The sequence below is a fragment of the Paenibacillus maysiensis genome, assembly GCF_000520815.1.
Lineage (GTDB): Bacteria > Bacillota > Bacilli > Paenibacillales > Paenibacillaceae > Paenibacillus > Paenibacillus maysiensis.
Window position 1 is genome coordinate 1 of record NZ_ASRY01000196.1, and the last position, 57671, is coordinate 57671.

The window sequence follows — 57671 nt, forward strand, 5'->3', positions numbered from 1 at the left end:
TACCGGAGCTATGATCGGAGCCTTGTCCGATAACAGCAAGCTGGTTCGCTGGCGGGCTGCCCGTTTTTTGTACGAGGTCGGCACCGAGGACGCGCGTGACGCGCTGGAGAAGGCTGTAGATGACCCCGAATTCGAGGTCAGTCTACAGGCCAAAATGGCGCTGGAGCGCATAGAGTCAGGCGAGCAAGCCGCAGGGACGGTTTGGCAGCAGATGGCCAAGCGCAACTCTTAATTTGTGATTTTACGACTGGACCTTCAAAAAATTGTCGATTGTCAGAAGATGTACAGGTACGCTATACTGTAGTTCGCTATACAATAAAATATCATGTCATACACCTCATCAACCCTGTTTTATGATGAGGTAGAGGTCGCGGATGTAATCAGTACACCGGAGGAGACGCCAAGAGCCGTCTGTGATTCCAGTGGAAAGGTACACCCGCCGAAGTATGCGGAGCTGACTCTTTGTAAATACTCCGAATGCTGGGGCTGCTAACCGAAAGGAGCAGAACTGTCACGCGATGTCCTAACACAGACACGTGTGTTGAGCTATCTTGTTATAGAAGAAGGTATGGTGCGGAATGCATAGACAAGGCCGCAGGCGTATTCCCTGCGGTCTTTTGACGTTTGTAATCCCCCTCCTTCTGGCTCTTGCCCTGACATGAAATACCATTTCATGAAGGAGTGTTGAACGTGCAACACAAAGCAACACCTGCCGCAACCTTGCGGAAAAGTCTCAAAGCCCGACATATGACGATGATCGCCCTCGGGGGTTCCATCGGAACGGGCCTGTTCCTCGCCAGTGGAGGCGCGGTTGCAGAAGCCGGTCCCGGAGGCGCCCTGTTGGCTTATGCAGCGGTCGGCCTCATGGTTTACTTCCTGATGACCAGCCTCGGCGAACTTGCTACGTTTATGCCTGAATCCGGCTCTTTTAATACCTACGCAGGTCGCTTCGTCGATCCGGCTTTTGGTTTCGCCATGGGCTGGAACTTCTGGTACAACTGGGCCGTGACGATTGCCGCCGAATTGGCAGCAGCGACCGTGCTCATCAAATACTGGTTCCCGGAAAGCCACTCTGCCTGGTGGAGTCTGTTATTTCTGGCCGTGATCTTCGCGCTGAACGCGCTGACGGTCAAAGGCTACGGTGAATCCGAATACTGGTTCGCCATGATTAAAATTGTGACCGTGGTAATCTTTCTCGCTGTTGGTGTGCTGATGATCTTCGGCATTATGGGAGGTCCAGCGATTGGCTTCGCTAACTTCACTGTGGGGGATGCCCCGTTCCACGGCGGATTTTTCGCCGTAATGGGCGTGTTCATGGCCGCAGGCTTTTCCTTTCAGGGAACGGAGCTGATCGGGGTAGCCGCCGGAGAGAGTGAAAATCCGCGTGAAAATGTGCCGCGTGCCATCCGTCAAATCTTTTGGCGCATCCTGTTCTTTTATATTCTGGCGATTCTCGTCATTGGATTGATTATTCCGTACACCAATCCGAATTTGCTGCGGGGAGATATCAGTGACATCGGGGTCAGCCCGTTCACACTGGTATTTGAAAAAGCGGGGCTTGCCATTGCTGCCTCTGTTATGAACGCCGTCATTTTGACTTCCGTATTGTCGGCAGGTAATTCCGGGATGTACGCGGCAACACGTGTACTGTACGCTTTGGCACGGGAAGGTAAAGCCCCCCGTTTCCTCGGACATATCAATCGACGAGGCATTCCTATGAATGCACTGCTGATCACAACCGCTGTCGGTATGCTGGCATTCCTCGCCTCCCTGTATGGGGACGGTGTGGTCTACAACTGGCTCCTGAATGCTTCCGGGATGTGCGGATTTATTACATGGGTTGGTATTGCTGTCAGCCATTATCGTTTCCGCCGTGCCTTTACAGCACAGGGTCGCAGTCTAAGTGAGCTTCCGTACAAAGCCCGCTGGTTCCCGTTTGGTCCCTTGTTTGCCTTCGCACTGTGTATCATCGTGATCATCGGGCAAGGTGCCGATGCCTTTACCGGGCAAGCCATTGACTGGAAAACGATGATCGCTACGTATATGAGTGTGCCGCTGTTCCTTCTTCTGTGGCTCGGCTACAAATGGATCAAGCGTACCAAAATCGTTCCACTCAACGAGTGTGATTTGGACCCGGATGCGTCTTCCGGTAAGTAAACAATAGTAAAAAAGCCCGTCTCCGGGCATATACAGGTGGAAATGCGGATGAACGGTCCTATGGATCAGATCAGGTTCATCAGTATCTTCTCCCTGATATGTGGAGACGGGCTTTTTTTCTGTTATTCGGAAGAAGCAGCAATCGGAGCTGTCAAAGACATAGACAAGGCATGACGGCTAAAGATGCCATAAATCACAGCAATCAGCGTCAGCAGTGCAGAAAACAAGTACAAATTAACGATGCCCAGATGATCTGCAATCCAGCCCATCAGCAATAGCGAGATGCAAAACGTCATGCTCGTCAGTGTAGCCTGTGCGGACAGCACCTTGGGTAAATCGTGCACAGATACGCTCATTTGCATCATCGTGCGGCGGGATACGACGGACATTTCCGCAGGCAATCCCATTAACAGCACGATCAGCAGCGTTAGCGGCGGTAATGTGTTCAGCGCATACCAAGCCGTCAGCAGTCCATAGCAGGCCATCCCCGCCAGCATCGCGGGCAGCAGTCTGCGCTGCAAATACTTGACACAAGCGAGAACAATGATCCCACCGCCAATCGCGCCTGCAAAATACGCCGCATTAATGTATCCCCACCATGCCTCGCTCTTGTGCAGCACCTGCTGAGCGAAGGCAAGCGTGAATGCGCCTACCCAAACCGAACCACCCAGCAGGTCGATCATATCCATGAAAATAAGAGCTTTAAGCCTTCGACTGGCTCCGATGAGGCTCCAGCCTTCACGGAGTATTTCCTTTTTACGTTTGGGAGGTAGCACCGGGCTCTCTGATTCCGGGCCATACTGTGTATCTTCCAACTGTGCAGGAGAGGTTGAAGCCAAGGAATCTCCACTTCGCACCCTTGTTCCGGGTTGCAGCAAATAATGGGCTTTGCCCTCTAGTGGATCTCGAATCAAGCTGGTGAAGATCATCGCTACCATATACAGTCCGACAGCCACCAGCAATGTTTTTTCCGAGCCCAGCATGGCTACGAGCACACCACTAAGCCCCCATCCAGCCAATTGCACGGTCTGATCGCTGACTGATACGAGACTGTTCGCCCGCATCAGCCCTTCCCCGGACGCAAGGCGCGGAATCAGCGCATTACGTGCAGGTGTGGTCCAGCCGTCCAGAAAGGACATCGCTGCTACCAGTGTAAATACAAGCACCCATACCGGGCTCGTGCCCGCTGACCACAAATGCCCCAGCAGGAGCGCAAAGAAAGCCAGTTGACCAAACTGAGAAGCAAATAAAATAAAAGGAAGCTGGAATCGGGCCAAAATCAGCGGTGCTAAAAAGCCACTGATCATCTGCGCCCCCATTCGCAGCAACGGAACGAGCACCGAAGAGAAGATCGAGTCCGTTTCATGAAACACCAGAGATACCAGTGCCATGATATAAAGAATATCGGCCGCATTTGACATGGTCTGCGTGCCAAGCAAATAGGTAAAGGAACGCTTGTGCATATAAATAGAATACTCCTTTGTTAATGTAGCTTTTTCTATTGCAACAAAATATTCAGGTCCATTTCAAGGTTACACGGAGATTTCCGGTGCTGCCTAAATCCGTGATCTGGTAGGAAATAGATTTTAACCCAAGTTGATACAACGACTGTAAATCTTCTTTGAGACTTCGCTCTGTTCCCTGATAGCCGAAGGTAAGCGTGGCACCGCCCTTATTAATCTCTTTGCGAACCTGCTCCTTGATTTCGACGGATGATTTAACCAGACCCTTGCCATCTTGCAGCGTATATTCCAGAGTATTGTACAGCTTTTGATACACAGCAGCCTTGGGTCCGCCCACAGCGACCAATCCCGACAATGTCTGCCGATACGAGGTGTTCGCCTGAGGATACTGTTTAACCCAGGAGTGATCCCGGCGCATTTCGGCATCAGTCAGCAGATAATACGAAGTGCTTACCTTGTTGCCACGATCCGGGGTCGGATCATCCCACGTCGTATCCATGTGATACCAATGTCCATCCAGCAAAACAAGATTCCATGCATGCAGTTGGCCTCCTGCTCTTCCCTCCACAATCCGGTTGGTAATCCCGGCGCGTTCCAGCATTTTGTAGGCCAGCAATGAATAGCCCTGACACACCGTACTTCCGGTTTTCAGGCCATCGTATGCCGTGTATTTTTGCTGTGTTTCATCATACTTCAAACGAACCACAATCCAGTCATGAATGGCCTTCACCTTCTCATGATCTGTCATTCCCTTCGTAATGATGTCCCCCAGCACAGCTTTAACCGTGCTATCCACATATGCGGTCTGCTCCTTCGTCTCCCGGTAACTCAGACGGATTGTAACCTCAGCGGACGTGGTTGTGCCTGTATAGCTGAAAGCGTAGCTTTTGATCGTATAATTCACATACGGGTCGCTCTCCATCGCCTGTTTGATGGCCGTCTGTAACTGCTGCTTAAGACCGTTCACCCGCCCTTGATATGTAAAAGTCAGCGTTTCACTCCGCGTAGCCATTGCCTGTAAAAGCTTATTTTGAAGCTGCTGTGACGATACGGACGGAGCTGGCTTGACCGACGCAGCATATACATTGTTCCCCCACTCCACAGCATGCGGCAGCAACACAGCCAGCGCTGCACCCACCACCAGGCATTTTACAAGCCTAACCCCGATTTTTCTGTTCATACAGAGCGTTCCTGCCCTTCTTAGCATAGTTGTAAACAGCTCTATCTTACCATAAAAACAATTGCCCCAAGCGCTCTAGTTTTGTCGGTTGCAGACGAGTAAGGGTGCAGTTAAAGACAGGTTGTGACACCATACTCGGCTATATAACAGATCGGACATTGGGCAAATATGTCGTTCCCAGAGAGAATTTTATCACAGCAATCTAGTAATCCTCATGTTATGGTACTGGCATCGGAAGTAAATGATATTGATTCTCATTCTACATTAGAAAGGCTGAGCACCATGCCAGAATGTATCTCACTCCTTTGTACTCCACCGGGTCAACCCGTGCGATTGCAATCCCTTGCCTCTCTTCACCCCTCATTGCGCCGACGCTTAACGGACATGGGGATTGACGAAGGTTCCATTATACGATTAAAAAAAATCAGTCTGTTGGGCGGCCCTATTGTCATTGAATGCAACGGTCAATTGGTCGGCCTCCGTCAAAATCAGGTAAAACAACTGGAGGTCGTTACTTCATGGACATGATCGCTCTATTCGGTAATCCCAACACGGGGAAAACCTCATTATTCAACAAGCTGACTCGTACGTATGCAGAGGTAGGGAACTGGTCCGGGGTGACGGTGGAAAAGAAAACAGGCCTGCTGCGCGACAAGTCTGCCGTTTTGGTGGATTTGCCGGGTGCCTACTCTTTACTCCCTCTTTCGCTGGATGAAGGTGTCGCAACCCGTTATTTGCTGGAAGAACCGCCTGCGGCCCTGATCAACATCGTGGATGCCTCCCAGCTTCAGCGTAATCTGTATCTGACCGTACAATTACTGGAATATGGCCGTCCGCTTGTACTTGGCTTAAACATGACTGACGTAGCCGATGCCACTGGTCTTCGGGTAAACAAGGAATTGTTGGCTGATCAATTGAACGTTCCCATCATTCCCATGGTGGCACGCACGGGCAGCGGCAGTAAGCAAATGCTCGCATCACTTCGAGAGGTACGACGTGCGCCAAATTCCTTCCAGTTGGATTACGGCCCTGCCGTCGAAGCCGCTATTTCAGATATTTGCAGCTTACTGACGAATACATCTGTGCCAAGCCCTCGGTGGGCAGCTCTACAGTGTCTGGAAAACAATCCTGTCGTTATGGAATGGATGACGAATGAGGTACAGCGTGAACAAGTAACTGAACGCATCCAGCGTTGCGAGAAAGAACTTCTCCGTGAAGGCTATTCGGCTACTCCCGCTCAGCATATCCGTTCTGTACGTACAGCGTGGATCGCTGATCTGTGTACAAAGGTGCTCGACACGTCCAAACTTAAGCCGCACAGTCTGACAGACAAGCTGGACGCACTGCTAACCCATCGGTATTTGGGGATTCCCATCTTTTTGTTGCTGATGTACGCTACCTTCAAGTTCACCTTCGATTGGGCGGGTACTATTCTTTCAGATATGCTGGACGGATTTTTTTCAGGGACACTAAGCAGTTGGATTTCTGAATTGCTCGTTCACTTGAACGCGTCCGCTTTTACGCAGAGTCTCATCGTGGACGGTATTGTGGCAGGAGTTGGGGGCGTGCTCGTTTTTCTGCCTCAGATCGCTATTTTGTTCCTGATTATTTCGGTGATTGAAGACTCCGGGTATATGGCACGGGTCACGATACTAATGGATCGCCTGATGCAAGCCGTTGGCTTGAACGGGAAAAGCTTCATCCCCTTCATCATCGGATTTGGCTGCAATGTCCCTGCGATTATGGCGGCACGCACCATTGAACAGCCCAGAGAACGCCTTATTACAACGTTGCTGGTGCCCTTTATGTCATGTTCAGCCCGCCTGCCGGTATATGCGTTGTTTGCGGGTGTATTTTTTCCAACACATGCGGCAAGCATCATCATGCTGATGTATGTGTTAGGAATCACCGTATCGCTTATACTTGCCAAAATCTTTTCCAAAGTATCCATTTTATCGGGTGAGCCCTCGCTCTTCATCGTGGAACTCCCTCCCTATCGGGTGCCGCAGGCTCTTACACTATTTCGAAGCACATGGGAGAAGGTCAAAGGCTTCGTCCGTAAAGCCGGAACGATCATTCTTGCAGGCTCCGTTGGCATCTGGCTCTTGTCCAATTTCGGCCCACAAGGGTTCGGTGCAGACATGAATGATAGCCTGCTTGCCACTGTTGGAGGATGGTTTGCCCCCATACTGGCCCCTCTCGGCTTTGGTACCTGGCAAGCAGGCGCTTCCCTGCTCACGGGCTTTATGGCCAAGGAGGTCGTGGTATCGACGATGAATATCATTTACCACGTTCCGGACATGCAAGGGCTGGAAATGCAAGTCAGACATGCCTTTACGCCGTTGGCCTCTTTTAGCTTCATGGTGTTCATTCTGTTGTATGTACCATGCCTGGCTACGGTAGCGGTCATTCGCAAAGAAACCCTTTCGTGGCGTTGGACCGCATTTTCTGTGATTTATCCTTTGACCGTGGCGTATATTATTGCCGTTGTGATCTATCAGTGTGGCAGGTTATTAGGCTGGGGTTAAGTTAGAGCCCTATGAAAATAGAAGGAAGTGGATTCCATGATCAATATCATCATTTTACTGGTGATTCTCGGTTATAGCACGTGGGTGTTTGTTCGTTTTTTACGGAAAAGCCGTCAAGGTGCTTGTGCCGGATGCTCATTAAGCAAGTCATGTCCGGGCTGTGCCACGAGTGCTGTGAAGGAAGACCAAGCGAATATCAACAGAAATATCTAATCCAAACTTAGCATCCCATGAAAAAAGCGTCTGCGGGTTTATCCTGACCCGAAGACGCTTTTCCTTTACTCTCAAACTCACAATATTAGCGGTATTCCGCCAAACGTTCATTTAGCTCCCGCGTGTGCAGGTAAACTTCACGATACAGCTCATATAAGCCTTCATAACGTGCCACACGCTCCGGGTTCGGTGAATATCTTGCTGCCTCACGTAGAAAAGCTTCCGCGCATGCTTGCAACGATTCAAACCATCCGCTTCCGTAAGCGGCCAGCATCGCCGCCCCCAAGGCAGGCCCCTGCTCACTTTCCAGCTTGATGATATCCGCGTTAAAAATATCTGCTTGCATTTGCAGCCACGCTTCATTGCGCGCACCGCCGCCGATGGATATGACCTCGTTCACCGCTTTGCCCGTTCCTCGGAGAATATCAATGGATTCCTTGAGCGAAAATGTGATTCCCTCCAGCACGGCCCGTGTAAAATGCGCAAGCTTATGTCCCGCGTCCATCCCGATAAAGCTGCCTCGAATGGTTGCATCCGGGTGAGGGGTACGTTCACCCACGATATATGGCGTGAACAGCAGCCCTCGGCTGCCGGGCTCAATGGAGTTCACATCCTCCAACAACACATCAAAAGAATGCTCCGATGCAAAGGTATCCTTAAACCACGTCAGGCTGTACCCGGCCGCGAGCGTAACGCCCATAATATAATAAGCATCCTGCTCACTATGGTTAAAAAAATGCGCCCGCCCCTGCACATCAATGTCCTTACGTTCCTCATAGGAAAGTACAACACCCGATGTGCCGATGCTGCACAAGGTGCGGCCTTCGCTCAAAATACCAGCGCCAATCGCACCACATGCGTTGTCCGCGCCACCCGCATACACCTTCGTTGCAGGAGCAAGTCCGGTCTGCTCCGCAATCTCCGGCAGCAGCGTACCTGTCTGATCGAACGATTCCACCAGCGGCGGGAACAGAGACGACGGCAGTTCGAAAGCAGCGGCGATTTCTTGGCTCCACTGCTTTTTTGCCACATCCAGCAACAGCGTGCCCGCCGCATCCGAATACTCCGTCGCCAGCTCTCCCGTCAGGCGATACCGCACATAATCCTTCGGCAGCATAAAATGGGCTGCACCAGCCAGCACGTCCGGCTCATGCTCCTGCACCCACAGCAGCTTGGGCAGCGTGAAGCCTTCCAGCGCGCGATTACGTGCAATGCTCAGCAGCTCCGACCCGAGCTGTTCTTCAATGCGGCGACATTGTGCCGTTGTACGCGTGTCATTCCACAAAATAGCCGGGCGCAGCACTTGCCCTTCCTTATCTGTCAGCACAAGCCCATGCATCTGTCCCGAAAAGCTAATACCGTCTACGGCATCTGTGCCGCCGATTTCGGCCTTCTCCACGAGCTGCTTCAGTGCTGTTAACGTGTCACTGACCCAGTCCTCAGGGTGCTGTTCGCTATACCCTGCCTTCGGCTGATAGAGCGGATAAGACTGAGAGGTTTCATAAGCCACCTGCCCCTTGCGGTTAACCAGCACCGTTTTGACCGCGCTGGTACCCAAGTCCACACCGATGACGTAGCGCTCTTGCTCCTGTTTTTGCTTTTCCTGCATCGAAGTTCCTCCTTCTCTGCTACCGTGTAGACGCTGTCTCATATATAGGTTATGGCATTAATCCGCCAAAATGTATTGATTTAATGTGGCTTTCAGATACTCCTGACGACCCGACACGTTTTTGCGTGGTGCTTCGTTCGCCAGTGCATATTCAGCCAGCGAAGCAAGCGTTGCTTTACCGGATACAATTTCTGCCCCAATACCTTCTTTAAAGCTGCTGTAGCGCTTATCGATAAAGTCCTCGAACACGCGGTCCTCAATCAGTTTGGCAGCTACCTTCAGGCCTTTCGCATACGTATCCATACCTGCGATATGCGCGAGGAACAAGTCTTCTGGCTCAAACGATGCTCTGCGCACCTTGGCATCAAAGTTGATACCACCACGGCCCAAGCCTTCATTTTGCAGCACTTCATACATGGTCAGGGTCGCATCGTACAGATCAACCGGGAATTCGTCCGTATCCCAGCCCAGCAGCAAATCTCCCTGGTTTGCATCCAATGATCCCAACATACCGTTAATCCGTGCTACACGCACTTCATGATCAAACGTATGACCCGCCAAAGTCGCATGGTTAGCCTCCAGATTGAGCTTGAAATGCTGATCCAGATCATATTTTTGCAGGAAGGCAATTGTCGTCGCCGCATCAAAATCATACTGATGCTTGGTTGGCTCCTTCGGCTTCGGCTCGATCAGGAATTGAGCATCAAAGCCAATTTCATGCGCATAGTCCACGGCCAGATGGAACATACGTCCCAAATTGTCCTGCTCCAGCTTCAAATCTGTATTCAGCAGTGTTTCGTAGCCTTCACGGCCTCCCCAGAAAACATAGTTGTCCGCGCTTAGACGTTTGCCCACTTCCAAGCCTTTTTTAATCTGGGCGGCAGCGTGTGCGTACACATCTGCATTACAAGTCGTCGCAGCTCCATGCAAATAACGTGGATGACTGAACATATTCGCCGTGTTCCACAGCAGCTTTTTACCCGTTGCCTTCATATGCTCTTCGATCAAATCCACGATGGTATCCAGGTTGCTGTAAAATTCCTTGAGCGACGCGCCTTCCGGAGCAATATCAACATCATGGAAAGCAAAATAAGGCAGGTTCAGCTTATCCAGCAGTTCAAAAGCAGCTTCCACACGGGCCTTCGCCAAATCCAGCCCGGTAAACTTGGACCACGGACGCTCCGCCGTCTCTACCCCAAATGGATCGGAGCCACCTGCAACGAGTGTATGCCAATAGGCCATGCTAAAACGTAAATGCTCTTCCATTGTTTTCCCAGCCACAATTTCCTGAGGATTATAAAATTTGAACGCAAAAGGATTATTGGATTGCTTGCCCTCAAAGTTAATTTTAGAAACCTGCTCAAAATATGCCATTATAAGTTCCTCCTTTATAGTAAACGTTTACAAAAAAGATTCTAGCACAGCCAAAAGACTTTGTCTATTGCTTAAACTAAGTTTGTTTTTATGATATAATATCGGGAATTACACCAACAGGAAGTGAAAAGAACATGAATGTCACTGGCGATCAGGCGCTTGTCAAAAAGCTAAATAAATCCATTGTGCTGGAGCGTATCCGCCTCCATGCTCCCCTATCCAGGGCACAATTATCCAGTCAAACCGGGTTAAACAAGGCTACCGTTTCCAACCTGGTGGCGGAGCTCATCACCGACGGGCTTATATATGAGACGGGATTAGGAGAATCCAGCGGCGGGCGCAAGCCCTTAATGCTGCTGTTTAACAGCCGGGCAGGCTTTGTATTCGGCATCGAGGTCAGCGTATATTATATCAAGGGTGCTCTGACCGATTTGGCAGGAACCATTGAAACAGAGCTTACCCTTCCCCTTGCGCAACATGATCCTGCTTTTGTTATGGAACAGATTCAAAGGCTGGTTCAGGAGCTTATGCAGACGGTCCCTCCCTCCCCTCATGGCATCGTCGGTATTGGGCTAGGGGTTCCGGGTATGGTGGATGAAACGGGAACCGTTTTGTTCGCGCCCAATCTGGGCTGGGAAGAGGTTCCGCTGCGGCAACAGCTTGAGGCAGAGCTTGGCCTTCCCGTGGTGGTGGATAACGAAGCCAATGTCGGTGCGCAAGGAGAGCTGTACTATGGTATGGACAGCGATCACCGGCAGCTGGTGCGGGATCTGGTCTACATTAGTGCGGGGTCCGGGATCGGAGCGGGAATTATGATTGACGGCAAGCCGTATCAAGGGGCTTGGGGGTACGCCGGAGAGACTGGTCATATGTCCATTGACTGGAACGGACGGCTTTGCTCCTGCGGTAGCCGGGGCTGCTGGGAGCTATATGCTTCGGAGAAGGCGTATGCAGCATCCACACTGAATCTGCCCGCACATAATACAGCGGAATTACTGCCGTTTGCCCGGCAAGGTGACGCGAGTACGTTAAGCGTCCTTGGTGATATCGGGCGATATTTGGGTGTGGGCATCACCAACATTGTGAACAGCCTCAACCCCGGCATGCTTATCATCGGCGGTCCACTGGCTGAAGCGAGACCTTGGCTGGAGCAAAGTATGCGTGAAGTGATTGATGAACGTGCCCTGCCCTATCACCGTCGGCAATTACAAATCCGTTTCTCCACGCTTGGCAGCCGTTCGACGATGTTAGGTGCCGCCTATGCAGCAACAGCTCCTTTTCTCGGGCGTGTACGTGTATCTTTATAAAAAAAGGCGTACAGAAACACTAAAGTTCCTGTACGCCCCATTTTTCTTACAACCCGTTATTGGAGATAACATCTTTATACCAGTAGAAGCTTTTTTTTCGTTTTCTTTCAAGTGTACCGTTACCGTCGTTGTCTTTGTCCACATATATAAATCCGTATCTTTTTTCCATTTCAGATGAGGAATAACTGACCAAGTCGATCGCTCCCCAACTGGTGTAACCCATGAGTTCAACCCCGTCCAGAATCGCTTCATGCATTTGTTCAAAATGAGCACGGAAGTAATCAATACGGTAATCATCCTGAATACTACCGTCTTCCTCCACCTTGTCGTACGCTCCCAAACCATTTTCTACAATGAACAATGGTACTTCATAGCGGCTGTACAGCTCATTCAGAGAAAGTCGCAAGCCGACCGGGTCAACCTGCCAGCCCCAATCACTCGTTTCCAGATAAGGATTTTTAACGCCGCCAATCGTATTGCCACTGACTTTTTCCATGCCTACACTATCCGCACTGGCAACCAGCGACATATAGTAGCTAAAGGAAATGAAATCCACCGGATGGGTTTTTAGAATTTCATCATCACCCTCAAGCTTTTCAATAACAATCTCCTTTTCACGGAAGAAGCGTTTCATATAAGGGGGATACGCTCCGCGAACCTGTACATCCGTGAAAAAATAGTTAAACTGATTATCTTTAAACGCTGCCAGAATATCCTGCGGATTACAGGTATGTGGATACGTTGTCAGCCGGGTTAACATACAGCCGATTTTAGAATCCGGAATGATTTCGTGGCAGTATTTTACGGCCAGAGCACTAGCTATAAATTGATGATGCAAACCCTGATAAACCGCTTGCTCTACATTGTCAAAACGCTCCGGTAGAATACCACCGCTCGTAAATGGATGGCGGACGATACTATCTATTTCATTAAAAGTGATCCAGTGCTTTACTTTATTTTTGTATCTTTTAAATACTGTTTTACAAAAATGGATAAAGAAATCTACAACCTTCCGTTGGGTCCAGCCCCCGTAATGGTTTACAAGATACATCGGCATTTCGTAGTGGGACAGGGTGACAAGCGGCTCTATCCCATTTTTATGCATTTCATCAAACAGCCGATCATAAAATTGTAATCCAGCCTCGTTGGGCTTGTCCTCATCTCCGTTGGGAAAAATACGCGTCCATGCAATAGAAACTCGCAACGTTTTAAATCCCATTTCACCAAACAATGCTAAATCCTCGGGATAGCGGTGATAGAAATCAATTCCCTGGCGTTTGGGATAATCTTGATCTGACGTGTCCTGCATCGCCTTTTGGATATGTTCCTCGGTCATTGAATTGTGTTTTTTATAATCACCTTTGCTCACATTCTTTTTGTAAATAGCCATATCTGCTGTAGATATCCCTTTACCATCAACGTTCCAGGCTCCTTCTACCTGGTTCGCGGCTACAGCTCCTCCCCATAGAAAGCCTTCTGGAAATGTTCTTTTCATTTCTGTCATCTCTAGCTCCTCCTCTTTAATTTCTACTTATGACTCGTTTTAAGTGAATGATCAGATACATAAGTTCTTCATCCGGGATCAAAAGTTCGAATTTGGCTTCAATATATTGTTGAATCGATAACGCACACTGCTCTTCTTCCGGATACTTGTTCACAATTTGGCTCATTAATTCCTGGTCTTGAGAATCCAACATTTTATGTTCAAGTAATCTCTGAACGAAAAATTGAAGGTGTGTTAAAAACCGTGAATAGTTAATGCTGTGGGTATCCAGTTCGATTCGGTAATGAATTTTAATGATGTTCAAAATGTCTTTGACCGTATTGGTCATCAATAAAACCTGGTTCATATTGTTATCGGTCTGTTGGGCATTGACTAGATGAAAGGCGATATTAGCCGCTTCCTCTTCAGGCAGCTTGAGACCGATTCGCTTTTCAATCAAGGTGAGCGCATACAGCCCAATGCCAAACTCTTCTGGATAGAACTTTTTGACCTCCCAAAGCATCCGATTCTGAATTGTCATGTGATCTTTAAACCGTTTGGTTGCCATATACAGATGGTCTGTCAGGGAAATATATAGATGTTCATTCAAGTGACTGGATAGGACGCTTTTGGCATAAGATATGATTTCATCTGCCATAATCAAATACTCCTTGGGAGTTTCCTTCATTAAGGCTGTCAGATCGGAAGACATGCTTTCATTTTCAAGAACATATATCTTTTCAATCTCGTTCTCATCGACGAAGTCACCAGGTTTGCTTTTAAAGCCGATGCCTTTACCCATCACTATGATTTCCTTGTGATCCTCACGTTTGGCAAGAACAATACTCGTATTGAGAACTTTTATTACTTTCATATCTAACGACCTCTCACTTTCCAGGCTTGATTCCCCCAACAAACACACTGTTAAAGTACAGTAATCAGAGGCTTCTCCGGCCCTGTCTTTTCTGAACTTTCATGACCCATGATTTCCAGATAGTCCGCCGTGTTGGTCACAATAATCGGAGTTATCGTATCATACCCCGCCCTTTGTATGGCTTCAAGTTCAAATTCAATAAGCAGCTGTCCATGCTTAATTTCGTCCCCTTCTTGCACATGCACAGTAAAATGCTGGCCCTTCAGCTTAACGGTATCCAAACCGATATGAATGAGCAGCTCCACACCTTCAACCGATTTTAAGCCTATGGAATGCTTGGTGCGGAACACAGTTTCCACGGTGCCGTCAAAAGGTGCGACCACTTTTCCGCTACTTGGTTGAATAGCCATCCCTTTGCCCATCGCTTCCTGAGAGAACGCTTCATCCTTGACCTGCTGTAAGGGAATAATCGAGCCCTCCATAGGTGCGAAAATAACCGTTTTGGACTTGCTGCTTTTACCTTGCGCTTTAACAGGCTCGGGACGAGCTTCTGTTTTAGTCGGTTCGGTAACCGTATCTTGAAAGCCGATCACATAAACAGCAATAAACGTCACAATGATCGAAATGGCCATCGTTATGAGCGCATATACCAGGTTAGAGTGATCTTCACTGATAAACATCGGCAGTGATGCAAAACCAGGACCCACAGCGGCATAAGCTTTTAAATTCATAAGACCGGCAAACAATCCGCCAACCCCGGCTCCAATCATACAGGCGAACAGTGTTTTTTTCAGGCGTAAATGCACGCCGTACAAGGCAGGCTCCGTAATTCCGAATACCCCTGAAATACCTGCGGACAAAGCAATTTGTTTGAACTTGGGATCTTTTGTTTTCAGCGAGACGGCAAATGCACCCGCGCCCTGTGCCATATTGGAAGCCAACATGGCAATCAGTACCAATGTTTCATATCCTGGTGAAGCTAGCGCAGCAAATATGATAGGATAAAATACTTTGTGCATGCCAAACATGACGATTAGCGGCATCACGATAGACATCAACACTACCGTAAGCCAGCCGATTCTTTCCTGAATCCAGAATACACCGTTTGACATCCCCATACCCAAATACGTCCCCAACGGTCCTAAAGCAATAAGAGCGACAGGCGCGACAATCAGAATAACGATTAATGGTTTTAGAAATATTTTCACAGGTCCAGGAGAGATTTTATCGGCAAATTTCTCAATGTAGGACATAAACCATATGGTCAAAATAATGGGAATAACAGAGGTGGCATACTGTACAGAAGCAACGGGCAAGCCCGCAAATGTGACTGCCTTCTCACCACCTAACAAACTAATTAAGTTAGGATGAAGCAGCACGCCCCCAAGGAGTACGGATACGAATGGATTGGTCTTGAATTTCTGTGCGCTGGAGAAAGCCAGCAGCATAGGCAGAAAATAAAATGCCGCATCCGCGATCACACTTAAAACCATGTACGTTTGGCTTTCCTTGCTCATGATTCCGGTTACTGTACACAGCAAGAGCAATGCTTTTAGCATCCCGGAAGCGGCAATGGCCGGGATAATGGGCTGGAAAATACCTGCGATCATGCTCGCAAAGGTATTAAACAATCCCTTAAGGCTTCGGTCTGCCTTCACTTTTTCGGCTTCATCCGAGGACGATTTATCCGGGTCCAGCAATTTGGCTAACTCATTGTAAACATAGCCTACATCATTCCCTATAATGACCTGATATTGTCCACCGCTATTCACGGCTCCCATAACACCGTCCAAGGCTTTAATTTCATCTGTTTGTGCCAGTTCCGGCTTACGGAGCGTCATTCGCAACCGAGTAGAGCAATGAATGATACTGTTGATATTATCGTTTCCACCCACTTTATTAAAAATGGCTTGTGCGATATCTTTGTAATTCATGAGTTACACCTTCCTTCTTAAAATAAGGAACAAAAAAAGACCTAAAAAGGGTAGGGAAAAAATATCCTACCCAATCTAGGTCTTGCCTGCCGAACAGTAACACGCCTTTAATTGGATATTGTACTATTCAGTTATTATTATAAGTATTGATTAATTGTTCATTGATTAACTGTTTACATAAAGCAACCCGGGTTTTAAACGCTTACAATTAAAATATAGCACCGACCATCTACAGATGCAACACTTTTCGACAAAGTTCTCTCTATGCAAAAAGATTAGGGGCTATAAAAAGCCCCCATCGCAGTACGTAACTGCGGCGAGGGCCTTTTTTAAAACCATACGACGATCACAGGACCGTCGTCTGTTATGAAGTTGGATTAAGCGTTGAGCACTTTTTCAAACTTGGTTTTGTTCATGCCGGAAATACGTTCTTCTCCGATCAGGGTCAACGGTACGGCGCGAATGCCCATATCCCAAACCTCTTGAGCGAAAGCATCATTGGTTTCAATGTTGCGTTCTTCATATTCGACGCCCTTTTCACTCAAGTAGCTTTTTACTTGACGGCAATGCGGACAGTTTGTAGATGTGTATACAATTGCTTTTTCCATGAATATCACCTCATCATTTATTTTTGTAAATTATATTTATTCATACTTAAACGAATTATTACAGGGCCAGTGCGCTGTGCTCCAGGCTTTCGATGTATTTCTCGCTGTCCATAGCAGCCATGCAGCCACTGCCTGCTGCTGTAATCGCTTGTCTATAGCGTGTGTCCTGCACGTCGCCACAAGCGAATACGCCAGGTACGTTTGTTTCGGAAGTACCAGGATTTACGACGATATAGCCGTTCGCATCCGTTGTGATTTGACCACCCAGGAAGCCAGTATTCGGATGATGACCAATCGCCACGAATACGCCGCTAACTGTAATGATTTCCTCTTTACCTGTTTCATTATTCAATACCTTCAAGCCGGTTACCCCGTTCTCATCAGCAATCACTTCTACAGGAGTACGATTCAGTGCCCACTCAATTTTGCTGTTCGCACGAGCGCGATCCTGCATAATTTTGGAGGCGCGCATTTCTTCACGACGATGCACCAGCGTTACTTTGGAGGCAAAACGTGTCAGGAAATTTGCTTCCTCCAACGCCGAGTCTCCACCACCGATGACAACAATTTCTTTGCCACGGAAAAAGAATCCGTCACATGTTGCACAAGTGCTCACGCCGCGTCCAATGTTGTCCTGCTCACCCGGAATACCCAGGTATTTCGCAGTCGCGCCTGTGGAAATGATCAGCGTATCTGTAACCAGTTCACCCATGCCCTCTACATCCAATGTAAAAGGACGAGCGGCTGTATCGACCTTGTTCACCCAGCCTGTGCGGAATTCAGCACCGAAACGCTCTGCTTGCTTACGCATATTATCCATCAGATCGGGTCCCATGATTCCTTCAGGAAAGCCAGGGAAGTTTTCAACTTCTGTTGTTGTAGTCAATTGTCCGCCCGGTTGTGGTCCTTCAATCACCAGTGGACTCATATTTGCGCGTGCCAGATAAATAGCAGCTGTTAAACCGGCAGGGCCGGTACCTATAATAATGGACTTGTACATATCTTTGTTCCTCCTAAAATATGATAAGAATTATATAGCGAGTTTTCGGTACCGGGAGATGGGCAAATGCATATACTCTAAAAGTAGTTCTGTCAGACGCTCATTCAAAAATGTGGACACCCGGATCTTGCAAAACGATTTACATATTTAATGTCTTTTTATGACTTAGACTGATTCTAAATCCTAATTCCATTATGCGGAAAGAGCTACAAACAGTCAAATGAAGTTTTCATGAAGCGAACCTTAAAGATTAATCAGGTATGGAGGGATTATCCCGATTATGAGCGACGTGTTTGTAGGCAGCCTTATTTCTGCCCTGTCCACCGGGCTCGGTGCCGTGCCCATACTGTTTATGCGTAAAATTACGCACCGTCTTCGTGATGTACTGCTGGCTTATGCCGCCGGGATCATGACTTCTGCATCTGTGTACAACCTCATTCCCGAGGCCATCCATCATTCCAACTGGTTCGTGCTGTCTGCGGGAATTTTACTCGGCTGTCTTGTGCTGCTGGTGATGGAAATGTATATTCCACATGCCGATCTGGAGGACCCGGATTCCAAAACCTTTCATCTGGAGTCCAAATCTTTTCTCATTATCGCGGCTATTACACTACATAATTTGCCCGAGGGACTTTCCGTTGGAGTCAGCTATGCGAGCGAAACTCAAAATCTTGGCAATCTCATTGCCTTTTCCATCGGCCTGCAAAATGCCCCGGAAGGCTTTATCGTCGCGCTATTCCTCGTGAATCAAAACATTGGCCGCTTCAAGGCATTGGGCATCGCTACCCTCACCGGAGCCGTGGAAATCATTACGAGTCTGATCGGATTTTATTTGAGTAGCTGGGTTAACGGACTGGTACCTTACGGCCTTGCTTTTGCCGCCGGAGCCATGATGTTTATCGTCTACAAGGAGCTAATTCCTGAAAGCCACGGGGACGGCAACCAGCGTATCGCAACCTTCTCTTTTATCCTCGGTCTGATTACGATGATTGGTCTAACCGAATGGCTATAGCTGTGTATCACAAAAAGGCAGCCCATGCTGGAGCTCCGTGTGTTTAAGTATGATATTTACGGTATCCACGTTGGTCGGGGCTACCGTCAATATGACGATGCCTTTATCAATTGCTACCGGAATCGCACTGGCGGGACTGCTGTTCTCCCTGTTCTTGCGGCGGTCTATACCTCGTCGGAGGTAAACCTGCAACATGATAGGCTGGCACGCAAAAAAAGGAGCATCCACCCCTGTCCTTTAAGGGATGTGAATGCTCCTTCTTATTTATCATCTTAAGATCATGATCTTATTTATTTTATGACCGCAGCAAGCGCAAGCCGTTCAAAATCACAAGCAACGTGCTGCCCTCATGCCCGATGACGCCAAATGGCAGAGCTATATCTTGCACAAAGTTGCTAATGACGAGCAATAAAATGACGCTGACGGCGAAGATCATATTTTGCTTGACCACTCGCTGTGCCTTTCGTGCCAGCGCTACCGTCGGGGCAATCTCTTCGATGCCATCGTTCATCAGCACCACATCTGCGACCTCCAGTGCGGCTCCGCTGCCGTGCATACCCATGCCCAGCCCGACCGTTGCGCCAGCCAGCGCCGGAGCATCATTCACACCGTCACCGACCATGACGACATGCCCGTACTGCTCCCGCAGCATGCGAATATGGCTGACTTTGTCCTCTGGCATCAGACCAGCGTATACTGCATCAACTCCGGCCTGCGCCGCGATCACGGCGGCGGTTTCCGGGCGATCTCCGGTCAGCATGACGACCCGGATGCCTTGCGCTTGCAGGCGTCTCACCGCCTCCTGCGCCTGTGGCCGCAGCTCGTCGCGCAATGCCAGCATCCCGGCAATCCGGTCATCCGCGAGGATAATGGATACGGTTTTGCCCTCAGCTTCCAGTCGGGCACGTGTTTCCACCCATTCCGGCTCTGCCAGCGGACTAGCGTGATCCAGCGCATCCGTGCGCCCGATTTTCCATCTCATCCCGTCTACCATGCCCTCCATTCCCCATCCGGTCAGGGACTGTACTTGCTCCACTGCGGGAAGCTCTCGCTGCCCCAATTCGGCGTCCGCTTTGGCTACAATCGCTCGTGCCAACGGATGCATGGAGTAGCTTTCTATTGCCGCAACAATGCGTAACAGCTCATCGGCATCGTAGCCTGTGGCGGTAATCCAGTCAGTTACAACAGGCGACCCGATGGTCAGCGTACCTGTTTTGTCAAAGGCGACGACAGATGTCAGCGCCATATTTTCCACATGCGCACCACCTTTGAACAGGATGCCCCGACGGGCACGGTTGGAAATAGCCGACAGCATTACTGGCATAATGGACGACACGAGTGCGCATGGTGAGGCCACAACGAGAAATACCATTGCCTTGTAAAACGCCGCTGCCCACGTCCAGCCCAATACCATTGGCGCACCTGCAATAACGATCAGCGTGACAGCAACAACAATTCGGGCGTAAATCGACTCGAACCTTTTGATAAATCGTTGGGAATCGGGGACCTCTGTCTGCGCTTCCTCCACCATACGGATGATTTTTGAAAATAGAGTGCCTTCGGAGGATTGGCTTACCTCCACATACAGGACGCCTTCGCCGTTAATGGTGCCAGCATATACCTCGTCACCCGCCGCTTTGTTCACCGGAATGGACTCCCCGGTAATAGATGCCTGATTTACCGCCGAAACACCCTTGGAAATCCGGCCATCCGCCGGAATCAGTTCGCCCGGCTTCACCAGCAGCAAATCACCCGGCAGCAGTTGCTCAATGCCGACCATCTCCGTCCCCTCGCGGGACAGACGCAAAGCCGTTTCCGGCTTCAACGCCATCAGCTCGGAAATATCCTTGCCGCTGCGCTCGGTGGTATAGCTCTCCAGCGCACCGCTGAGTGCAAAAATGAAGATCAGCATTGCTCCTTCATTCCAGTAGCCAATAGCCGCTGCTCCCAATGACGCTGCGATCATGAGCAGATTGACATCCAGATCACGTTCACGGATCAGCGTCTCAATGCCTTCTCTGGCTTTAGACCAGCCACCCAAGGCGTAGGAAACCACATACAGGATGACCGCCAGCCATTGCGACCAATGCGAGACGCCCCACGCCATCAGCATAAGCGTTCCACTGCCCAGGGCAGCCTGCATCTCCTTGTTTTTCAGCATGCTTTTGAGCTGGAATTGTGGCTTGCGATTCGGGCCCGGCCGTCCGCTGCCACTTTTTTTTGAAAGTATCTGATTAGAGGGAGACAATTTCTTTTGAAGTTGTTGAACTGCTTGCATCATGTCACGTTCCTTTCCGTTTTTTGTTCGTTGTACTGAATCTCATTGAGAATGATATCCATTGTTAAGTGCCTTAAAATAGCACATGCTGCTTCGGGAAGCCCGAAGCAGCATGTTTAGCAATGAGAATGATAATCATTTTTGCGTATATACAATTATTTTGGTTTAGAGAAACTTTTGTTTTATTATAACCCTTTTCTTTTCCGATTGTAAACAGGAATTTACCCCAGTGCCTTGATGCCGAAGCTGAGCTTCGGAGACGTTCGCCAAGCGACCTTCATAGATCCAACGATAGATGGCTTTCCAGCACATGATGGACCTGCCTTCCTGCCTGAATCGTCCCACAACCTGCTCAGGCGACCCTGTCGCATGCAGCTTCTTTTCGATTTGTGCAGCCTGTTCTTGGGTCCATTTCCCCTTCGGTACCGAAGCTTTGCGACGATGCTCGTAAGCTCGCCGTGGACAAGAAAACCAGCTAATAGTTGTCAAACTACAGTGTGGAAAATATTCTAAAAACTGATATACTGTTTTTTGAGCATAACAAATAATCCTTCATTGGCGTGAAGGATTATGGATAATTGCGGGAATTAAATGTGGTAGGGTTGGTCTTTATTAAGGATGGCGCAAACAATCACAACCACCTTGTAGGGCTTGTCCTCTTTTTCTTTTCATATCATAATAATCCTTTAATCTACTATTTCTTCCACCACGTAGTCCGCATTGAACGGCTAAATATAGAGCTCTTCGAAGTCTTTTTGATCCTCGCTTCGTTATCCGATTTCTAGAGGCCGTATACTTACCCGAACTGTAGACACTTGGATCAAGACCTGCGTAGGCAACAAGTTGTTTAGCACTCCTAAATTGACGGGCATCTCCGATCTCCGCTATGATCGCCGAAGCAAGTTTGTCGCATGAACCGTGGCGCGATTTACCGCCGCTTCTGACAAGCACATGATCTTTTTCCACAGAATAAAGTAATATTTTACTTAGCCTGGTAGGAGAGGGCGTTATTAAAACTCCAAATTTTTATTGCTCCCCTTCCCGTTTACATCTGCACAAAATCCGTATTTCTTTTAATTTACTAAAATTAATTTTATCGTAATAACTCCGCTAGAGGCAACCAGAAGCTTTCGAACACGGTATTACATACCAATGGAAGCTCGTTTCACCTTGATATTATGAATTAACTCGAATTTATCTTTTTATTCTCGGCAGAAGTGTCGCCGGAATTAGCGCCAGTGCAGAGAAGGCAATCGACCAGATAAACGCATGATCGAACGCAACAGCTACAGCTGTCGGGTCATGTGACATGACAGAATTAAACTCGTTCTGCAAAATAATAGCGATAACCGATGCGCCAAAGGCGCCGCCGATTTGCTGCATAATACGAGTGGTGCTGCTGGCATGCGGGATTTGCTTCGAAGACAGGCCAATATAGGCGGAAGCCATGACCGGCAGAAACACAGCCCCTAATCCTGCCCCCCGCACGATCATTGCTACGCTCAAATAATAATAGCTCGTATCCGCGCTAAGTTGTGTAAATGGCCAGGTTCCAAGCAAGGTAAGCATGGTTCCGACAAGAACGACGGGTCTCGAACCGATCTGATCCGTTAGTTTGCCGGCAAGCGATCTTGTCAGCAGCATCCCGACCCCTTGCGGCACGAGCAGCAGACCGGATATAAGCACGGATTCGCCGCGGACTTGCTGGAAGTATAACGGCAGCAGAAGCATCGCCCCGTAGGTGGTCAGGCCGGATAAAAAGAGCAGTATCGTGGATACGGCTAAAGAACGCACCCGGAACAGCCTAACATCAAGCAACGCTTCGTTTCCTTTGCGAAACGCATAAACGACAAACACAGCCAAAAGTGCTAAACCCGCTAAAACGGGAACGAGAACCGCGACATGGCCGAAACCGTGGTTGGAGCTTACTTCTCCAAGACCGCAAATAATGAGAACGATGGCCGGGGAAAGCAGCATCAGTCCCAGCAGATCCAGCCGCAACGTTCGGGTTTCGCGCTCTTCATTGGGCAGCCCCTTCCACGCCATAATGATGGCAATGATGCAGAGTGGAATATTTACCAGAAAAATCCATCTCCAGTTCAGATGATTAATGATGAGGCCTCCCAGCACTGGCCCCAAAATCGGTCCAAGCAGCGCCGGCAAACCGACCGTGGCCATCCCTTTGCCCATATTTTGCCCTCCGAAGGCACGTACTCCCAAGGTCTGCATAATCGGCATCAGCAATCCCCCGCCGATCCCCTGTATGGTACGGAAAAAAATCAGGCTCTCCACGTTCCACGCCAAGCTACATAGAACAGAACCAAGCAAGAACATGCCAAGTGAAAAAATCCACATAGACTTGCACCCAAATCGCTCCATCGCCCAGCCGGTGATGGGAATGACCATGCCAAGCGCAAGCAGATAACTGGTCATAACCCATTGAATGGTCGACACCGAGGTATTAAATTCCCGAACCAGCGTATCAATAGCAACATTGGTTATCGTCGTGTCGAATAGCGGGGCCAGAATACCGACCATTAGAATCCACATCATTTTCTTCGCGGCCGCCTGCTGTTCAGCCGATTCAAGCGTTTCGGAACTTTGTATTTGCAAGTTGAAACCTCCCTTTGATCGTGCAAATAAGAAACTATGAGTTTCTTATTTGCATTTATGATATACTATCGCTATATGAAACGCAACGAATTTTTTTAAGGAGTATGAGAACAATATGTCCAATTCTCAACACCAAGATAAATTGAAAAGCAGACGCAGAGGCAAAGAACTGGAAGCGGCTATACTACAAGCGGTATGGGAAGAGTTGAAAGAACGAGGATATTCTAATCTTACGATGGATGGAGTGGCGGAACGGTCGGGAACAAGCAAAGCCGTACTTTACCGGCGATGGGCCAACCGCGCTGAGATTGTATTGGCGGCGATCCAGGCACGCGTCCCCCTGCCGCTGGAGGAGGTGCCCGATTACGGGAATTTGAGAGATGATGTTTGCGGCGTGCTTAGATTGATGAATCAGAACATTATCGAAGTGATGATGAAGGCTTTCTATGGGCTCGTAACGGAAATCGGGGCCATGCCGCTTGCATCCGTGCTATTCCCCGAAGGACGTCATAACAGGACAATGACAATAGTGCTACAGCGAGCCGTTGACCGAGGAGAGGTATCGGCCGAAACCGTTACGCCCCGGATGCTTACTTTGCCAGGAGATTTGGCCCGCAATGAGTTAATACTTTATAATAGGCCAATGTCTGAGCAGACGATTGCTGAGATTGTGGACGAAGTGTTTTTGCCACTTGTGTTAAAGCGGTGATTACCAATTCCGCCCCTTGTATGCAGGGGAATCCGTTCATTTTGAGTAATTCGGGTTAATCGGTTCCGGGAGCAAAAGAAGGCCCGACCAACTTAGATCAAGTTAATTCGGAACCTTCGGATTATCTTTCACTCCATTTATGATTTTGCCGGATCAAGTTGAAGCTCCAGCGCTCCTGACCACCGTCCGGACGGAGCGAGCCGCTGAAGCTTCTCCGCCGTATTCTCCTGAGGAAGTGGTATATACAATAAAATTTTTAGCTCGGGAAACTCGGCCGGCATTAGTGTCGTCGGTCGCAGGGACAGTTTTCCTGCAACAGGATGATTCAGTTCTTTATGGCCGGTATGTGCGATCCGGATATCGTGCAGCGGCCACCATTCCCCAAATTCCGGACTGGCTTCGCTTAATTCGTGGCTGAATTCCCTGAACCATGGATCATCCGCAAACTGATCACTGCTCGCCCGAAACAAAGCCAGACATTTCCGCGCTTCCCTCTCCCAATGCACGAGAAGCTGGCGCTGTGAAGGATGAGTGAACAGGTACCAGACCAAATTGCGATCCCGTCCGGTAAGCTTCCCATAATCGGCAAACACCTCGCTTGCAGCTTCGTTCCAGGCCACATAGTTCCACCTGCGGTCCACGGCGTATGCAGGGCACCACCCCCAGGAATCCAATATGCCTTGTAGTACGGGATCATACGTCGGTCCCTGGTTTGGAAGCTCGCGGGCGGCCGGATCTATTGCAAGATCGAACATATGTCTGCGCTCCACCCAGTCCAGCTGCAGCGCCCGGGCTACGCTGTCCAGCACCTGCGGCGAAACGTTAATATCGCGCCCTTGTTCCAGCCAGGTGTACCAAGAAACACCGACGCCAGCAACCTGCGCGAGCTCCTCTCTTCTTAACCCAGTAGTTCTTCGTCTTCCTCCTGTGGGAAAGCCATATTCCTGCGGGTCAAGCCGCTCTCTTCGCGTCCTTAAAAAATCCCCTAGCTCAACTCGACGACTGTTCTTGCTCAGATTAATCAACTCCTTTACCGCAAAGTAATCCCCGGTTAATTTGGGAAATGCCGTTCCATTCTAACTGGTGTTATTACACCTATGATAAATAAGCTCCTCGTTATCCCTTTGACACCCGTGTCATAATCATAACATAGCACACGCCATGCTGTGCAGAAACAAAAGAACTCAAGGAGAGATGTAAGATGCAATATCGGAAATTAGGAAAAAACGGACCAGTCATTTCGGTGATCGGCTTCGGCGCTTGGGCCATCGGCGGAGGAAATTGGAATTACACCTGGGGTAATCAGGAAGATCGGCTATCGCATAACAGCATCCGCACGGCGCTGGATGCAGGGATTAATTTCTTCGATACGGCTGCAGTTTACGGCTTGGGCCACTCCGAAGAAGTGATCGGCAAAGCGCTGAAAGGCGACCGCGATAAAGCGGTCATCGCCACCAAATTCGGCCTCGTTTGGGATGAACAGGGCAATGTCTCGCGCAACGGCACCTATGCGTCGATCCTTCGCGAGGTCGAGGCTTCCCTGCGCCGTCTCGGCACCGACTATATTGACCTGTATCAAATGCACTGGCCGGATACGGACGCCAAAGCGTCGGTAGAGGAAACGATACGCGCCCTTGAAAAACTGCTGCAGGACGGTAAAATCCGCTATGTCGGAGTCAGCAATTTTCCAGTTGCGCTACTGGAAGAGGCCTTGAAGATCCGGCACGTAGATTCCTTACAGCCGCCCTACTCCATTCTGGCCGCGGATGCGGAGAAGGAACTTCTCCCCTACAGCCAGAAACAAGGCATCGGCGTGATTGCCTATAGCCCGCTAGCCTCGGGTCTACTCTCCGGAAACTACAACGCGGACACCCGATTTGACAAACAGGATTGGCGCTCCAAGTCCCCATCCCATTCCGGAGAAGGCTTCAAGCAAAATATCGCGGTAGTCGGGCAGCTCAAAGAAGTGGCGGCGGACCTCGGCATTACAGTCGCCCAACTGGCCCTCGCTTACGTCCTGGCTCATCCGGCTTTAACGAGCGCGCTCGTCGGCGTCCGCAAGCCTGAACATATCCTGAAGTCGCTGCCGGCCGTGGATGTTAAACTCGACGATGCCGTGCTGGCTAAGATTCGGACCATTGCAGCGAGCGCCGCAAGAATCGAGATGCCGATAAACGAGTAAACCGGCAAATACAACGCAGATACCTATCTGCGTTGTATTTGCTGTGCATAAAAATTATTACAGAAACAGGAAACGACGAAGCTTCGGTAGTAGCATCAACCTGTGACATCGCGACACATACCACACATATGTGCTATTAAATAAAAAATCGAAGAGGTTTTTGTGTTATTGTTTCCCGTTAGCTGAATGTCATTATAGTATTTCTGGAATTAGAATACCAGTATTTATAATGTTTTCATATTACTTAAATATAATTACTTTATATAGGCATAATATTTTTTCTTCTATTCTTTCTGATATTATAAGTGACGGATTGTAAAAACGAATCCTTAAATTACAGACTTTATTTCTTCCCATCACCAAGAAAAAAGGATATCCGCGCAACAGCGCAGATATCCTTTCTATACAGCTTAAGCATCTTTTATGAAATGAAATTCGCGTTACATTCGGGGCTACAAGGGAAAATGCTGTACTTGGTTATGCGAGGTGTTGGGACCATATTCCCCCTCTAGGCCTTGCAGCAATGCGTAACGTGCAGCCGCAAGGCGCGCGGCGATAGCCCCCGTTTCCGGGCAAATGATGCCAGTCAGCCTGCTTGCCCATATTCCGGCTCCATCCAATAGCGTATGGACTTCGTCAAACGCAGCCCATACGGGGAGTTTGGGCTTCACGCCCCGGATGGCCTGCGTCATGCGTTCTATCGTATCGCTCGTCCCCTCATGACCGCCGACAGACAGATCGGACAGATCCGCGTCCACATCATATGAAGGAAACCGCGTAGCTTCCAAAATCACCGCATCGGCAAATCGTGCCATATCTGCGGCCTGAGCCGCCTGCTTGATCTGTTCCGCTTTCACTTCCGGCAGAAGATTGGCGCTGCCAGATTCATGAAACTGTTTGACCTGCCCGTTCCATGTTTGGCTGACGTTGAGCTTGGAGGACGCATCCACCGTCAAAAGCACGCCTACCTGATATGGAATGCACCGCAGGCGGCCGCATAAGGTCTGCTCCGCAACGCCGTCGATCCAGTCACGGGTTGCCCGGAATTGGTTCACGTCAACCGGATTGCGCACCACAATCTCTAGCTGCGGTTCTCCCCCCTGCTGTACACTTCGCAACGCTGCACGCAGTAGCGCCTCCAACTGCATATCTTGCAGGCTTCCGATGCCCACCACGTTGTTCTGTTCGATCAGGGCGATCGTGAGCGGCAATCCGTTTAGAGACTCGAACAAGCCTTCATATTCTGTTTCCAGCAGCCCGATAATTCGCCGGGATAGATGCTCACACAATCCGGGCAAGCCAGATGCCTGATTAAAGGCTTTGTACGTGTCTGATGGACGGGAGCCTGGAATAAGGAGGGGGGCTTGCTCCCCGTCAGGACCATGAATCGTATGCCCGGACTCCGCCGCGTCCAGATAGGCACGGCATAATTCAGCCACACGGCTGGACGACTGCGACAAGGGGCCGTGCAGAAGACTATAGCCATCAAGCTTGCCCATACTTACTCCTATCGCTGACTCCTTGCTTGTATAATTCACATGGGCAGGATCATCCGCATAGATACGTATGAATGTACGCCTGTATTCATCACTCCATTCCAGCAGTCTGGTCATCGCTTCCCTGTCATCGTTGCCCTTATTCAGCAGCGTTTCCCCAATTAGCTCGGAGTTCGCAGCCAGCAACGCCTCCTCTTGACTGATTATGCCCTGTTCGGCTAATCCGACCAGCCAGCCCAGCGGGTCTTCCTCCTGAGAGGCAGATACTTCACTGCACCCTGCGAGCACCGACTCGATAGCCAGCCTTTGTGCAGCAGCGGCCTCACTCCCCGACTCGGGGTCTTCGCAATCCCGGCTGTTTTTTTCACTCAACAGTTCTGCGAATACATGCATCAGTTTAGCCTCCATGCTACAAATCCATCCTTTCTCCCGTCAGCAAGTTGGCACACACGAATTTGAGTATTCCCACCATAAAAGAGAACGCTTACTTATTAGACGGCAACAGAATTCAAATGAGACTTACCTGTAAGGTCCCTCTACCTTAACGTATTAGGCGCACCCCACATTTATACATATCTGTAGAACGATCGGAAAACATAGATTCAACCGCAGCATTGAGCTCAAAAAAGCCCCCGGATCTCACAGGATGAATACATCCGATGATAAGCCGAGGGCACTGATTTTTTTATTCGAAAGAACGTACCTTCAGTACACGCATAACATTTAGTACGGCTAGCAGTGTTACGCCCACATCGGAAAATACAGCCTCCCACATAGTAGCAATACCGAAGGCACCCAACGTGAGAAACACGACTTTGACACTGAGCGCAAATATAATATTCTGCCATACGATACGGCGTGTACGCTTGGCGATATGAATCGCTGTAACCAGTCTCGAAGGCTCGTCGTTCATGATCACGATATCCGCTGCCTCAATCGCGGCATCTGAACCCAAACCGCCCATCGCTACACCTACATCTGCCAGCGCCAGCACAGGGGTATCATTAATCCCGTCGCCCACGAACAAAATCTTGTCGCCCGCTTTTTTACTTGCAGACAGCTGTTCAATCGCTTCGGCTTTATGCTGGGGTAACAGCTCTGCACGTACTTCGTCCAGACCCAACTGTCGTCCTACCGCCTCTCCAACCGTCCGGTTGTCACCTGTCAGCATGATCGTTTTCACTATACCCAGCTTTTTCAGTGAAGCAATCGTTCGTGCCGAGTCCTCTTTGACCTCATCCGAAATCAGGATGCATCCGGCATACGTTCCGTCTACAGCCACATGAACGACCGTTCCTTCATCAAGTGTTCCTGCGCGTTGTGCGTCGTTAAAAATGACTTGCTCCCGCGCCATCAGCTTCGCATTCCCGGCCAATACCAGACGACCATCTATGTGTGCCTGAATCCCATGACCGGAAATCTCACTATATTGCTGAACCCGCTCGGCTTGAAGCTTCTCACCATAGGATTCACGCAGAGAAGTGGCAATAGGATGTGTGGAGTGCAGCTCAGCCAAAGCGGCCGTTTCCAGCAAGCTTTCCTTCGTAAATTCCCCGGCAGGATAAATTCCCGTTACACGGAAAACCCCTTTAGTGAGTGTACCTGTTTTATCAAAAACAGCATATTTTACATGGTTCAGTGCTTCAAGGTAGTTCCCGCCTTTAATCAGCACACCTGAACGAGAGGCTGCCCCGATTCCGCCAAAGAAGCCCAACGGAATGGATACGACCAGCGCACATGGACAAGAAATGACGAGGAAAACAAGTGCACGATATACCCAATCTGCAAACAGCGCCCCCGGTACGACGAGCGGTGGAACGACTGCCAGCAGCAACGCAACGATAACCACAACAGGAGTATAGTATCTGGAAAACTTGGTGATAAACTTTTCAGTAGGCGCTTTTTTGGCGCTCGCATTTTGCACCAGCTCCAAAATTTTGGAGACTGCCGATTCGCTGAATTCCTTGCTAACCTCTACAGTTAAAAGTCCGTTTGTATTTATAAATCCGCTCATCACACTGCTTCCCGGCTCCACGGTACGAGGCACGGATTCACCCGTCAACGCCGAGGTATCCACATGCGATTTTCCGTCTACAACTTTACCATCCAGTGGAATCTTCTCGCCCGGCTTGATTACAATCAGATCACCTACGCGCACATCCTCGGGTGACACACGACTTACGGAATCAGTTGTCTTCAGGTTGGCATAGTCCGGTCGAATATCCATAAGGTCGCTGATGGATTTGCGCGAACGATTGACCGCGACCCCCTGGAATAGCTCACCGATTTGATAAAAGAACATGACAGCTACGCCTTCCGGATATTGCCCAATTGCAAATGCGCCAACCGTTGCCACCGTCATCAGGAAATACTCGTCAAAAGCCATTCCCCGCACCAGACTGCGAACAGCCTGCAAGACTACATCTCCGCCGACAATGATATATGCCAGTAAAAACAGTGCCAGCTTGCCTAGGCCCTCTACAGGCAACCACCAGGCAACTGCCGCAACGACTGCACCGATAGCCAAGCGTGCAATCATCCGGCGCATACCGGCCGTACCATGATCGTGGGTATGCCCTGCGTGGCTGTCATCCCCGTGCGAATGTGAATGAGTATGTGTAGCATCACCATGATCATGCGCATGTTCGCCATGGTGGTGCCCTTCATGGCTATGAGTATGACCTGTGTGGCTGTGAGCTCCATATTGTTGGCCGTTCTCGGGCGTAAGTCCTTCACCATGCTGATGACTATGGGTGCGCTCCCCTGAAGTGCCTGCCTGTGCTGCACCCGCCACACTGCGATGGTTCTCACTCGAGCGTCCACGTGCGCTTTTTGCGATCATACGGACGTGAGGCTCCAGTCTGTGAACCTTCTGTTCCGTTTGACGAAGAATCTCCTCTTTTTGATCCGGACTTGCTGTCATCGTCAATGTTTTCGTCACAAAATTGACCGAGCAATCAAGTACACCTTCTATTTTACCGACTCCATTTTCAATCTTCAGAGCACAGTTGGCGCAATCCAAGCCTTCCAAAATCCATTCGTGCCGTTCCGTTCTTTTCAGAGCATCCATAATCATTGGCCTCCAATTAGCTATACATGAGCAACTGTTCATGTATTATTTATTATGGCCATTATATTCAGGATCAGGGTCAAAAGTCAATGACAATAGCCTCTTTTCGCCAAAAAAACTCCGCTTCCCCAGACAAACACCAAAAGAGCGCCATTCGCTGGCGCCCTGCTTTTTCTATCCAACAATCATTGATGTGAAATGTGCTGGTGGGTCTGCAAAAATATCTGCTCCACATGATTATCATCCAGCGAATAAAACACCGTTTTACCTTCCTTGCGCCGCTTGACGATCCGCAGATTGCGCAAATAACGAAGCTGATGAGATACGGCAGATTGCCCCATATTCAATACCTGGGTCAGATCATGTACACACAGCTCCTTCTGAGCCAAAGCGTAGATTAGCTTGATCCGTGTCGGATCACCCAAGGCTTTGTACAGCTCCGACATTTTGTATGCGATGGAATCCTCAACAAGGGAAGATTTTATGCGCTCGATTTCCTGATCTGAACCGTGACAAGCCGGCTCACAATCCAAAGCTTCCGTTTCAGAATTCATCCTTTTCACCCCGTGTATTTCGACTTGATGCTCCTATTATAGCAAATTCGTAGAATTTACGAATAGCTTATATTGCAGCTTGCCCTGTAACAGAAAACTTCCAAGTCTCAATGCCTGCCTAACGCTATAGCTTTACACTACATAAAGCTTAATTCAACGTCTTTAATACTTCATCACTGTAGGGGATAATTTCTTCTATCCGTTGATCACGTAACTTCACCGCAAACGCCGGATCAACCAGCAAAGCCCGTCCAACCGCAACCAGATCAGCTTCCTCTCGTTCTACTTGCCCCACGAGTTGTTCTAATCTTGCCTCTACACTACTGGATTGATCGGTTTGACGATTATTATTTTTTTCCAAATCACTTAAAAAGGCCTTCTCCAAACCAATCGAGCCCACAGTGATAACTGGCTTGCCTGTTATCTTTTTGGTCCAAGCTGCCAGGTTTAGATCAGACCCTTCAAATTCCGGTTCCCAAAAACGGCGGCTTGAGCAATGGAATACATCCACCCCGGCCTTCACTAATGGAGTGAGAAACTGTTCCAGTTCCTGTGGTGTTTGGGCCAGTTTTTCTTCATAATGGTACATCTTCCACTGGGAGAATCGCAGTACAATTGGGAAATTCGGCCCCACTGCACGACGACAAGCCTCAATGACCTCCACTGCAAACCGAGTACGCTGGGCCAAATTGCCTCCGTATTGATCGGTACGCTTGTTGGTTTTGTCCCAGAAAAACTGATCCATTAAATAGCCGTGTGCACCATGAAGCTCAATGCCGTCAAAACCCACTCGCTGGGCATCGGCAGCGGCCTGAGCATAAGCTGAGATAATATCCGTAATCTCCGCCTGCGTCAATGGCTCAACCACCTTTTCACCAGCGGGAGAAATACCGGACGGACCGACAGGCAATGCCTCGGGATTCGGTTGGTTATCCGCACCTATTTTACGGGCCGTACCCACATGCCAGAGCTGCGGTATAATCTTGCCACCCGCCGTATGGACCTCCTCGACGACCTTCGCCCACCCCTTCAATCCCTCGCCATAAAAATTAGGAATGCCCGTATGCTCTACGGCTGCGGGATGATTAATAGCAGTACCCTCCGTAATAATCAACCCGACTGCATTTTCCGCACGGCGACGATAATAAGCGGCAACCTCAGGGCCTGGGATACCTTGAGGAGAAAAATTCCGTGTCATTGGAGCCATAACGATCCGATTGGGAAGAGATAAATTACCTACCTTAAAAGGTTTAAATAGTATGTCTGTATTCATTATTTTCATCCTCCGCTCTCAACTAGTGTTATCATTTTCATTCTACTGCTATACAATTCCATTTTACACATATGTAAACTTAAGTTCAAACAGCCACAGTTTATAATTCCAATATGCTACACACAAAAAAAGAGGAAGCGGCTCTATGTCCGCTTCCTCTAATCTAATTAGTTTGTACTTATTAGTGTGCTACCATGTTGTATTCCATAATCCATACAGAACCACCAACAATGGTCAACAGGATAACTACCCCGAAAATCAAAGTCATGACATTCCAGCGTGGTCCATTGCTTTCACGAATGTGCATGAAGAAGAAAAGCTGAACCAGAAATTGCAGCACTGCCGCGGCTAAAATAACAACCATGGTCGAAGTGCGGCTCAACATATGATTCATAACCACACCGAGAGGAATGATGGTCAGTACGATGGACAGAATAAACCCGATAACATAGGATTTCACTGAACCGTGAGAATCATCATGACCATGCGAACCCGCTCCTGTTTGATGCTGTGCCATCTACATCACCCCCATCAAATAGACGACTGTCAGCAAGAAGATCCAGACAGCGTCCAAAAAGTGCCAGTACAAGCTCAATGCCGAAACTTTTCCCTTCGTCTCTGGTGTAAGCCCGCGTTTTTTCAACTGGAACATGAGTCCAATCATCCAAACCAGACCTAACGAAACGTGAAGTCCGTGCGTTCCGACCAAAGTGAAGAATGCCGACAAGAACGCACTCGTTCCAAAATTGGCTCCTTCGTGTACCAACTCAACAAACTCGTAAACCTCAAAACCGATAAAACCAAGACCCAGGATCGCCGTCACGATTAACCAGTTGATTAATCCCTTCATGCTTCCTTTGTTCATGGCCAACACAGCCAGACCACTTGTGAAGCTGCTCGTGAGCAAGAGGAACGTTTCAATAATAACGCCCGTCATGTTAAACAGCTCTGCGCCACCCGGTCCTCCGGCTGTGTTGTTCCGAAGGACGACGAAGGTTGCGAACAAGGTACCGAACAGGATTACGTCCGTTATGAGGAAGATCCAAAAACCAAGCATCTTCAATTCTTGCGGATCGTGATGCCCGTGGTCATGATCATGGCTTTGATGTGCTGTAGCTTGTGCCATTATACAGACCCCCTTATTGCCGCTTCCGTGCGTTTTACTTCATCCGCAGGGATATAGTAGTCGCCATCATAAGAGAAGAACGAACGGCAAATCATACAAATTGCCACACCGATCAGCCCTGGAATATAGAAGAACGACCATCCGAATACGAACCCGAAACCTGCAATGAAAAAGAATACCGACATAATGAATGGAATCGCCGAGTTTTTCGGCATATGAATCGCTTCAATCGGCGGTTGCTTTCTGAAAATACCTTTTGCACGTTTATCTTTTTCTGCCCACCAGTCATCACGTTCTTCTACTTGCGGAATGGTAGCAAAATTGTATTCCGGTGCAGGTGAAGGAATCGACCATTCCAACGTATGACCACCCCAAGGGTCGCCAGTTGTATCCTTCAGCTTGCGGAAATTCTTGATACCCAGAAGAATTTGAAGAACCTGGAACAAGAATCCAATTCCCATCAGGAATGCCCCAACGGTAGAAACCATGTTAAGCGGCTGCCAGCCGGTATCCCAGCCGTAAGTGCTCAGACGACGCGTCATACCCATCAGACCGAGAGAATATTGCGGAATAAAGCATACATAGAAACCGATATTCCAGAACCAGAAAGCCCATTTACCAGGCGTTTCAGGCAATGTGAAACCGAACATTTTAGGCCACCAATAGTACAGACCTGCCAAGTAACCGAACACTACACCACCAATCAGAGCGGAGTGAAAGTGAGCGACCAGGAAGTAACTGTTATGGAACTGGAAGTCTGCAGGTGCTACAGACAACATTACGCCCGTCAAACCAGCAATCAAGAAGTTCGGAATAAACGCAATTGCCCACATCATAGGTGTTTTAAATGTGATCTTACCCCGATACATCGTGAACAGCCAGTTAAATACTTTAACCCCTGTCGGTATTGCGATAACCATCGTCGAAATGGCAAAGAATGCATTAACATCTGCGCCTGATCCCATCGTGAAGAAGTGATGCGCCCAGGTGAAGAAGGACAGGATAGCAATTATGAACATGGCGTAAACCATGGATTTGTAGCCAAACAATTTCTTTTTGGAGAATACGCTGATGACCTCGGAATAAATACCGAAGGCAGGCAATACTACGATGTATACCTCAGGGTGACCCCACATCCAAACCAGGTTGATATACATCATCGGGTTACCGCCAAAATCAAGGGTAAAGAAGTGTCCTCCTCCGAAACGGTCAAGGAATAGCATAGCTAAAGTAACCGTCAGAATCGGGAACGCGAAAATGACAATAACACATGTTGAAAATACGGACCACGTAAAGACAGGCATTTTCATCCAGGTCATACCAGGTGCGCGCATTTTAATAATAGTAACAATAAAGTTGATACCCGTAGCCAATGAACCTATACCAGAAATCTGAATACCCCAGATATAGAAGTTCTGGCCGACGCCGGGGCTAAATTGCAATTCTGAAAGCGGTGGATAACTCAACCACCCTGCATCTGGCGAACCGCCGATAACGAAGGACAGGTTGAACAGCATCGCTCCCATAAAGAAAAGCCAGAAGCTCAGTGCGTTCAAGAAAGGGAACGCTACGTCGCGCGCACCAATTTGAAGAGGTACCGCGATATTAAACAAACCAAACATCAATGGCATCGCCATAAACAAGATCATGATCGTGCCGTGTGTTGTAAAGATCTGATTGTAATGCTCAGGATGCAGCAGTGTAACATCCGGTGTAGCAAGCTGAACACGCATCAACAATGCATCCACGCCTCCGCGGAATAGCATCAAGATGGCTGCGAGGATATACATAATACCGACTTTTTTATGGTCAACGGTAGTCAACCAGTTTTTCCAAAGCCAGCCCCATTTTTTGAAATAAGTGAGCACAAACACGATTCCGATCATCGCAAGAGCAATGGAAACGTCCGCTCCATAAATCATCGGATCTCCAGTGACGAAGAAAGTGGATGCAAACTCTTTTATTTTATCAAGCATTGGGGGCCTCCTTCCCTATATTCATTTAATTGTGTCCGCTCATATTCATATGACTCATGTCCAGTGCAGTTTCATCTTCTGTGCCGTGCTTGGAAGAACCTTTAGTGGATGTTCCCTCTCCATGACCTGCATGTGGGTTAGAAGCACCATCTACTACATACTTGGTTACGATATCCTGGAACAATCCGTCTGGAATCGAAGAATACTCATCAGGCTGGGACAGACCTGGTTTGGCAAGCGCCAAATAGCCATCCTTCGTCAGCGGCTTAGACTGCTTTTTAATGTTAGCGACCCAGTTTTTATACTCTTCATCCGACTGAACCTCTACATCAAAGCGCATTTGTCCAAAATGCTCACCACTGAAGTTTGCACCCGAACCAAAGTAAGTTCCTTCCTGATCGGCCTGCAAATGCAGCTTCATAGCCATGCCTGACATGGTGTAGATCTGACCGCCCAATTGCGGAATCCAGAACGAGTTCATTGGGGCGTCGGCAGTCAGTTCAAAACGGACCGGAACACCTTTAGGAATGTGAATTTCATTGACTGTAGCAATACCTTCTTCCGGATACATAAAGAGCCATTTCCAGTCCAGTGCAGTTACTTGGATGGTTACAGGCTTTTGTGTACTTGCCAACGGTTTCGAAGGCTCCAGCAAGTAGGTATATCTCACAGTGATAACCGCAATAATCAAAATAATAACAATCGGAATACTCCACCATACGGTCTCCAGTTTTTTACTGTCGTCCCAGTGGGGCTGGTATTTCGCCTTGTTATCCGGTGCGTCGCGATAACGCCAAATGATGAAGAAAGTCAAAAATATGACCGGTACAATTAGAAGTGCAGCCATAGACGTTGTAAGAATGATCAGCTCTTTTTGTGCTTGCCCAATAGGTCCTTTCGGATCGAAAACAACGTATTTTCCGCCAGCATAAAAACACGTCCAAATGAGCAATGCTACCGTGAGCACGGTCAAAACCAACGCAATAATCGCTTTTGGTTTTTTGTTCATGTTGTTCCCCTCTCCTTGAAATAATAAATTACTCAAAAACTTAATACTAACGAATTCCTGTAATGTTGCCCCTATATAAGATATCAGAAAAGCGGGGGTTTTTTTTATTGTTAACAGAATTGTCGATTAATTGTCCGTTTTTTGTGAAAAACCTCTCTAAAAATAAATTTTATCTTGCAAATTCAAAATCTTTCATTACTACAAAGATGACCTTAAGAAAAACTATTTCGAAGCCATTCAGAGAAGACAGACCGCCATTAGCTGAAGTTTATTCTTGCGTTAACAGAAAGCAAAAAACGGGGCTTCAGACAGTTTATAATTCTACACTGTACGAAGACCCACGTTGTTGTTTTTCTAAAGATGTTTTTTGGTTCTACAAGTGACTACGATGCTGGAAAACCCTTCGTTTTAACTGCGGCCCTTCTCCTGATCTTCCTTCTTGCGGGCAATGACCAGCCCTTTTCCGATCATATAAATAAAAAATCCGCCAACGACACATCCAATACCCACCATTAAATATATATTACGATCACTTAGATTACCTAAATTGAACAAAATAAGAATAATTCCTACAATCCAAGCGAGCCAGGCGATGACAGACACCGAGCGGCTCATTTGCTTTTCGTTCGATCCTGATTTTCTAAAATTCGAAGCCATATCCTCCACTCCCTTTGGTCTAAAATTGTTGAAACGTCCTCTTCAGGTATTTTTGTCAGTATGCACAATTCCTGTGATTTAATTCTTAATAGCCTCACCATACTTTTAGCAACCTGCAATTCATCTTGGATATTATTACCCCAGAGGACTCGCTATTCAAACAAAAGGGAGCGGAAACAGGCCAATGTTCGCTTTAGTATCAATGTACATTTTCTTTTAGCGTCTGGTCTCCAGCCAGTTGTTACTTACGACATTTCGATACCAGTAGTAGCTTTCCTTGGGGGTACGGGCCAGAGTGCGGAAATCGACATGAATCATACCGAATCTCATATTGTACCCTTCCGCCCATTCAAAATTGTCCATGAGCGACCATGCCATATAGCCTTTGACGTGAAGGCCGTCATGAATCGCCCGATGTACCTGCACCAAATGCTGCTGCATATAGGAAATGCGTCGGTCATCCTGAACCTTTCCATTTACGATCTCATCGTTGATACAAGCCCCGTTTTCTGTAATATAAATATCGATGTTGCCGTACTTTTGCAAATAATGCAGGACCTCATACAGCCCGCGTGATTCCACCGGCCAGCCGATATCTGTCACAGGCAGCCCCATATTAATCTCTTCGGATTGAAGGAACCCAGCTTCCGGATTAAAACGATTGACGGACATAGCGTAGTAGTTTATACCGATCAGATCAATAGGTTCGCTAATAACGTCCATATCTCCTTCTTGAATCGGTACGGTAGCTCCTTGCTCGGCGAACCAGTCTACCAGAAACTGAGGATACGAACCCTGATAGATGGGCTGGAGAAACCAGTCACTATGCAGGGAAACCGTACGCGCACACGCCGCTTTGTCTTCCTCGGAAGTGCTATAGGGTACAGCCCAGGAGACGTTCGGCGCTATGCCAATCTGACCACTGGTGCCCAACTCGCGGAAACGGCGTACGGATAGACCATGCGCAACCAGTAAATTGTGCCCGACGTTGATGGCTGTCTGGAGATTGGTCAGACCGGGAGCATGAACTCCCAGCATATTGGATAAAAAGGCGATGCACCATGGCTCATTGAACGTCAGCCAATGGTGTATCTTTCCGTGGAACTCGCGGAACATCGTCTCCGCATAATGAACGAATGCCTGAATCGTGCGACGGTTTTCCCATCCTCCGGCATCTTGAAGCACCTGCGGCAGATCCCAGTGATACAGCGTACAAAACGGCTCAATTCCATTTTCGTTCAACATATCCACTACACGATGATAATAGTCCAGCCCTTCCTGATTGACTTCACCGTCACCATTGGGGTATATACGCGGCCAAGACACCGAAAAACGATATGTCCGAATGCCCAGCTCCTTCATCAGCCGGATATCTTCTTCGTAGCGATGATAGCTGTCACAGGCTACATTCCCGTTATCTCCGTTGAACACCTTGCCAGGCGTATGGGCAAAGGTATCCCAGATGGACAAACCTCTTCCATCCTCCTCATAGGCCCCCTCGATTTGATAGGCCGCCGTTGCTGTCCCCCACATAAAGTCCTGCGGAAATTGAAAAATGGTCATATTTTTTCTTCCTCTCCATCAATAATAATCGAATGTCTGTCCGTAGTTTCCTGCTCTTTGGTAAAATTCCATGACAAAATGAATCCTCCATGCTCTGGATCAGGCTGAGCCTGCCAAGCATCTGCACTGAACGGATGGGCACTGCGAATCGTGCAGCGTCCCGTCGGGACGGATGCGGTAAGTTCCGCGCGGACGAGCCGGGAACCGGACCATTCCATGCTGACCGTCATCCCGCCATGCCCCCGCAATCCGCTGACCCTCCCCTCCGACCATGCCGAAGGCAGGGCAGGCAGTAAGGTCAGCTCACCCGGACGACTTTGCAGCAGCATTTCCGCAATCCCCGCCGTCGCGCCGAAGTTGCCGTCGATCTGAAAAGGCGGATGAGCGTCGAATAAATTTGGATAGGTCGAACGCGACAGCAATGTGCGCACATACCGATGTGCTGCTTCGCCATCCTCCAACCGAGCGTACAGGTTAATCAACCAGGCACAGCTCCAGCCGGTATGACCACCTCCATGATCAAGCCGTCGGCGCAGCGATATGCGGGCCGCTTCCGCCAGCTCCGGGGTATCACGAACATGAATTTGTCGGCCGGGATACAATCCATACAGATGAGAAACATGTCGATGTCCCGGCTCCGCTTCCTCAAAATCGGCAAACCATTCCTGTAATTGTCCATGACGACCGATCTGGTAGGGCAGCAGGCGTTGCAGCGTCTCTTCACAGCGGTTGCGGAATTCACGGTCTAATTCCAGCAGGTCCGCAGCCTGGATGCAGTTGCCCAGCAGCTCCCGAATTAGCGTCATATCCATCGTGGAACCCATGGATATACTGCAATCCTCTCCGTCGGGGGTTTTAAATTTGTTTTCAGGTGATATAGAAGGCGAGGTCACAAGCCAGCCGTCCGGGCCTTCCACGAGCCAATCCATACAAAAGGCGGCCGCTCCCTTCATCAGCGGATAAGCTTGTTCCGCCAAATAAGCCGTATCCTGAGTAAACAGATACCGTTCCCATAAATGGGCGGTTAGCCAGACACCCCCGAGCGGCCAAAAGGCCCAACTGGCATGGCCTCCTGACGGTCCGGCATACCTCCACACGTCTACATTATGGTGGGCCGTCCAGCCTTGAGCTCCATAATGGATCGAAGCAACTCTGCGCCCTGTGCGGCTAACTTCACCAATCATGTGCAGCAAGGGTTCATGGCACTCGGCAAGATTGCATATCTCCACCGGCCAATAGTTCATCTGGGTATTAATGTTCGTTGTATAATTACTGTTCCATGGCGGCTGCACCCGGTCATTCCAGATACCCTGAAGATTGGCGGGCTGACTGCCCGGACGCGAACTGGCTATCAGCAAGTAGCGTCCATACTGAAACAACGTTACCTCCAAATCCGGGTCCGCCTGACCTTCACGGTACTGCTCCAATCGCAAGTCAGTCGGAATTTGTCTCTTTGTCATTTGATCCGTCCCGGCATCATCCCCAAGCTCTAACTCAACGCGGCCAAATAGTTCCCGATGCTCCTGCTCATGCCGTTGCTTCACCTGCTCGTATCCAAGCGAGACTGCTTTATCCAGCGTAGCTTGGCATACGCTTGTCGGTTCCGCTGCATCACTGTCCGGTTGAGTATCAAATCCCCGGAATCCAGTAGCTGCGGCCAAATACACCGTGAGTTTATCCGCGCCCGATACACTCAGCACTCCGTCAGCGTCCTCTGTCAACGTTCCCCCCTCGGAGATCACCCTCGCCTGAATCGCAAAAGCCATCCCCAATTCATCCTCGTAAACAACCGACTGCGGATGATCCCCGCGATAGTTTGACTCCACATGACTGGGCGCTCGTCCGGTTAACGTAATTACGTTTCTCGTTGATTCATCAGCTGAGCCATCCTCCTTGTCATTATCCCATGGGAATGAATCACCAAAATGTGCATCCTCGCCAGCCTTGGCTTCACAAGGATGCGGTGTTGTGATGCGCACGATTGTATTGATCCTTCCAGCCCTATCCGCAGTCAGCGATACCATAATAATTCCATCCGGCGCGCTGGCGATGACCTCACGGGTATAACGGATACCCCCGCTATGAAAAATGACCGCAGCCGTTCCGGTGGCCAAATCCAGTTTGCGTTCATACTCCACAATTTCCCCAAGTCCCTGCTGTGTAATCCACAAATCGCCCAAAGGCTGATAAGCCTCCGTATCCCGGCCCAGCATATTCGTATTGATCAGATGCTCGGCATCCTTGTATTTTCCGTCTGCAATCAGCTCCCGAACGGGCTTCAAATATCGCAATGCGTCATACTGAACGCCATCCCTGGGAAATCCGGACCAGAGCGTATCCTCGTTTAATTGCAGACGCTCCTCCCCGATCCCCCCAAATATCATCGCGCCCAGCCTTCCATTGCCGACAGGCAATGCTTCCTCCCATACCTTGGCAGGTTGGCGATACCATAAACGCAGGGATTTTTGCTTTTCACGTTGTCCCACATCAAATCCTCCCCATTGAGATTAAACAGAGCTCCAATCCCGTATTAACCCCAAGGACAAGCGCTCTATCATTTCGGCATATCAAAGCTCGGTTAAGTTAACTCCTTATTTAGAAGCCTTCCCGCTCCATAGCTCCACTCTGTCCTTCACCAATTGCGTGTATTGCTGTTCCATTTGTACCGCTCCGGCGGCATCCAGCTCTTTAAGCATGTTGTCGTATACGGTGTCAAAATTGGATGTCGGGGCCAAGATAGCCTCCGGTATACGCTTACGGATAATATCCGTCGTTTTTTTGAACGTAACATTATAATTGGATTCATTGTCTGTCGTCAGGTTATAGGCTGCTCCCCATGGCTTCACATCAAATTCCTTCTCGCTCGGGAACAGCTCCTTCCACGTTTTTACGCCATACGCCTTGAGCGACTCCTTTTCCGGCTCCGAATAGCTTGCGATAATTTGTTCCGGAAATTTGGTGGTGTAATAGTTACCCGTAGCGTCCTTTACACCATCACCGTAGTGTCCACTGATCAACGTGTACAGCTCCAGCCCGGTTGTTTTGTTGAAATTGGTGGCGTTGTTCGTTTTTTGCTCCAGCACATCAGCCGGAATAACGCGTTTACCGTCTTTGACCTCATAATGCTTACCTTCGATTCCCCAGTTCACCAGCACCTGTCCTTCATCGGAGGCTAAAAAATCAAGGAACTTAATAGCCCGCACCGGGTCCTTGCAGCTCTCGGTAATGCCTACACCGTAACCGGACATAAAGCCTGTATCCTGAAAGGAATGATCCTTATATTCCTCTGAAAGTGTAACTGGAAAATGTGCATAGCTGGCATCAGCCTTGCCTGACGTTTTTAACGCATTTTCAGCTTCCAGGTAGCCCCACTCCTGGTCAATTAGACCGAGAACACGCCCGCTGGCGATTTTGGATTTGTATTGGTCACTTTTTTGTACAAAGGATTCCTTATCCAGCAGTCCCTCATTGTACATGTGGTTTAACCAGCGAAAATATTCTTTTTCCACCGGGCGCTTGTAATGGAGCTTGGCTTCAAATGTCTTGGGATCAATATTATATTCTCCATCGTCTGACGCTCCGGTCGTCTGGTAGGCAGGATTGGTTACCGTAATCATGATTCTCCAGTCATCCGCATCCAGTGTGAGGGGAATTGTCTTTTTACCATCAATGGTCGGATGTTTGGCTACATAGGTTTTGAGTACGTTTTCATAATCCTGTAGCGTTTTTACCTTCGGATATCCCAGTTCCTTGAGTACCCTGTGCTGGATTTCAAATCCACCCGTCGCATCAAAGTTCTTCTGCCCCACACCTGCATACGTAGGGATGACATAGATAGCCTGATCCTTGTTGCTATATTTCAGTCGATTCATGTAGGGGCCGTACAGCTTTTTGAGATTCGGCGCGTGCTCGTTGATCAGATCGGTCAGATCAATCATTGCTCCTGCATCCACCAGCTTGCTCACATTCGCTTTGGCAGACACCAGATCCGGGTACTCTCCGCTCGCCGCCATCAAAGAAATACGATCATTTCCGCCTCCGCCGCTGACATCAAATTCCGCATTCAGGGTTACGCCCGTCTTTTTCGTAATTTCCTGGCCTATTTCATCCTTCATTCCGTTCCATAGTGGGCTTGGGTCAGCTCCAAAGAAGCTAAACGTAATCGGATCGGTTCCGCTGGATGAGCCTTCCTTGGCTGCTTTCTCACCTCCACTGCAGCCTGCCAGTGCAGCAAGTGATACCACGAGCAGGGGAATGAGTGCAAATCTGGACCAAACCTTTTTCATAAATAAAACCTCCTATATTCTTATGATGACTTAACCTGCAATCGCTGTTGCTTTACCACCGGAATTCCGGCTTTTATGATTTCACCGCATTATGATTTCACCGCTCCCAGTGTCATGCCGCCTACAAAATACTTTTGCAGGAACGGATACACCAGCAGGATGGGGAGCGTGACCGTAATCGTAATCGCCATTTTGATCGACTCTGGCGAGATTTGGGCCATTTGCTTTGCCATATCATTGCTGTTCGTCATGCTGGAGCCGCCTTGTTGCGTACTTTGTAATACCTTCATTAACTCAAATTGCAGCGTCGTCCATTGCGGAGTTCCTCCATTATATAAATACGTATCAAACCACGAGTTCCACTGATTTACCGCCAGAAAGAGAGCAATCGTTGCCAATACAGGCTTGCACAACGGTAAAATAATTTTCCAGTAAATTGTAAAATCATTCGCTCCATCCAGCTTGGCGGATTCCTGAAGCGCGTACGGCAAACCATCCATAAAGGAACGAATGACAAACACATTAAATGCGCTGATCAGTCCCGGAAAAATATACACCCAGAACGAACCCAGCAAATGCAGATCACGCATCAAAATAAATAAAGGTACCATCCCGCCGGAAAAATACATTGTCAACGCCAGAAACGTGGAGATAAATTTACGGGCGCGGAAATCGACCCGACTCAGCGTAAAAGCGAGCATGGATGCACAAACCAATCCCAAGACCGTACCGAGCAGCGTACGCAGAATAGATACCTGCAAGCCTCGAAGGAGACCGTCATACTGGAAAATCGTTTTATAATTTTCGAGTGTAAATTGGCGAGGCCATATATAGATTCCGCCACGAACGGTATCCGTCGAGTTGTTCAGTGAAATCGCCAGCACATTCAAAAACGGATATAATGTCACCACCACGATCAAAGCCATCAGAACATAGTTGAACAGGTCAAACAGCTTTTCAGACCGGGTCGCATTAAAAGCCTTTGTCGTCATTTCGCATCTCCCTCCCTACATGATGCTTTCTTTGGTCAGTTTTTTGAATATGCCATTAGCCGTAAACAACAGCAGGATGCTGACCAACGAATTGAAAATACCAATCGCTGTCCCGTAAGAGAAACGACCCAAATTAATCCCGTAATTCAGCGCATACAAATCCAGCACCTCGGAATAATCCGTCACCAGACTGTTGCCGAGCAAGAACTGCTTTTCAAAACCGTTGCTCACCAGATGCCCAATCGCCATAATGAACAGAACGGCAATGGTCGAACGGATACCCGGTAGCGTAATATGCCACATCTGTCTCCAGCGACTTGCCCCGTCCACACGCGAGGCTTCATACTGTTCCTGGTCAATCCCGGTAATTGCGGCTAAATAAATAATCGTGTTCCAGCCCGTCTCTTTCCATATATCTGAAGCGGTTACAATATACCAGAACCAGCTACCCTTCGCCATAAATTGAATCGGCTCATCCACAATATGAAGCGCTATCAATATATCGTTGACAATACCTCCATCGATGGACAGCATTTTCGTAACCAACCCGGCAACAACAACCCAGGATACAAAATGCGGGAGATAGGATACGGTCTGCACGAATCGCTTGAACAACATCCCCCGCAGCTCATTTAGAAGAATGGCAAAAAAGATTGGCACAACAAAACCAAAGATAATCCCCATGAGGCTCATCGCCAGCGTATTGCGCAGCACCAAATAAAAACGTTCGTCCTGAAATAGCTCAATAAAGTTATCCAGCCCCACCCACTTCTGATCCAGAAAGGATTTGGCGGGCTTATAATTTTGAAATGCCATCGTCCAGCCCCACAGCGGAAGATAACTGAAAACAAACACCCAAATGACGAAAGGAATGGACATAAAATAAAGGTACTTTTGTTGCTTTATGCTGTCCCACAAGCCTTTTTCTCCACGCCCGCGCTTCGGCCCGCGTACCTTGCGCGGTCTGCCCCTGTTAGACTCAGGAATCGTAGCACCAGCATTGGAAGCGGTTTCAGTTGATGATTCCATAACAAGCTCCTCCTTGTATGTAGTTACTATTATCATACTTGGCTGGCTCAGAAGCTGATACCCAACGAATTAGGAGAAAAATCAGTTCAAAATTAGATATATGGGGGGATTGGGATTTACATGGGGTGCCACTACGCATGCGGATGGTGCTTCCCATCGCTGTTGCCCCCGGATTTCTTGAATAAGCACATAATGGTAGAAATCCCGGGGCAAAGGCGACCGCTTCGCTTGTCCAGCACCATTCCGCCTGCTCCGTTTGCCGTGTGAATTTTCAAGTTAAAATTATAGATACAAAAAAGACCAGCAATTTAGGCTGGTCAGGGTAATAAATTAGAATCTATTAATCATATTCTGCAACTAATTGGCAGGAGAACGGATGTCTGTCTGGAGCAAAGAGTTCCTCCTTTTGGAAGGCTATTATTGATTTATTTCACCGTGATCGTCCCATAGTACATGTACATACCGCAATTATACTCATATACACCCGGTTTCAGGTCTTTGACGGTAAAATAGTTATTTTCATGGTCCATAAAAACGTCCATTCCAAGCTTCAACGATTGTACTTCGTCTATGCAAGTAAAGGATGTCGATCTCTTAAAATTAATTTTGGTCGGGACACCAGCTTTTATTTCAATATTTTTAGGATAAAAACCGTCTCCCTCTACATTTACCGTAGCAATTTCATACTTGGCTTTGTCCGGCTCTTCTTGAACGGTTTTAGGTTGGCTAGCCGGAAACGACGACACGCTCCCCTCAAAATAAAACAAGACAAATCCGCCCACGGTCAGCGCTACAAAACCAATCAGCATCAAGTGCCAATTTTTAGAGATGAATGTTTTCATTCAAATCAGTCCCCTCCAGTTGATCGTTCACGTGTAACACTTTAACTCTAACCAGTATATATAAGTTAATCAAAATTTAAAATACTTTATTCGAGTTATGTTGCACCGAAGCTTGATCTTCTCTATTTCTTTACAGACTGGGATGATCCAGTTCATACAGATTGCGGTATCGTGGCTGCTCCTGCCAAAGCTGCTCATGACTGCCTCGCATGGAAATGCCGCCTTGCTCCATAAAGATCACCTCGTCCATATGCTCCATTCCGGTCAGATGATGTGTAATCCAGATAAGCGTTTTGCCCTCCAGCACACGAAACATCGTCTGCATTAGTTCATGCTCTGTCAGCGGATCGAGTCCCACCGTTGGCTCATCCAGTAGAACAATGGGGTGATTTTGAAGCAAAATCCGTGCCAGTGCAATTCGTTGCCTTTCTCCACCGGAAAAGCGCAGGCCCGTTTCCTGCATCCGGGTGTCGTAGCCATCCAGCAAGGAATCAATCAGCGTTCCCAGTCCCACCTGCTCCGTTACTGCCCGAACCTCTTCCAACGTAGCATCGGGCCGCCCCAACCGAATATTGTTTGCTACCGTTGTATCGAACAAATACGGTTGCTGGTTTAATACTGCAAACAGGCTGGAATACGCCCCGCCTGTATACACGGGCGCACCTGCGACAGTGACGCTCCCTTCATCCGGTTGCAATGCCCCCTGAATCAGATTCAGCAGCGTGGACTTGCCCGCACCGCTGCGACCAAGCAGTGCAACCTTGCCTCCTTGCGGCACACGCAGGGAAATGTCGCGCACGCTCCATTCTTGCGTTGCTGTATAGCGGTAGCTCACGTTGTTCAGCAGCAGCTCGTTTGAGTTGCCAGATAGCTGGGCGGTCACATCTTCTACCTCTGTTTTGTCTACTGTGCCACCTGCTGCTTGCTGCCCTGCTTTCACAGAAGCTGAGGCCGAAAACGATGTAGATGTAGCATGTGTAGGTGTATTCTTCTCTGACTCTTTCAGGCGCCTAAGCGAATCCTGATATTCCGGCGCATGGACCACCGCTTCTCCAGCGCGGACGAAAGCATCCAGCAGCGGAAAAGCAACAAGCGTAAAGGATGCCAGCCATGTTGCCTCTATACGGTTCTCTGCTACCAGTCCTCCAGCCCATACGGTCATAATCACAATTCCGCCACCTACGACGCACTGTGCGATCCAATGAGAGCGCCATTCGCCCCGCCGAAGTGAATTTTCCACTACAGCAGCCTTGTTTTGCCGTTGGGTGAAGGAAGCCAGAAAATGTCCAGTCCGACCACTCAGCATCAGATCACTCATGCCGAACAATGCATCAGTCAACTCCTGATAGGCTGTACTCCGTTCCTGCTTGAACGTTCGCCGTTTGGCGAGCGAGGTCCACAGCGAGATGGCCGGGGCGATAAAAAGTAAAAATCCGCAATACAGCGCCATCATCAGGGCAAAGGTTCCGTCCATCCGTCCGAGCGCCGAAATGCCTAATGCATAAATGATCAACGCCGATATCGCAGGCAGAACCAGCTTCAAATATATGTTTTGAAGCTGCTCAATATCCTCCGCCAGCAAACCTAACAGATCCCCTGTGCGAAACTTACTGCGAATCATAAGTGCTTGCGGTTCTACCGCCCGATACAGTCGCACCCGCATACGGGACACGAGACGCAGAGCGGCATCATGCCCCACCAACCGTTCCAGATACTGAATGACTGCTTTACTAAAGCCGAACGTCCGTACAAGCACAATCGGAACGTACACCATCAATATATTTTCAGGCTTTAAAGCTGAACGGGTAATCAGATGACCGGACGTAAAGAGCAATGCACCTGCACATCCAATCGCCAGAGCTCCCAAAAGGGCCGCAGCTAGAAAGGCCCAGAAATATTGTCTCAGATAAAATATAAACCAGCCTTGGCCGCTATTGTCCGTGGCTCGCATATCGTCCGTCCCCTCCTTCCGTCATTCCCGTCAGCAAACGGTAATATCCTCCCTTGCGGGCAACCAATTGCTTATGTGATCCTGCTTCTTCCAGACGGCCTTGATTCATCATCCAGACACAGTCCATATCCGGCATCCAATGGAGTCGATGGGTCGCGAGAAACACTCTTTTATGTTGCAAAACAGATAGAATCGTCTGTTTTAGCTCCCATTCCGTCTCAATATCCAAATGTGCAGTCGGCTCGTCCAGCAAAATCACTGGACGGTTACTCAGCAAAGCACGCGCCAACGCTATCCGCTGCGCCTGTCCTCCGCTCAGCGTCCGGCCCGCTTCACCAATCGGCTCCTCCCATCCATTCGGAAGACTATCCACCAGCTCACGCAGTCCAACCGCGTCAATCGCCCATTCCACTTGCTCGTTGGACGCCTCCGGTTCATAAAACCGGATATTATCCGCCAAGGAAGCGCTGAACAGGTACGGATGCTGCGGAATATAGGCAATATGACGCTGCCATTCGGCTTTGGCATCACCAGCCAATGCCCATCCATTCACGTTCAGCTCGCCCGAGGTCGGTTCAGCGAAGCCGCCAAGCAAACTGAGCAGCGTTGTTTTACCTGCACCGCTGGCTCCGACGATGCCGATCATATTCATACGCGGCTCAACACTTGCAGATATGTGATCAAGCCGTGCAGAACCGTCCTCGTTGAGAAGGCATATATCCGACAGCCTGATCGTATCCTGTCCCGTGACATTTAGGGTATTGCCATCACCCTTAGCATTGTCTGCGCTGCCACTCCCCGTAAGGATATCCACGGAATCTGTATGCTGAGCCGCTTCATCCTCTGTATCGAGAATGGAGCGCATTGCACCCCAAGCCTCCTTGCCATCCAGCGAAGCATGATAGTCCGATCCCAACTGGCGTACAGGCATAAAATATTCCGGGGCCAGAATGAGTATCGCAAGGGCCGCTTCCAGTCCCACCGATCCGCTAATCAGGCGCAAGCCCAAGCCTACCGCCACAAAAGCGACTGACAGCATACTAAAAAAATCGAGAGCAAAAGAGGACAGGAACGCGACCCGCAGCGTACGCATCGTAGCCGTGCGGTACTGGTCGCTGACCTTCCCGACCGTTTCTCCATGCTCCCGACTACGGCCCAAAAACCGCAGCGTCTGTAGGCCGCGCAACGAATCCGTGAAATGATGCGACAATAGGCGATAGGAGCGCCACTGTTTATCTGCCTGCTTCCGCGCCGCCAAGCCCAGCAGGATAAAGAAGCCAATCAGGATGGGCATCGTAGCCGTCAAAATCACACCTGAAATTACATCCAATGTGAAAACAGACACAAGCACAAGTATCGTCACACACATCATGTCAATCATACGCGGAATGGACAACTCCAAATACGTGCGAAAACGATCCACTCCATCCAGCGCCAACGTCACCAGCTTCCCGCTACCTTCCTTGGCAGCAAAAACAGGCCCTCGCTCGAACAAACGAGCAAGCAGACGCTCCCGCAAGGAAGCGCCTGATACTTCGGCAAAACGGCCTGCTGTCCGGCGTTGCAGCCAGATCATCGTATGCCTCGTAGCAAAAGCCGCGAAAAACAAGGCCAGTGGCGGCCAAGCCATCACCAGCGGATTTTGTTCAAATAAAATCGTAACAGCCTTTGCCAAAAAAATCGCTTGCGCAATCACAGCGGCCCCCTGGGCCAGGGAAAGGGCGGCCAGCAGCAGCATTACCGGCCGAATGCCCTTTAATCCAAACCATGCTTTATCCATTAGTATTCCAAATGATCCTTTTCACTGAGACGCTTATGGAAAACAAAGTAGCTCCACGCCTGATAAGCCAGCACAAAGGGTAAAAGCGTTGCTGCAACAATCGTCATGGCTTTCAGTGTGTAATGACTGGAGCTTGCATTATATATCGTCAAATCAAATGCACTGTTGATCGAGCTCACCATAAATCTCGGGAACAAGCCGATGAACAACGAAACGAATGTCAGCAAAATGATAGCCCCCGTCATCCCGAAGGCCCAGCCTTCGCGGCGCTGCTTCAGGAAATACCATGCCAGTACATAGGCGACGATCCCCACTGCAACTGCGGCATACATATAAGGGCCACGACGTGCGAATACATCTGTTGCAAAATAAGTACATACCACCATACCAGCCAGCAAAATACCTAATATCGGAAGGAATTTAGACGCAATCACACGGGCACGATCCCGCACTTCTCCAATCGTCCGCAGGGAAATAAACGTCAGCCCATGCATCAGGCACATCCCCACCACGGTCAGTCCAATCCATACCGTATATCCGTTAAACACATCGGAGAATCCGGCTTTCAAGTCCATGTTTTGCTGAATAGGTACACCCTTTACCAAAGCCGCAAAAGCCATACCGAACAGCATCGGCGGCAGAAAGCTGCCAATCAGAATACAGGCATCCCACGTCCCTGTCCACCATTTTCCTTCTGCCTTGCCCCGGAACTCAAAGGAGACTCCACGTAAGATCAAACCTAGCAAAATAAACACAAATACCAAATAATATCCGCTGAACATGGTCGCATAAAAATGTGGGAAAGCCGCGAACATCGCACCCGCTGCTGTGATCAGCCATACTTCATTCGCATCCCAGAATGGACCAATCGTATTGATCATCAAGCGTTTTTGCTGGTCATTACGCGGTACCAATCCTGTAGCCATCCCCACGCCAAAATCAAAACCCTCCAGAAAAAAGAAGCCGGTGAACAATACAGCGATCAATAAGAACCATAAATCATTTAGCGACAATGGTGTCACCCCCTTGAGCAAATGGGTCATGAATGACCGTTTGCTGATGTGTCTCGATATCCGGACCTTTGCGAGCCGTACGGAAAAACAGGAACGCCAGCACACCCGTTAAAATTAAATACAATGTGGTAAATGAAATGAACGAGAACAGCACTTCTCCTGCCACAACAGTAGGCGAAACAGAATCTTTTGTTTGAAGCAAACCAAATACAGTCCACGGTTGGCGACCTATTTCAGTCATGATCCAACCTGCAGTATTCCCAATGAATGGAAGAGATATCCCCCATATCATGAGACGGAAGAACCAGCGATGCGAACCCTCCAACTTTTTACGGAAAGTCAGGTAAGCTCCGTATAAAGCGAGTGCAATCATGGCACATCCCGCCGCAATCATAATGCGGAAGCTCCAGAACGTAGTACGTACTGGCGGGATATAATCGCCTGGACCATAGGTTTTTTCATATTCTGCCTGAAGCTCATTCATACCAGGCACAGAGCCGGAAAATTTACTATAGGATAGAAAACTCAGGGCAAAAGGAACTTTAATCTCAAAGGTATTTTCCTTCTTTTCAGGATCAATACGTGCGATAACCGTCCAAGGGGCCGGATCACCGCTGTTTCCCCACAAAGCTTCACTGGCAGCCATCTTCATTGGCTGTGTTTTCACCAAATATTGAGCCTGTCCATGACCAAACAAAGGAATAGCAATGGCACTGATTAATGCAACAATAATACTTAATTTAAAAGAAGGCTTGAAAAAATCCAGATTCTTTTTGTGCATCAGCTTCCATGCGCTAATACCCGCGACGAGAAAAGCACCTGTCGCAAAAGCTGCAAACAGTGTGTGAGGAAACTCCCACAACAGTTGTTCGTTCGTCAACAGAGCGGCAAAATCTTTCATTTCTGCACGCCCATTTTGAATCTCATATCCTACTGGACGCTGCATGAATGAATTGGCTGCCAAGATCCACAAAGCAGACAGCATCGTACCGATGGATACCAGCCACATACAGATTAAATGGACACTTTTGGACAGACGTTCCCAGCCGAATACCCACAATCCGATAAAGGTTGATTCCAGGAAAAAGGCAAGCAGTGCCTCAATCGCCAGCGGCGTACCGAACACATCACCGACAAACCGGGAAAAGTCCGACCAGTTCATCCCGAACTGAAACTCTTGCAAAATTCCGGTGACGACGCCCACTGCAAAGTTAATCAGCAGAAACGTTCCCCAGAATTGAGCCATTTTTTTGTACAAATCATTTTTTTTGATTACATACATGGTCTCCATAATTGCCACCAACAACGACAATCCAATGGAGATCGGCACATAAACAAAGTGAAGAATCGTTGTGGTTGCAAACTGCAACCGTGCCAAATCCAATACGTCCATGATGTTGCTCCTCCCTCTGCACTTCTCTTAACAATGAGTCATAATAATTGGACTCTGAAGCCTTCTTTTATCTTTGTGACAGTATTCACATTATTACATATGGAACGATCACTTTTTAGGAATAGCCCCCTCAGGCATCTTCACTACGGGATCTCATGATCCAGCTTCAGAATATCATCATTATATAGAATTGCTTTGAATGAAATAGAATCGAAAGTGTGAACATCGTGTCAAAACTGTGTCGTAACGATGGCGAATTTATGAAAACAACTCAAATCTTCTAGTTAGTGTGACATTTGCGATTGATCTATCCAAATTTTTTCATAAAAAAAGCCTCTCTTTGTTCGGAGACTTTTGCTCCGACATCTGCAAGAGAGACTTCATCAATTTAATCTATGGGAGTCCATCAACTGCCCTCCGTCCCTCCGTTCTTCTGAACCCGATTACGGTAGGAGGAAGGCGACATCCCCGCATATTTTTTGAATTTTCCATGAAAATAATCGACGTTGGCATATCCGACACGTCCTGCCACCTGATGCACCCTGATTCCCTGTGCAAGCAGTTCCCTTGCCCGCTCGATCCTCACCTTGTCCAGGTAAGCGTTAAAGGCTTCGCCTGTATGACTTTTGAACAATTTGCCCAAATAGCCGCTGTTGTAATTAAACATATCCGCCAACAGCTCCAAGCGCAGGTTCTCATCATAATGGCTGTGAATGAAATCAATCAATTGTTTCATGATCGTTTCTTTACCACCCGAATCGGTCTGACCAATCCATTGCAGCACATGCTCCAGCGACCGATCCACCAGCTCACCCAAGGTTGAATAAGCATATACATCCGTAATCAAGCGCGAATGCTTCTCCAGCACCGTCCGGCTCTGCTCCTGCCCGGCCGCATACTTGTTCAGCGCCAAGGTAAATATCTGTGCAAACGCCGCCTTGATTGCAGCTTCTGTACGATAGATCTGAGGAAATTGGACCTCCATTTCCTTCAATACACGTATTGCAGCTTCACGATTCGCCATATCCAGTGCGTAGTATAGCTTTTCTGCATAACGCATAGGGTCCGAGGTTTTATCAGTCGTTTCGCACATTCCCTCGTCCGAGGTCTCCAAATCATGCAGGTCACGGGTAAGCATCACCCTTTCCGCACGGAACAGGAAAGTACGCTCCAGTAGACGCAGCGCCTGCTCAAAAGAGTTTGGAATATCATGTAGTCTGCCCACCGGATCACCAGCAGCTACGTATATTTCCGTTGTCCACGGCTTTAGTGCCTGTCGCCAGGAAGCCAGCAGCCGAACAGCATTTTCTTCTGTTTCCACCGTGGCGGGAAGCAGCAAGCCTGTATATATTCCAGCCTCGAATATAATCCCCCTGCCCTGCTCCTGGCACATTTCCGTTAGCCCCAGCTTAGCTGCCGACTGCCGGGCTTGCCGATCCCAGTCGGGTATCCGCAGATCCAGCAGTACGACCTGATAGCTTCCCCAATCCAAAGCGGGTGGCGCTGGATGCTGGTCAGGATGATCAGGAAACAGCAGGGTTTCGATCCAATCGCGCTCATGGGGAGTCGGGCTCCCCCACTTGCCGTCTTCTTTTTCACTCTCAATGCTTCGCCGTACCCGTTTCAGCTCTGTCGTCATTTCTTCTTCATCCACAGGCTTCAATAAATAACCATCCACGCCAAAGCCCATCGCCTGCCGTGCATAATCAAAGTCCGCATATCCGCTTAAAATGAGAAAATGAAACGGCTCGCCGTTCATTTCGCGTATGCTCCGTATGACCTCCAGCCCGCTCATCCCCGGCATCCGTATATCGACAATGACCAGCTCCGGCCGATGCTCCTTAAATTTATCCAATGCCTCGCGCCCGTTCCCTGCGGTATCTACAATATGGAAGCCGCAGTCATTCCAATCAATAATGGAGGTCAATCCTTCACGAATCGCAGGCTCATCATCCACAATCATCGCTTTATACATTCGACTCCTCCTCTCTGGGTATTGAAAAGGTTACGGTTGTTCCTGCCTGCGGTACGCTCTCAATGTGCAGACCATAACGTTCGCCATACATTAGCGTCAGACGCTGGTGAACATTGCGCAGCCCGATACTGCTCCCTTCCGGCTCATCCGTGCCTGTTATGCGGTCCAGCAGACGGGACAACTGCTCTGTTTCCATGCCAATTCCATCGTCGGCCACTCTTATTTGCAGCTCTCGTAGCTCCATCGAAATATCGACTTTCACAGTAACCGGTTCTTCCTTGTTTTCAAGGCCATGAATAACTGCGTTCTCCACCAGCGGCTGTATAATTAATGGAGGAATGGACATTTCCTCAGCGCTTTCTTCCAGATTCACTTCATAGATCAAACGATTTCCAAACCGGAACTGCTGAATTTGTAAATAGGATCGCACCATATCCAGTTCCTGACGCACTGTCGTTTTACCGCTTCCAATCTCCAGATTCCGCCGCATCAGTCGGCCAAGCAAACGTACCGTTGTTGCAATCTCCGCTTCCCCGTTCAGATGCGCCTTCATTCGGATAGACTCCAGCGCATTGAACAGGAAGTGCGGGTTAATCTGGCTTGCCATCATTTTCAGCTTGATATCCTTTTGCGCCATTTCGAGCCTGTTATTTTTCTCACTCGCTTCATAAACCTGTCCCATTAACTGGCGGATGCTAGCGACCATATAATTGAAGCGGCGGGACAAATCCCCGATTTCGTCCATTCCCTCCACGCTCGACACGACATGGAAATCCCCCGCAGCCACCTTACCCAGCTCATGGCTCAATCGCTGTAGCCGTTTGGTGATCAGCCAGGAAATCATCGTAATCAGAATCAAAGCCATGACCAGCACCGCAAGAACACACAATGCGCCGATCAAGCTGATCCGGTTCGCTCCCTGTACAATATGTTCCGTCGAAAACACCGAGATAATCGTCAATCCGCTCACACTTGAGGCTGGCAGCAGCTCATCCACAATAATGTTCGAGGATTTCCCGTTTATTTTTGCTTCATATATTCCCTTACCCGCACCCTGAACATCAAAGCCCAAATGCAGATCCGCCAAGGTTTGACCCACGGACTGTGTATGGGTAGCCGCGACCACAATTCCGTTACGATCCACAATCAGCGTTTCAAACGGCTCCTTGCTGAGCATATTGTTCAGCTCCGTCTGACTCAGCGCAATCATCAGAACTCCCTTGGTGTTGTATTCCGGAAAGGGAATTTGCCGCACCAGACTCAGCCGGTTTACCGGGTTATCCTCCTTATCCTGAATATAAAACCAGTTAATCGCCGTCCCCTTCAAGGCCGTCTGGAACCACTTCTGCTGCTCAATACCAGAATCTACAGGGATAAATTCCAGATTATTGACAAGCGTCGGATTATACGAATAAAAACGAATGGAAGCAATTTCTCTATACTGCTGTACATACTCATTAAAGTCCTTGTATTGATGATACGCATTCATCAGCTCTACCATGCCCAAATAACGGCGGTTCGCCATCTCCCTCAGCCTTTTATCGAACATCAGCCCATTTGATATATCCGTGGGAACGCGCAATAAATTCGCAGTCTGGCTCTTGATCTTTTCCACATTGTTCACCGTTTGGGCAATTGCACTGTCCAAAGCCTGCTCCCGTAAATAAAAGGTGACACAGCCGCCCACCACCAGCACCGGGATCATGACAATCAGCACGTAGGAGAACAGCAGCTTATTTCGCATACGCATATTATTCATCAGATGCCGAACTCCACGATACATGCCATTCCCCCCGTTAGATAAGCGCTTACATTATTATGTATTCCTTAACTTACCGCATCACGATGTACATGATTCCAGTTTAAAGCTTCGCAACATCTATATCTATATTTTTTTGCAAAATAAAAATGTGGCGAACAGGGTCACCACACTTTTTACGGATCATGAACTATTCACGCACAAAAGGTTCGATATGCACACCCTGCGGCAGCTTTTGAGGATCGTCCGGGTTAATATGGTCATAGAACATGATGCCGTCCAAATGGTCCATCTCATGCTGTACCACAATCGCTGCATAACCTTTGAAGGTCAGTATTTCCTGAGTTCCGTCCGGCAAATTGGCCTTAATGCGAATTTTTTCATAACGCGGGACATATCCGGGTATGTAACGATCCACTGACAAGCAGCCCTCACCCTGCTCCAAATAAATCATGGACGTCGAGTGACTGACCAGCTTGGGATTAAACAGTGCATACTCTATCGTTTTGTCTCCATCCTGATAATAGACAGCACACATTCTTTTGTTCAGACCCACCTGGTTGGCGGATAGCCCCACACCCGGGCGCAGCTCATAGCGGGTGGCCAGCTCTTCATTTTGGCTATTTTTCAGATAATCCAGCATCCATTGCATCTGTTGAAGATCCTCTTCTCGCAGCGGCAAGTCTACCGGATCAACCTTCGTACGCAAAATCGGTTCCCCTTCACGTACAATATCCTTCGTGAGAAGCATCTCCATTGGTTGATTGCTCATTCATCAGCCTCGATTCATTAATAAATATACTCTCATGTGATCCTGCAAAATATGCGTAAAATCCCCGGTTTTACTGCAAGTTTTATCCCATAAATTATATCTATTCATGAAATGAATTGTCAAAATAAAGCCGCAGTGGAGTGTAAGCTAAACAATATGGCTTTTAATAATAATTCTCGTTGATCTATTGATTACAGTGACACAAAGTTTGCCCCTTTTTACATGATTTAAGTAGTCACCTTATGCCCAGGCGATTTTATCATGTATATAATTTTATTACTGTTCCGCAGGTATTGTTGCAATAATGTCTTTTCCTTTATAAGGAAGCGAAAAATTCTGCATGATCCCCAGCTTGCGGCGTGATCACAGAATTTTTTTCAACAAGCTTTGGATCAACAAATTCAACGCGCCAAAAAAAATAGAAAAAATGATATAGTATGGATAAAATCACTAAGGAGTGTGAAAAATGAATAAAGATTCTAAAATAATCATATCCTCAATAATACTTGGTGCTTCTTTTATTTTTGGAAGCTATATTAACGCACATTTTAGTTCGAATGAAAAAATTCTTAACCCTCAGATATCACAAACTTCTTCAAGTGATAGTATTTTAAATAAAGAAGAAGCAGCA

Annotated in this window: 44 protein-coding genes, 1 pseudogene and 1 riboswitch (1 of these 46 running past the window's edge); of the genes and pseudogenes, 10 read left to right on the forward strand and 35 right to left on the reverse strand. The window is 48.6% G+C overall.

What is annotated here, in order from left to right; translation table 11 throughout:
• Together L696_RS28610 and L696_RS0113330 are read left to right on the forward strand one after the other, a co-directional pair.
• Positions 1-232, forward strand: a 232-nt coding sequence (locus tag L696_RS28610; RefSeq protein ID WP_209440963.1) for a HEAT repeat domain-containing protein, incomplete at its 5' end; no start/stop codon positions are given.
• A gap of 122 nt (positions 233-354) precedes the next feature.
• A riboswitch (Lysine riboswitch) is annotated at positions 355-557 on the forward strand.
• A 133-nt stretch (positions 558-690) separates the two neighbouring features.
• Positions 691-2157 (forward strand): amino acid permease, encoded by a 1467-nt coding sequence (locus L696_RS0113330; protein ID WP_025684078.1) that lies wholly within the window; start codon positions 691-693, stop codon positions 2155-2157.
• 122 nt (positions 2158-2279) lie between these two features.
• Here L696_RS0113330 and L696_RS0113335 read toward each other — a convergent pair whose 3' ends face one another.
• Both L696_RS0113335 and L696_RS0113340 read right to left on the reverse strand, forming a co-directional pair.
• Complete coding sequence (locus L696_RS0113335; protein WP_025684079.1) at positions 2280-3620, reverse strand: MFS transporter; 1341 nt, start codon at positions 3618-3620, stop codon at positions 2280-2282.
• A 52-nt stretch (positions 3621-3672) separates the two neighbouring features.
• Positions 3673-4800, reverse strand: coding sequence for a transglutaminase domain-containing protein (locus tag L696_RS0113340; protein ID WP_025684080.1), 1128 nt, complete (start codon positions 4798-4800; stop codon positions 3673-3675).
• Positions 4801-5082: 282 nt separating this feature from the next.
• Here L696_RS0113340 and L696_RS29560 point away from each other — a divergent pair, with 282 nt between their 5' ends.
• From L696_RS29560 to L696_RS29565, 3 genes are read left to right on the forward strand one after another with little or no spacing between them, the layout of a single operon-like run.
• On the forward strand, positions 5083-5328 hold the full coding sequence (locus L696_RS29560) for a FeoA family protein (protein WP_081750740.1): 246 nt from the start codon (positions 5083-5085) through the stop codon (positions 5326-5328).
• Entirely contained in the window at positions 5319-7328 is a 2010-nt protein-coding gene (gene feoB, locus L696_RS0113345) for a ferrous iron transport protein B (protein ID WP_025684081.1), read from the forward strand. Before L696_RS29560 ends, feoB begins: the two co-directional genes overlap by 10 nt.
• Positions 7329-7364: 36 nt before the next feature.
• A complete protein-coding gene (locus tag L696_RS29565; RefSeq protein ID WP_081750741.1) occupies positions 7365-7541 on the forward strand; it encodes a FeoB-associated Cys-rich membrane protein in 177 nt (58 codons plus the stop codon).
• Between the two features lie 85 nt (positions 7542-7626).
• On the opposite strand, the gene xylB is transcribed toward L696_RS29565, so the two are convergent.
• Together xylB and xylA are read right to left on the reverse strand one after the other, a co-directional pair.
• Positions 7627-9150, reverse strand: coding sequence for a xylulokinase (xylB, locus tag L696_RS0113355; protein WP_025684082.1), 1524 nt, complete (start codon positions 9148-9150; stop codon positions 7627-7629).
• A gap of 57 nt (positions 9151-9207) precedes the next feature.
• The gene (gene xylA, locus L696_RS0113360; RefSeq protein WP_025684083.1) at positions 9208-10524 is read right to left on the reverse strand and encodes a xylose isomerase; all 1317 of its coding nucleotides are present in this window, start codon (positions 10522-10524) and stop codon (positions 9208-9210) included.
• 134 nt (positions 10525-10658) lie between these two features.
• On the opposite strand from xylA, the gene L696_RS0113365 reads away from it, so the two are divergent.
• Complete coding sequence (locus L696_RS0113365) at positions 10659-11831, forward strand: ROK family transcriptional regulator (RefSeq protein WP_025684084.1); 1173 nt, start codon at positions 10659-10661, stop codon at positions 11829-11831.
• Between the two features lie 46 nt (positions 11832-11877).
• Here the strand turns inward: L696_RS0113365 and L696_RS0113370 are convergent, their stop codons facing one another.
• From L696_RS0113370 to trxB, 5 genes are all read right to left on the reverse strand, one after another.
• A complete protein-coding gene (locus L696_RS0113370; protein WP_025684085.1) occupies positions 11878-13335 on the reverse strand; it encodes a glycoside hydrolase family 1 protein in 1458 nt (485 codons plus the stop codon).
• Between the two features lie 16 nt (positions 13336-13351).
• On the reverse strand, positions 13352-14188 hold the full coding sequence (gene licT, locus L696_RS0113375; RefSeq protein ID WP_025684086.1) for a BglG family transcription antiterminator LicT: 837 nt from the start codon (positions 14186-14188) through the stop codon (positions 13352-13354).
• Between the two features lie 50 nt (positions 14189-14238).
• A complete protein-coding gene (locus tag L696_RS0113380) occupies positions 14239-16122 on the reverse strand; it encodes a beta-glucoside-specific PTS transporter subunit IIABC (protein WP_025684087.1) in 1884 nt (627 codons plus the stop codon).
• 377 nt (positions 16123-16499) lie between these two features.
• Positions 16500-16730, reverse strand: coding sequence for a glutaredoxin family protein (locus tag L696_RS0113385; RefSeq protein WP_025684088.1), 231 nt, complete (start codon positions 16728-16730; stop codon positions 16500-16502).
• Positions 16731-16788: 58 nt separating this feature from the next.
• Complete coding sequence (gene trxB, locus L696_RS0113390) at positions 16789-17730, reverse strand: thioredoxin-disulfide reductase (protein WP_025684089.1); 942 nt, start codon at positions 17728-17730, stop codon at positions 16789-16791.
• Between the two features lie 280 nt (positions 17731-18010).
• Here trxB and L696_RS0113395 point away from each other — a divergent pair, with 280 nt between their 5' ends.
• On the forward strand, positions 18011-18742 hold the full coding sequence (locus L696_RS0113395; RefSeq protein WP_025684090.1) for a ZIP family metal transporter: 732 nt from the start codon (positions 18011-18013) through the stop codon (positions 18740-18742).
• Positions 18743-19037: 295 nt separating this feature from the next.
• Here the strand turns inward: L696_RS0113395 and L696_RS0113405 are convergent, their stop codons facing one another.
• The 3 genes and pseudogenes from L696_RS0113405 to L696_RS0113415 form a co-directional block, all read right to left on the reverse strand.
• Positions 19038-21020 carry a heavy metal translocating P-type ATPase gene (locus tag L696_RS0113405; RefSeq protein ID WP_245233360.1) on the reverse strand — a complete coding sequence of 661 codons (1983 nt, stop codon included), beginning with the start codon at positions 21018-21020 and terminating at the stop codon, positions 19038-19040.
• 587 nt (positions 21021-21607) lie between these two features.
• Positions 21608-21950: pseudogene (locus tag L696_RS29570) on the reverse strand (transposase); the annotation flags it as partial.
• Positions 21951-22214: 264 nt separating this feature from the next.
• Entirely contained in the window at positions 22215-23633 is a 1419-nt protein-coding gene (locus L696_RS0113415) for an MDR family MFS transporter (RefSeq protein ID WP_025684092.1), read from the reverse strand.
• A gap of 115 nt (positions 23634-23748) precedes the next feature.
• On the opposite strand from L696_RS0113415, the gene L696_RS0113420 reads away from it, so the two are divergent.
• The gene (locus L696_RS0113420; RefSeq protein ID WP_025684093.1) at positions 23749-24342 is read left to right on the forward strand and encodes a TetR/AcrR family transcriptional regulator; all 594 of its coding nucleotides are present in this window, start codon (positions 23749-23751) and stop codon (positions 24340-24342) included.
• 137 nt (positions 24343-24479) lie between these two features.
• Here L696_RS0113420 and L696_RS0113425 read toward each other — a convergent pair whose 3' ends face one another.
• Positions 24480-25367 (reverse strand): helix-turn-helix transcriptional regulator, encoded by an 888-nt coding sequence (locus tag L696_RS0113425; protein ID WP_049827376.1) that lies wholly within the window; start codon positions 25365-25367, stop codon positions 24480-24482.
• Positions 25368-25543: 176 nt separating this feature from the next.
• Between L696_RS0113425 and L696_RS0113430 the strand changes: the two genes are divergently transcribed.
• Complete coding sequence (locus L696_RS0113430; RefSeq protein ID WP_025684095.1) at positions 25544-26524, forward strand: aldo/keto reductase; 981 nt, start codon at positions 25544-25546, stop codon at positions 26522-26524.
• A 452-nt stretch (positions 26525-26976) separates the two neighbouring features.
• Here L696_RS0113430 and L696_RS0113435 read toward each other — a convergent pair whose 3' ends face one another.
• The 22 genes from L696_RS0113435 to def form a co-directional block, all read right to left on the reverse strand.
• A complete protein-coding gene (locus L696_RS0113435) occupies positions 26977-28428 on the reverse strand; it encodes an aldolase/citrate lyase/malate synthase family protein (protein ID WP_025684096.1) in 1452 nt (483 codons plus the stop codon).
• Positions 28429-28705: 277 nt separating this feature from the next.
• The gene (locus L696_RS0113440) at positions 28706-31090 is read right to left on the reverse strand and encodes a heavy metal translocating P-type ATPase (RefSeq protein ID WP_025684097.1); all 2385 of its coding nucleotides are present in this window, start codon (positions 31088-31090) and stop codon (positions 28706-28708) included.
• A 185-nt stretch (positions 31091-31275) separates the two neighbouring features.
• Positions 31276-31644 carry an ArsR/SmtB family transcription factor gene (locus tag L696_RS0113445; RefSeq protein ID WP_025684098.1) on the reverse strand — a complete coding sequence of 123 codons (369 nt, stop codon included), beginning with the start codon at positions 31642-31644 and terminating at the stop codon, positions 31276-31278.
• A 148-nt stretch (positions 31645-31792) separates the two neighbouring features.
• Positions 31793-32917: an NADH:flavin oxidoreductase gene (locus L696_RS0113450; RefSeq protein ID WP_025684099.1), complete on the reverse strand. Its 1125-nt coding sequence runs from the start codon at positions 32915-32917 to the stop codon at positions 31793-31795.
• A 181-nt stretch (positions 32918-33098) separates the two neighbouring features.
• Complete coding sequence (gene cyoD / locus L696_RS0113455) at positions 33099-33434, reverse strand: cytochrome o ubiquinol oxidase subunit IV (protein ID WP_023990326.1); 336 nt, start codon at positions 33432-33434, stop codon at positions 33099-33101.
• Positions 33435-34043 (reverse strand): cytochrome o ubiquinol oxidase subunit III, encoded by a 609-nt coding sequence (gene cyoC / locus L696_RS0113460; protein ID WP_025684100.1) that lies wholly within the window; start codon positions 34041-34043, stop codon positions 33435-33437.
• Positions 34043-36019, reverse strand: a complete 1977-nt coding sequence (locus tag L696_RS0113465; protein ID WP_025684101.1) for a cbb3-type cytochrome c oxidase subunit I — start codon at positions 36017-36019, stop codon at positions 34043-34045. Before L696_RS0113465 ends, cyoC begins: the two co-directional genes overlap by 1 nt.
• Positions 36020-36044: 25 nt before the next feature.
• Complete coding sequence (gene cyoA / locus L696_RS0113470) at positions 36045-37028, reverse strand: ubiquinol oxidase subunit II (RefSeq protein WP_025684102.1); 984 nt, start codon at positions 37026-37028, stop codon at positions 36045-36047.
• Between the two features lie 408 nt (positions 37029-37436).
• Positions 37437-37685, reverse strand: a complete 249-nt coding sequence (locus L696_RS0113475) for a hypothetical protein (RefSeq protein ID WP_014278150.1) — start codon at positions 37683-37685, stop codon at positions 37437-37439.
• A 216-nt stretch (positions 37686-37901) separates the two neighbouring features.
• On the reverse strand, positions 37902-39248 hold the full coding sequence (locus L696_RS0113480) for a GH1 family beta-glucosidase (protein WP_025684103.1): 1347 nt from the start codon (positions 39246-39248) through the stop codon (positions 37902-37904).
• Positions 39245-41734, reverse strand: coding sequence for a glycoside hydrolase family 95 protein (locus tag L696_RS0113485; RefSeq protein ID WP_025684104.1), 2490 nt, complete (start codon positions 41732-41734; stop codon positions 39245-39247). Before L696_RS0113485 ends, L696_RS0113480 begins: the two co-directional genes overlap by 4 nt.
• A gap of 105 nt (positions 41735-41839) precedes the next feature.
• Positions 41840-43534, reverse strand: a complete 1695-nt coding sequence (locus tag L696_RS0113490; protein WP_025684105.1) for an ABC transporter substrate-binding protein — start codon at positions 43532-43534, stop codon at positions 41840-41842.
• A gap of 89 nt (positions 43535-43623) precedes the next feature.
• Positions 43624-44526 carry a carbohydrate ABC transporter permease gene (locus L696_RS0113495; protein ID WP_025684106.1) on the reverse strand — a complete coding sequence of 301 codons (903 nt, stop codon included), beginning with the start codon at positions 44524-44526 and terminating at the stop codon, positions 43624-43626.
• Positions 44527-44541: 15 nt separating this feature from the next.
• Complete coding sequence (locus L696_RS0113500; protein ID WP_025684107.1) at positions 44542-45555, reverse strand: ABC transporter permease; 1014 nt, start codon at positions 45553-45555, stop codon at positions 44542-44544.
• 425 nt (positions 45556-45980) lie between these two features.
• Positions 45981-46397, reverse strand: coding sequence for a cupredoxin domain-containing protein (locus L696_RS0113505; protein ID WP_025684108.1), 417 nt, complete (start codon positions 46395-46397; stop codon positions 45981-45983).
• 130 nt (positions 46398-46527) lie between these two features.
• Positions 46528-48348, reverse strand: coding sequence for a thiol reductant ABC exporter subunit CydC (gene cydC / locus L696_RS0113510; RefSeq protein ID WP_025684109.1), 1821 nt, complete (start codon positions 48346-48348; stop codon positions 46528-46530).
• Positions 48329-50128: a thiol reductant ABC exporter subunit CydD gene (gene cydD, locus L696_RS0113515; protein WP_025684110.1), complete on the reverse strand. Its 1800-nt coding sequence runs from the start codon at positions 50126-50128 to the stop codon at positions 48329-48331. The genes cydC and cydD overlap by 20 nt, the downstream gene beginning before the upstream one ends.
• A complete protein-coding gene (gene cydB, locus L696_RS0113520; RefSeq protein ID WP_025684111.1) occupies positions 50128-51141 on the reverse strand; it encodes a cytochrome d ubiquinol oxidase subunit II in 1014 nt (337 codons plus the stop codon). The genes cydD and cydB overlap by 1 nt, the downstream gene beginning before the upstream one ends.
• Positions 51128-52534 carry a cytochrome ubiquinol oxidase subunit I gene (locus L696_RS0113525; protein ID WP_025684112.1) on the reverse strand — a complete coding sequence of 469 codons (1407 nt, stop codon included), beginning with the start codon at positions 52532-52534 and terminating at the stop codon, positions 51128-51130. Before L696_RS0113525 ends, cydB begins: the two co-directional genes overlap by 14 nt.
• A gap of 406 nt (positions 52535-52940) precedes the next feature.
• The gene (locus tag L696_RS0113530; protein WP_025684113.1) at positions 52941-54509 is read right to left on the reverse strand and encodes a response regulator transcription factor; all 1569 of its coding nucleotides are present in this window, start codon (positions 54507-54509) and stop codon (positions 52941-52943) included.
• Positions 54502-56292: a sensor histidine kinase gene (locus tag L696_RS0113535; RefSeq protein ID WP_025684114.1), complete on the reverse strand. Its 1791-nt coding sequence runs from the start codon at positions 56290-56292 to the stop codon at positions 54502-54504. The genes L696_RS0113530 and L696_RS0113535 overlap by 8 nt, the downstream gene beginning before the upstream one ends.
• Positions 56293-56458: 166 nt before the next feature.
• Entirely contained in the window at positions 56459-57040 is a 582-nt protein-coding gene (def, locus tag L696_RS0113540) for a peptide deformylase (RefSeq protein WP_025684115.1), read from the reverse strand.
• A 466-nt stretch (positions 57041-57506) separates the two neighbouring features.
• Here def and L696_RS0113545 point away from each other — a divergent pair, with 466 nt between their 5' ends.
• Positions 57507-57671: the start of a hypothetical protein gene (locus L696_RS0113545; RefSeq protein ID WP_025684116.1), read on the forward strand. 183 nt of this gene lie beyond the right edge of the window; only the first 165 of its 348 coding nucleotides appear in the window; the start codon lies at positions 57507-57509; its stop codon lies off the right edge, out of view.

Excerpts from the sequence above, each read along its gene's own strand:
- L696_RS0113505 (WP_025684108.1), bottom strand. The coding sequence starts at position 46,397 with ATGAAAACATTCATCTCTAAAAATTGGCACTTGATGCTGATTGGTTTT.
- licT (WP_025684086.1), bottom strand. The coding sequence starts at position 14,188 with ATGAAAGTAATAAAAGTTCTCAATACGAGTATTGTTCTTGCCAAACGT.
- L696_RS0113535 (WP_025684114.1), bottom strand. The coding sequence starts at position 56,292 with ATGTATCGTGGAGTTCGGCATCTGATGAATAATATGCGTATGCGAAAT.
- L696_RS0113420 (WP_025684093.1), top strand. The coding sequence starts at position 23,749 with ATGTCCAATTCTCAACACCAAGATAAATTGAAAAGCAGACGCAGAGGC.
- L696_RS0113440 (WP_025684097.1), bottom strand. The coding sequence starts at position 31,090 with ATGGATGCTCTGAAAAGAACGGAACGGCACGAATGGATTTTGGAAGGC.
- L696_RS0113335 (WP_025684079.1), bottom strand. The coding sequence starts at position 3,620 with ATGCACAAGCGTTCCTTTACCTATTTGCTTGGCACGCAGACCATGTCA.
- L696_RS0113475 (WP_014278150.1), bottom strand. The coding sequence starts at position 37,685 with ATGGCTTCGAATTTTAGAAAATCAGGATCGAACGAAAAGCAAATGAGC.
- def (WP_025684115.1), bottom strand. The coding sequence starts at position 57,040 with ATGAGCAATCAACCAATGGAGATGCTTCTCACGAAGGATATTGTACGT.
- L696_RS0113430 (WP_025684095.1), top strand. The coding sequence starts at position 25,544 with ATGCAATATCGGAAATTAGGAAAAAACGGACCAGTCATTTCGGTGATC.
- L696_RS0113370 (WP_025684085.1), bottom strand. The coding sequence starts at position 13,335 with ATGACAGAAATGAAAAGAACATTTCCAGAAGGCTTTCTATGGGGAGGA.
- L696_RS0113340 (WP_025684080.1), bottom strand. The coding sequence starts at position 4,800 with ATGAACAGAAAAATCGGGGTTAGGCTTGTAAAATGCCTGGTGGTGGGT.
- xylB (WP_025684082.1), bottom strand. The coding sequence starts at position 9,150 with ATGCAGGAAAAGCAAAAACAGGAGCAAGAGCGCTACGTCATCGGTGTG.
- L696_RS0113495 (WP_025684106.1), bottom strand. The coding sequence starts at position 44,526 with ATGACGACAAAGGCTTTTAATGCGACCCGGTCTGAAAAGCTGTTTGAC.
- cyoC (WP_025684100.1), bottom strand. The coding sequence starts at position 34,043 with ATGGCACAAGCTACAGCACATCAAAGCCATGATCATGACCACGGGCAT.
- xylA (WP_025684083.1), bottom strand. The coding sequence starts at position 10,524 with ATGGCATATTTTGAGCAGGTTTCTAAAATTAACTTTGAGGGCAAGCAA.
- L696_RS0113435 (WP_025684096.1), bottom strand. The coding sequence starts at position 28,428 with ATGGAGGCTAAACTGATGCATGTATTCGCAGAACTGTTGAGTGAAAAA.
- feoB (WP_025684081.1), top strand. The coding sequence starts at position 5,319 with ATGGACATGATCGCTCTATTCGGTAATCCCAACACGGGGAAAACCTCA.
- L696_RS0113530 (WP_025684113.1), bottom strand. The coding sequence starts at position 54,509 with ATGTATAAAGCGATGATTGTGGATGATGAGCCTGCGATTCGTGAAGGA.
- L696_RS0113500 (WP_025684107.1), bottom strand. The coding sequence starts at position 45,555 with ATGGAATCATCAACTGAAACCGCTTCCAATGCTGGTGCTACGATTCCT.
- L696_RS0113365 (WP_025684084.1), top strand. The coding sequence starts at position 10,659 with ATGAATGTCACTGGCGATCAGGCGCTTGTCAAAAAGCTAAATAAATCC.
- L696_RS29565 (WP_081750741.1), top strand. The coding sequence starts at position 7,365 with ATGATCAATATCATCATTTTACTGGTGATTCTCGGTTATAGCACGTGG.
- L696_RS0113465 (WP_025684101.1), bottom strand. The coding sequence starts at position 36,019 with ATGCTTGATAAAATAAAAGAGTTTGCATCCACTTTCTTCGTCACTGGA.
- cyoA (WP_025684102.1), bottom strand. The coding sequence starts at position 37,028 with ATGAACAAAAAACCAAAAGCGATTATTGCGTTGGTTTTGACCGTGCTC.
- L696_RS0113380 (WP_025684087.1), bottom strand. The coding sequence starts at position 16,122 with ATGAATTACAAAGATATCGCACAAGCCATTTTTAATAAAGTGGGTGGA.
- trxB (WP_025684089.1), bottom strand. The coding sequence starts at position 17,730 with ATGTACAAGTCCATTATTATAGGTACCGGCCCTGCCGGTTTAACAGCT.
- L696_RS0113490 (WP_025684105.1), bottom strand. The coding sequence starts at position 43,534 with ATGAAAAAGGTTTGGTCCAGATTTGCACTCATTCCCCTGCTCGTGGTA.
- cydC (WP_025684109.1), bottom strand. The coding sequence starts at position 48,348 with ATGCGAGCCACGGACAATAGCGGCCAAGGCTGGTTTATATTTTATCTG.
- L696_RS0113450 (WP_025684099.1), bottom strand. The coding sequence starts at position 32,917 with ATGAATACAGACATACTATTTAAACCTTTTAAGGTAGGTAATTTATCT.
- cydD (WP_025684110.1), bottom strand. The coding sequence starts at position 50,128 with ATGGATAAAGCATGGTTTGGATTAAAGGGCATTCGGCCGGTAATGCTG.
- L696_RS0113445 (WP_025684098.1), bottom strand. The coding sequence starts at position 31,644 with ATGAATTCTGAAACGGAAGCTTTGGATTGTGAGCCGGCTTGTCACGGT.
- L696_RS29560 (WP_081750740.1), top strand. The coding sequence starts at position 5,083 with ATGCCAGAATGTATCTCACTCCTTTGTACTCCACCGGGTCAACCCGTG.
- L696_RS0113525 (WP_025684112.1), bottom strand. The coding sequence starts at position 52,534 with ATGGACGTATTGGATTTGGCACGGTTGCAGTTTGCAACCACAACGATT.
- cyoD (WP_023990326.1), bottom strand. The coding sequence starts at position 33,434 with ATGGCACAGCATCAAACAGGAGCGGGTTCGCATGGTCATGATGATTCT.
- L696_RS0113405 (WP_245233360.1), bottom strand. The coding sequence starts at position 21,020 with ATGCAAGCAGTTCAACAACTTCAAAAGAAATTGTCTCCCTCTAATCAG.
- L696_RS0113480 (WP_025684103.1), bottom strand. The coding sequence starts at position 39,248 with ATGACCATTTTTCAATTTCCGCAGGACTTTATGTGGGGGACAGCAACG.
- L696_RS0113385 (WP_025684088.1), bottom strand. The coding sequence starts at position 16,730 with ATGGAAAAAGCAATTGTATACACATCTACAAACTGTCCGCATTGCCGT.
- L696_RS0113395 (WP_025684090.1), top strand. The coding sequence starts at position 18,011 with ATGAGCGACGTGTTTGTAGGCAGCCTTATTTCTGCCCTGTCCACCGGG.